This is a genomic window from Flavobacterium soyae (assembly GCF_045348165.1).
In the GTDB taxonomy this organism is placed as follows: Bacteria; Bacteroidota; Bacteroidia; order Flavobacteriales; family Flavobacteriaceae; genus Flavobacterium; species Flavobacterium soyae.
Genome location: NZ_CP150845.1, coordinates 4,210,020 through 4,267,690 on the forward strand (window position 1 = coordinate 4,210,020; position 57,671 = coordinate 4,267,690).

Sequence of the window (57,671 nt, forward strand, 5' to 3'; positions counted from 1 at the left end):
TATCTAAATCAATAATTCTTTGTTCGTAGCCTACAGCATAAGGACATGTATTACAAGTAAAAACAACAATATAACCTTTTGCATTTGGGAAACTTTCAAAAGAAACTTCTTTATTGTCTACATTTTTCAGCTTAAAATCTGGTGCGGTATCTCCTGCTTTAAGAGTTGTTCCGGTTTGTGCCTGAGCCAGAAAGGCAGAAAGAGCTAATGCGAATAATAGAATTATTTTTTTCATGGTTTACGGGTTTACAGTTTTTTATATTCAGTTAATAATTGTTCATAGGTAAATTCGTTTTCGACAAATTTTCGTTTATCATCTTTGATAAAAAGTGTTGCCGGAATACTTCCTGACCAGCTTGGATCTATTCGGTCAATAAATTCCTGCGGACTGCTTTCGTTTAAAAGAAATACTTCATTTTTCAGGTTTTTTCTTTTCACAAACGGAACGACGCTTGAACTCAGTTTCGATTTAAAATCAAGACTTACTAATAAAACGGCCAATTTCTCTGACTTGTGTTCTGCGCCAAGTTTTTCAAAATGCGGTAATTCCTTAATGCAGGGTGCGCACCAGGTTGCCCAAAAATTCACTACATAAGTACTGTCTTTTCCGTTTTTGATCCTTTCATTAAGCTGACTGATATTTAACAGCTTCACATTCTGACTGTATGCCGAAGCCGAAAAAATACCAAATAGAAATAGGCAGAAAAAAGACTTTATTTTCATAAGGAACAGCGCTTTAGGATTAATTTGTGCCTTACAAATATAAACTAATGAAATCTTACTTTTTGTTAATGAAAGTTTAATGGAAATAAAATTTTGCCGCAAAAACGCAAAGTTTCATTTCTCAGAAAAAAATAAATATTTTTTTGATATCATTCCGCAGGAACGTTTGATATTACATTCCTCTTTTAACATTTACATTATTAACAAACAAAAGAGGCTGCATGGTATCCATTTTGATTAAGGATAAAACCCCGGTTTTATTCTCGTTTATTGCATTAATTTTAAAACAAAATTCATTTCCGTCTTTATCCCTTAAAGTTAAAAATTCAGAATTATCGTCTGAATTATTTTGGCAGCCATGTGAAATGGTGTAACGAAACATAACTTTGAAAATATCCTTGTCGTAATTATAAAGTTTTCCATCTGAAGTAAATACCCATTTTGCATTCCGGTTCGCATCTGCATACCAAGTTCCAATAATTTTTTTTGTCGAAGGGTCTTCAACCTGATTCTGCCCAAAAACAGTAGGAATTTGCAATAAAAACAGTAAAATTAAAAATAGCTTTTTCATATTCTTCTTCTTTAATTGTGTATTAATCCTAAGTAAATTTAGGATTGTCTATAGCATTATATCTCCTTTAAAAAGTTTAATATGTTACAATTAGGTCAAATTTAATCAAATATAAAAGACGTAAAAAACCGTATATCATAAATAATTATTAACTCATAAAAACATTCTCAATGGGACTGTTCCGTAGGAACAATTCATCGGTAGAAAAAAACACATGTGTTTTCATTACGTCCTGTAGGGACGTTTGAGATATGTAATATTTTTTTTTTACATAAATAGATCTTATTTTTATTTTAATAATATTTGCTTGCCAAACGTTCCTACGGAACGTAATTTTTATTAATTAATTTAGAACTACCAATAAGATGTTCCGATGGAACATTTTTCTTTTAAGGCTGCCTATGAATTGTTTCTAATGGAACATAATTTTGAATCATTAAAATATAATGTTCTATCGGAACATTTTTCTTTTAAGGCTGCCTATGAATTGTTTCTAATGGAGCATAATTTTGAATCATTAAATATAATGCTACATCGGAACATTATTCTTTTAAGGCTGTCTATGAATTGTTTTTAATGGAGCATAATTTTGAATCATTAAAATATAATGTTACATCGGAACATTATTCTTTTAAGGCTGCCTATGAATTGTTTCTAATGGAACATAATTTTGAATCATTAAAATATAATGTTCCATCGGAACATTATTCTTTTAAGGCTGCCTATGAATTGTTTCTAATGGAGCATAATTTTGAATCATTAAAATATAATGTTCCATCGGAACATCTTATCGGTAGAAAAAAACATGTCGTTTTCGTTAGGTTCCGTAGGAACGTTTGATATTATAAAATTGGCTCTTTAAAAATATATTGTTCATCATATTCAATTTCAAATGCTTTTAACAATTTTTGATATTCCTCTAAAAAAGTTTCTTTTTTATGATGCTGTTCTTGATTTTGTATATAACGAATTACATTCGGAACATGACTTCTTGAATATGAAAATGCACCATAACCTTCCTGCCATGCAAAATTTACTGAGAATTTTTGCTCTTTAATCCATTTGCTGGTTTCTGTCTTTACATTTTGAATTAGTGAAGAAATAGATTGCGTCGGGCGCATTCCTATAAAAATATGAATATGATCCGGCATACTGTTTACACAAAGCATTTTATGTTGATTTGATTGAATTATGCCTGTTATGTATTGATGTAATCTGTCTTTCCATTCTGCTACAATTAATGCTTTTCTGAATTTTACTGCGAATACAAATTGTATATGCAGTTGTGTGTATGTATTGGCCATATATTTTTATAAAAAATCAATCGTTCCTATGGAACGCAAAAAAATTAATTTATTTAGCTGCTACCGATAGGATGTTCCGATGGAACATTATGTTTTAATAAATTCAAATTTCTATAAAATTACTAAAACCACATGTCGAGTATATCTCATATAAGCCATTTGAACATCAATTTAGGGCAAAAAACTCATTTTCCAGCTTTTCAATTAATGCTTTGTTTGTATACACTATTAAGTACCTGTTAATTATGCAGCTATAATTTATTTTCTTGTAAAACATTCTGTCTCCTGCTTGCTAACTTTGTAAAATACAAACTTTTAAAACTTGAAAGGCTATGAAAACTAAAGTTGAAACTAACAATAATGCTAAAGCAAAAATAGCGGTGACAAATATAAAAGTGCAAGACGAGAGAATTTCAGGAAAAACCAGAGCAACTGAAAATATAATTAGGCCTTCAGCAAAAGACATGAAGGATTTGCATTCTACAAAAAAATAGGAAATAACTAAAATAAAAACGTTATGGAAAAGCTAAACAACTATGACTACGGTCATACTGATCCGGATTTTATAGATCAAAACACGTTTGTAGATGGTACATATTCTAATGAAGATCAATACAAACAGGATTTAAAGAAAGAAAATAGTCAGGAATTTGGTAAAAGCGATCCTGATGTTATAGAACAAAATACATTGATTGATAATTATGAAAGAAATGAAGATCCGTATCAATATCAGGAAGAATTTATTGAAAGTTTGGAATATCCAGTGCAGGATTTCAAAAAAAACATGAATGTAACATCTGAAAATATTCCGAATCATGAAAGAATCATAAATGAGGATGATGCTGTTACAAATGATGGAAAAGAAAATGATTTTGATGACGATTACGATCCGGAATTAGATTATGAAAATGATTTGGACAAAGACGAAGAATTAGATGATTTTGATGCTGAACATTATCCTGAAAATCATCCGAGAGAATAAACAAAATTAGTTTAAACATTATTAGTTCATGACTATAACAGCACAAATTATCTGGCTTTTTATATTGGCTGTTCCAATAGCGTGTATAAGCTGGACAATGACGCATGAAGAGATTTTTAGGGAGCCTCACGAGTGGTGTGTCAGACATTCTAAAAATGACAGGCATTTACTGACACGAAAATTCTTTTATCTTTTTACCTGCGAATACTGCTTTAGTCATTATGTTACAATTGGCTTTTTAATTTTTACAGATTATAAACTTTTGTTAAACGACTGGCGCGGTTATATTTTGGCCGGGTTTTCGCTGGTATTTATTGCCAACATTTATATGAGCCTTTTTGCACTTCTTAGACAAGCCATAAAAAAAGAAAAAGTGGAAATCGAAAAAATTGAGACTGAAACTGATAACGAAAAGAATATCAACAAATAAAAATACGTTTAATTAAATAAATACAAATCATGGAAAAGTTACAATTCATTGACCCATTATTGCACGGAATCAAACCTATCGAAAATAATACTGCTAATCTTTCAGTAAAACAACTGGCTTTTGCCGGAATTGGTTCAATTTTGATTGGAGCTGTTTTAAAGAAAACCGGACACAATAAAGCTGCCGCAATTGTTGGAAGTCTTGCACTGCCATTATTATCTGCTGCTGTTTACAAAAAAGTATCAAAATAATAAAAAAGCATTCTTGATAATGCTAAAAATGCCCGTTAGGTCAAAAAACTTAACGGGCATTTCTATAAATGTCATGTTTTACATTTTATCTGCTGAGTACTTTTGAATTATCTGATTGCCACATTCTCTAATTAACTAATTTCTAATTAGCAGGCAGATTTATATTTCCTTCAACCCAATTTAATGCTTTGTTGAAAGCTTCTTTTTTAAATCCGTGGAATTCTCCCGGAACTACATAACTAAACCCATTTGTGAAAGAGATAATATCTTCAGAATCTGTTACGATGGCAGCTCTGTTCCACTTTCCTAAATGCTTTAATCCTAAAAGTGCATCCTGAAGCCATGCACCTGCGGTAAAGTTTTCAATATCGGTATCGAGAACCAATAAAAAATTGATTTCACTGGTTTGTTTTACCAAGTGTTCAACGGCTGGAACTACTGCAATTAAAAAGTCTTCTTTTGTAACTTCTGCCAACGCTCTAAAGGCAACAATGTTATCGGTAGTGTCGATTTGATGTATCATAATTTTATACTTTTTTGAGTTATTAATTGAGCTGATTTTTATTTTATAAGCACACTTTATCAAAACACTTAAATTTAACTCAAATTTACTGATTTTATGATAGTTAGTCCTTACATTTTCTCATTTGTTTATTATAATTTTTTAAGGGATAAGTTTTTTTAAAGGTGCAGAGGCGAAAAGGTGCAAAGGGACAGAGTTTTTGTATTGGAGTGAAATATTGGGCGTGAGACGCACTGCAGTACGCCTCTACAATACCTAACAAAAAATTAAATTCACAAAGATTTTCCGTAGAAATGCACTGCAGTACGTCTAACATCAAATTTATTAGGTTTACAGAGAAAAATAATATGTTTTATTGGAACGGAATATTGGGCGTGAGACGCACTGCGGTGCGTCTCTACAATACCTAACGAAAAATTAAATTCACAAAGATTTTCCATAAAATCAAAAAAAACTTTTCGCCTTTGTTCCTCAAAAAAGAAAAAGCCTGCTTCTTCCGAAGACAGGCTTTTTTCAAAAAAAAAATAAAAATAAACTAACACAAATTCTTAATTGTATCCTTGATTTTGCTGGAATTGTTTGGTCACATCAATTGTTGACTGAGGAATTGGGAATACTCTTCTAAAAGGCTGTGAAGCTGCTTTTGCAGTTCCCGGAAGATCAAATTTTCCGAAACGGATCATTTGTGGTCTTCTGTATAATTCCCAATACAATTCGAAACCTATTTCGTTGTATAATACTGTTTGATCTATTGATGTTAATGGTTTTCCAGATGCACTTGCATATAAAGATTCTCTTTTTCTGCTTGTACGCAATTTGTTAAGGTCGTCCATTGCTAATCCTGTGCTTCCTTTTCTAAAATAAGCTTCAGCTCTCATTGTGTAGATTCCGCCTAAACGGTATAACGGTATATCGACATTACTGTTTCCGTTTCCTCCTTCCGGGTCAAATTCATATTTAAAAATACGTGCTCCCTGATTGATTTCGTTTTGAGCAAAAACAGCCTGAGCAGGATTTTTAAAGGTTAAAGATGGTGTAAAATCCATTCTGGTTGTTGTACTTTTTTCCATATATAATGGAGAAACTTTGATACGGTTACCTGTCATTTCAAGAGATCCCGAAGCCAGTAATTTTGGTCCGTATTGTAGTCCGTACTGAATTCCTCTGTTAAAATGAAACCAAGGTAAATTAGCGCTTTTTGGTACAATATCCGTTGCAGGAGTACTTACATCTGTACCATCATTCATAAACCATGTACCATCACCATATTGATATTTTTGCTGGAATCTTGGATCATCATGATTTCCATCCCATGTTGCAAAAAACTCAGGAGTTGTACAAGCTGCATTTGTTCCTCTGTTTGCTGCAGAAGTTCTTTGGTTGCGCTCCATACATACATATGCAAAACTGTTAGAACCATTACGGATGTAATCTATTTTTTGGGAAATAGCAAAAATAAGTTCTTTACCATTGTCATTATCTCTCGCAAAGTTTTTGAAATAATCGCTTTCTAAAGAATATTTTCCAGAATTGATTAATAATGAAGTATAATAAATTACACGATCCATATCTGTTCCTGTACCACTTACTGCAGCTTCGCTAAAATTAAAGTTAGAAGCAGCATTGTAACGATCTTTAAAAACAGCGCGATTTAAATACATTGTAGCCAGGAAACCGTAAGCAGCTTCTTTTGTAAATCTTCCGTGGTGTGTTTGCTGTTCTCCCATATTGGCTAAATCCGGAATTAAAGCTTCAACATCGGCAATTAAAACATCAATCTGTGTGTTAGCTTTTAAAATCTGCAAAGGCGCATTTGGGTTCATTGGATCTCTGTATGGCGCTTGTCCGTACAAATCTAAAGTTGTATACAAATAATACGCTAAAAGTCCTTTGGCTTCGGCCAAAAATAATTTCTTCTCAGGAATAGAACTTTCCTGAACTGACTGAATTGCAGTTAAAGAACGTGTAATTCCATTTGTCAGTAAATTCCAGTTATCACCAACAATAGCATTATCAGATTTCCATGCAAATTCATGCATATCTCTCCATTTTCCGCCATCTCCCCAGTCACTTCCACGAGTTGGCAGGATTGCTTCATCTGTAGAATATTCTTGTAAAGAAAAAACCCCGCCATGATCTGTAAAAGTTCTGTCTCCCAATCGGTCATAAGCTGCGGCAAGCGCTCCTGCAGGATTTGAAGCATTTTCTCCCAAAACCTCATCAAGAACAACTTCGTCAAGATCAGTACAGCTGGCAAAAAGCCAAACAAAAGAGAATAATGCGATTAATTTTATATTAAAAATTTTATTTGTCTTCATAATAAATTATAGTTTTAAAGTTGCTCCAAAACTGAATGTTCTAGAAGTTGGGTAACTAGCATAATCAATACCAATAGATTGGTTGCCGCCGTTTGATTTAGGACTGTTGATTAACGGGTCGTAACCTGTGTAATTTGTAATTGTTACTAAGTTCTGACCTGTTACATAAAGTGTTAATCCGTTGATCCAGTTCATTCCTTTTAAATCGAAATTGTAACCAATACGAGCCGTGTTTAATCGGATAAAATCTGATTTTTCTAAGAAAAGAGTTGACAAGATTGGAGAGTTTGCCGGGTTTGCCCCAGACTCATAATAACCTGTTGCAACGTTACGATCAGATGCTAAGTTGTTTATATTTAATGCATTTAAACCTGTATTATTCAATAAATAACCGCCAGTCTGCCCAATGATTGAGAATGAGAATGTAAAGTTTTTATATCTCATATCACTATTAAATCCATAGTAGAAAGTTGGTAAAGCACCTTCGATAATCACTCTGTCGCTGTTATCAATTTTGCCATCTCCGTTTTGATCTTTAAAAATATTAGCACCGTTTTGGTCAAAACCAACATGCTGTAACAAATAGAAAGATCCTGCTGCATAGCCGCTTTTGTAAATATTAGCATTTACACCAGATTGTCCTGGTCCTGAAATAGTTCCTGTTAAAATTTCTGAAACCGGAAGATTTTCGATTTTGTTGTTTAAAGTCGCACCGTTCATATCGATATTCCAAGAAAAATCTTTTTTGTCGATTAATTTTGAACCTATCATAAACTCAAAACCTTTATTGATGATTTTTCCGTCGATGTTTGTCCAGATTGTAGTTGTTGGGCTTAAAGCCTGAGAAGGAACATTTAAAATCGCATCTGTCGTTGTTTTGTTGAAATAATCTAAAGTTCCGTAGAATTTATCATTCCAAAAACTAAAATCTAAACCAGCGTTATATTGTGTAACAACCTCCCATTTTAAGTCAGGATTTGGTGTTCTGTTTACAGAAACTCCATTTACCAGATTCAAATCGTTGTATAAATAATATCCATCGGCGCCAGATAATGAATAACTTGCCTGCGTAATTTTATTTTCAACTTCCTGATTTCCTGTTTGCCCCCAGCTTAATCTCAATTTTAAATTGCTTAGAGCAGTGGCATTTTCTAAGAAACTTTCTTTAGCAATATTCCATCCCATTGCAAATGAAGGAAAGTAACCGTATTTGTTATTTTTACCAAAACGAGTCGATCCGTCAGCTCTCATAGAAGCTGTTAAAAGATACTTTTCGTTGAAAGTATAATTTAATCTTCCAAAATAAGACTGTAATTCATTTTCCTGTGCATAACCTGAAGTTCCAGACTGTGTTCCTGCAAAACCAGGATTGATAGAAGGTTTTACACCAACTCCCTGAGCAGAGATTCCGTCGACGCTGAAAGCTGTTCCAGATCTTTCAAATTTTTGATAAGAAAACCCGCCAAGAGCTTCAATTTTATGTTTGTCTAAATTTAGATTGTAAGTCAAATAATGCTCAATCAAAGAATTTTTAGAATCTAAGTTGTTTTGAACATATTTTCCTTTTGGATTCAAATCTGTTAAATTTGGATAAATTGTCGTATTTCTTTCCGCCATAGAACGGTCGATACCAATATTCAATTTATACTCTAATCCGTTAACAATTCTTAAAGATGTTTCTAAGTTTCCTAAAACTCTTAAAGTGCGGGTACGATCCTCATAAATACTTAATAAATAAGCCGGATTGTAATGTGCATTCATGTTAAAGTTCGTGTAATTTCCGTTAGCATCAAAAACAGAACGTGTTGGGTTTGCCATTAAAGTATGTACGATCAATTGTCCGTTAGAACCTCCATCATCACTTGTAGGAACACCGTCGTCTTTCGTTTCACTTGCAGTAAGGTTCATTTTTACTTTTAAACGTTTGTTGTCTAAAAATGATTCCGCAGCGTTAATTCTTCCTGAAATACGTTTAAAATTACTATTGTTTACAACACCTTCCTGATCCATTTGAGCAAGAGATGCGTAGTAATTTCCTGTTTCTGTTTGTTTAGAAAATGACAATGAATTGTTTGAAGTAATTGCCGTTCTGTAAATTACATCCTGCCAGTCTGTATTTCCACCGTGATCAAAAGCAGGGTCTTTAATTGCAGCTCTATATTGGCCTGCATTTAAAACATCTAGTTTTTTTGCCACATTAGCAATTCCCATATAAGAATCTAATGTTAAAGTTCCTTCACCTTTTGAACCTTTTTTAGTTGTAACCAAAACAACACCGTTAGATCCTCTTGCGCCATAAATTGCAGAAGCCGATGCATCTTTTAAAACCGTAATCGATTCGATATCACTTGTATTCAAAAAGTTTAATGGATTTTTGGCAGATGAATTTCCAAAACCAACATTGCTTCCTGAAGGACTTACATCATCATTTGACAATGGCACACCATCAACAACAAATAAGGGCGTACTACCGCTTCTGATAGAACCAACTCCTCTAATCGTAACATTTACTCCTGCTCCAGGCTCACCACTTGTGTTTACAACACGTACACCGGCAACTTTTCCCTGAATTAAATTATCTACAGAAATATTTACTCCTTGTTTAAAGTTTGCCGCTTCTAATTGTGTAACCGCACCGGTAACATCTTTTTTAGATTGTTTTCCGTAACCTACAACCAAAACCTCATTTAATTCTGAAGTACTTGGCTCTAATTGAATTGTCATATAGCCAGTCTGTGCAGGAAGGATTTTGGTTTTATAACCTACGTACGAAACTTCGATCGTTCTTCCTTCTCCAACAGAAAGTTCAAATACACCATCAAAATCAGTAACAGTTGAGTTAGAAGTACTTGTTTCCATTACTGTTGCACCCGGAATAGGCACTTTGTTTTCGTCAACAATTTTTCCTTTTACTTTAATTCTGTCAACAGCTTTAGTATTTACTGCTTTTGGCGCTGTTGTTTTTTGGATTAAAACTAATTTTCCGCTGATGTTATAATTGAAATTTGCTTTTTTTGAAAGATCGTTCAAAATTGCCGCAACCGATTCTCCATTGTAATTTACTGTATATGCAGTATTATCAGCAATTACTGCTTGTCCGTAACTGAACTTATAATCAGTCTGCTGGCTTAATTTTGAAAAAATAGAAACAAGTGTAGCTTTTTCTGTTTTATTTTCTACTTTTGATTTTTTTAAATTAGTTTTACTAAAACCACTCTCAATGGTTAGTAACGCTAGTACTAAAAAGATAAAACTCTTTAGATTTAAATAAGAAGGTTTAAAATACATGATTTAAGTTATTGGTTTTTTACGATACTTAATTATTAATGGCAGTTGTTGTTCTCAGCAGCTGCTTTTTTGTTTTTAATCCACTTTTACTATTTCGCCATAAACTTTGAATTTTAGGTTTGTGATATAATTTATTTGTTCTAAAACATTCTCTAATGCTGCGTCTTTCTTAATGAATACCGTTAACGGCGTTGCTAATACCTGTTCATTATCATATTGAAATGAAACTCCGTATTTATATTGTAAAATAGTAATAACCTGTTTAAGAGTAGTCTGGTTTAGTGTTACATCGGTATTATACCAATTAACCAAAAGTGCTTTGTCAGCAAGTTGTTTCGTTAATTTTTGCGATTCAAAAAGTGCTTCTTCATTTGGAACCAAATCAACACTCTGCCCTTTTGAGGTAACATTTACTTTTCCGGTTACAACAATGACTTCGCATTTTGATTTTGACATTTGAATGTGAAATGATGTTCCCATAACTCTCGTTTTAACTTCGCCGGAAGTAATGATAAAAGGATGTTTTTTGTCTTTGGTAACTTCAAAAAAAGCATTACCTTTTAATAGGGAAACCTTTCTTTCACCGCCTTTAAATTTTTCAGGATACTGAAATGATGAATTTGCTGCCAGATAAATTTTCGTGCCATCACTTAAACTGATAGATTTGGGGGTATCTGACGTTTTAAATGATAGTTGTTTTTCGACTGCAATACTTGGTCTAAAGAAAAAACCTAAACCAGCAAGAAAAAGAATACTGGCAGCAGCCATGTATTTTAAATAAGGATTAAAGGCTTTCTTCTTCTCCATTCGAAGCTGAATTCCGTCATATATATTTCTGGAAACCTCATCAGAATTCCCCATTGAAGATTCATCCCATTTTGAATTTTGATATTCACTTAAAGCAAAATTATGCAGCAGATTTTCTTCTGCCTCTGAAGTTTTATTTCGGGAACTTTTATCAATTAGATATTCTAAACTATGCTTGATTCTTTTTATCATAAATATGTTACTGCCTGTTGCGATTTTCTAACACATAAGACATAGTTTTTTACTTCTTAAAGGCGTTTCACTTACATTAACAATCATAATGTATTACGATTAGCTATGTGTAAAAACTAGTTTTTTTATTCTCTTTTCTCAAAAAGAAATACCTATGTTTCTATGTGTTTAAAAAAAGCCAATTCAATTAAATGACTTATTATTACAAGTAAGTACCGAAAGTTTAAAATCGTACTATCGAGAAATATTATGAAACCATTAACAGAAAGTTATCTTAAAAATTTTGTTTAAAAAAGATAATTGGAGCCATCCAGGCCAGATCTTTCAAGCCTTCACGCAATTGTTTTAATGCCGATGAAATTTGATTTTTTACCGTTTGTTTCGAAATTCCAAGTTCGTCTGCAATCTGGTCAATTGACATATCCTGAAATTTATACATCAATAAAACCTCTTTTCTTTTCTCCGGAAGTTTATCTAATAAAGAATAAAGTAAATCCATTACTTCCGGGTCAATCGACGAAAAATTGTCGATAATGTAATCTTCAAATTTATCTTCCATAATCGTCTTGTCGAAACGATTATTTTGGTAATGTTTAAAAATCTGATTTTTTACCGCTCTGAATAAATAAGGTTCGATCGCATTAATGTTTAAATCATCTTTTCGCTCCCATAAATCAATAAAAACATCCTGAACAATATTCTGCGCCAAGTCTTTATCCTGAGTCATTGTATACGAAAAGGCATTAAGTTTCTGCCAGTAATCAGTATACGTTTTTTCAAAAATTTCAGGATTCTTCATTGGTTATTTTAGTCACATTAAGTGATGTAAAATAAGGAAATGTTATACCAATAGTTTTTGCCTGAAAGTTATCTTTAAATTAAATTTGAAATACTTTTGCTTTATTAATACTACTATTTTTGAGCAAAAATGACAGTTGGTTTGCGATTTGTTTTCGTTTAGCTAACACAAAAATTAAATACCAATTTTACTTTAGTACTCTCTAGAAAATGCAATTCTCATTTGCTGCGCTTCCATACTTTTTAATCCTAATTTCATCCAAAATCATGAAACAAATTTTGTTTGCATTGCTTTTTGCCGGGGCAGTACAGTTGAGCCAGGCGCAAAATGACAACCTAAAAATTAATCAAATACAAGTTATTGGTTCGCACAACAGTTACCGACACAACATTGAACCTGATTTATATAACTTTATTCAGGCAAAAGATACTTTACGTTCGCTAAAAGGTTTACAGTATACTCACATCAGCATTACAGAACAGTTAAATAAAGGTTTACGCCAATTGGAAATTGATATTTTTGCCGATGCTAAAGGCGGGAAATATGCACATCCGAAAGGTCTTGATCTTGTAAAACAACAAGAAGCATACGACCCAAACGGGTTAATGAAAAAACCAGGTTTTAAAGTTTTCCACATGCCGGATATTGATTTTAAAACTTCTTGTTACACTTTCGAAATTTGTCTTCAGGAATTAAAAAAATGGTCGGATGCAAATCCTGGACATGTTCCGGTTTTCATTACTTTGGAACCAAAAGACGGTGATGCTAATTTCTTCGGAACAAAACCAGAAGATTTCACTGCTACTATTTTTGATGAAGTAGATAAGGTAATCCGCAAAGAATTAGGAAAAGACAAATTAATCACACCAGATATGGTACGTGGAAAATACAAAACGCTGGAAGAAGCAGTTTTAAACAACAACTGGCCAACACTAAAAAAAGCAAAAGGCAAATTCTTGTTTATTTTGGATAATAACGGAGCAAAAAGAGATTTATATGCTTTAAATCACCCGTCATTAAAAGGTCGTGCGGTTTTCATCAATGCCGAGCCCGGAAAACCAGAAGCTGCAACAATATTCAGAAATAATCCTGAAGATGCTACAATAGCCGATTTAGTTAAAAAAGGCTACATAATAAGAACCAGAGCCGATGCTGACACTAAAGAAGCAAGAGCAAATGATTATACGCACTTCAACGCCGCAAAAACATCAGGAGCACAAATCATCACTACCGATTATTATTTACCGAGTACTTTCTTTAATTCTCCTTATCAAATTAAATATGATGATGGGACTTATGTGAGAGTTGATCCGGTTAATGGTAGTAAATAATTTAACCGCAAAGCACGCAAAGTTTTTCATCTTAGTTTGTGCTCAGTAAACGCAAAGTTCGCAAAGCTTTATCAATTATAAGCTTTGCGAACTTTCATTTTTATAAAATCTTCTAAAAAAATCTTTGCGAACTTTGCGTAAATCTTAGCGCTCTTTGCGATTCACTTCACCAGTTTTCAAATCAACTGTAAAATGATCCGCAGGAGCTTCATGCATGAATTTGTTAAAGATGATAAGAAATAACTTCATTTGCTTTTGCAAAGGTTTAGAAACTTCTTCTTTAGAATTCTCTAAATACAGCTTCGATAAAACTTTATAAGCGGCAACACTTTTTTCTCCTACATCGGCAAGAGCCAATTCATCAGCACTTCTAAAACGGTAAAAGTCGATTAAAAGATCATTTCCTGTCCAGTTAAAATCTTCTTTTTTGAGATTGTTTTGAGCTAAAATTTGTTCCGATTTCAATTCGCCTTCATTCCATTCCTTTTGAAACTGTGATTTGTTTTTCAGAATAAAATCAAAATCTTTATCCGATTGAATATTCGCTAAAACCAATAAATCATTAGCCGAAACATTCAGAATAAAATCCTTAAAAGCAGAAGGCCAGTCATCTGATAAAAATCTCAAACGAACTAATTCCTTCAAATGGAAATCGGTAAAATCGTGGTAACTTTTAGTTTTCAGAATATCGATATTCCAAATATCTTTTGCATTCTGACTTTGCAAAAACTGATATTCCATTTTATACAAATCAAAAAGTTCATCAAATCCTTCAACCTCATCAATTGTAATAGTTTGAATATCGACCAGATTATCTTTTTTAATCGTCAATAATTTATAAGCCGGAATATATGCGGCAAGCGACGGCGTTTGAATATTAACCAAAGTATTTCCTTTTGCAGTTGTACGCAATCCTGTATCATTAATATGCATATGTCCGCCAAAATGAATCTTCAAACCTGCATCTGCAAAAACCTGCGCTACTTCTTCAACAGGAACTCGATTCAACTGCCATTTATTTGGACCTAATAATTCTTTTATTTCTGCAGAAGCGTCATCATTAAAATCAATCATTGGAAAATGGCTGAAAGCAACCAAAGTTTTTCCGCGAAGTCTGGCTTCCGCCGAAATATCCTGAACCCATTTTATAAGATGTTTTTTATTTGAAAGTACATTATTATAACCTGTACTTGCTTCAGAATAACTTTTGGAGTCTTTTGGATCGCCATCGGTTTTCTTCGGAATATAAACATTTCCGTCAATTGCCATTAACCAAAGTCCGTCGATTGGTTCCACAACATAACTCACATCCGGAACTTCAAATCCAGGCGCAACATTATACACTCTTTTGGTTAATTGTGAAGCTTCAACAGCTTTTTTGTAATTGTAGTTTTGAGAATTATAACTGGCAAAAGGAGTCGACCAGAATTTGTATTTTTTATTCGGATAAAAACCGAAGTTTTGCAGATCATTGGTTATGCCTAAATAACCCATTTTAGCAATATCGGCTGTTATGACAACTGGCTGTTCGATATTCATGTTTGGCTTATACATGCCGTCTTTGCTAAAAATGGGTTGGCTTTTTCCTTCTTTTCCTAAAAAATCTTCTTTTCCCGATTCCTGAGCAAATGGTCCAACCGGGTCGTGATTTCCGGTGGTTATAAAAAACTCAATACCATATTTTTTTTGGTATTGATCTAAAATTTTCTTCAATCCGCGCACGTGTATCGGCTGTCCGTCATCGGTGTAATCGCCCGGGAGTGCAACGTATTTTATTTTTCTTTTTGCAATATCTTCAAGAGCAGCAATGAAGGCAAAATAATTTTCATTGAAAATTCTCGTCGAATGTAACTGCGAGGCCATCGTTCTTATTAACGCATATTTTCCGGTTTTGGTATTCAAAACACCTTTAAATTCATTATCAGAAAAGCTTCCAAACAAATCCTGAAGATGAACATCAGATAAAAATGCAACCTGAACACCGTCTAAATTCTTTTGGTTTTGGGCTGAAATGCTATGATTAAAGATTATTATAAAGAGTATAATTATTGACGAAGTAAATTTTAAATTCATAGGTTTTAAGCTTTTGCAAAATGGGGAATTTATTAAAAGTAATAAGCAGCAATTTTATCGATTTAAAGATGAAATGAGTTTATGTTATTGTTATCGAATGATAATTTTTACGGGATTTTTGATTGGTTAAAATTTTCAGTTGTCCCTACGGGACAATTTGTGTGGTGCGTGTCGTTTATTTTTTTACCGAAGATTTACCTCTAATGAGGTAATTTTTACAAAAATTTTAAAAACTCCGTTAGGAGTTTCTGGTCGGTAGAAAAAAGAATATGACGTAAACAAAATTGTCCTGTAGGGACAACTCTCTTAGCAATTACCGCATAAAAAATCAAACGAATAATTTATTATAAAAAATGTATAGTCCCTACGGGACAATTATATTGTGGTCACATTTTTTTCTACCGATATTTAACTCCTAACGGAGTTTTCTAAATTGTAGTAAGTTTACCTCGTTAGAGGTTAAATATCGGTAGAACATAAATTATCGCCTCTCGAAAAATGTCCCGGAGGGACTACACGCAAATTATCTAACTCTGAATAAAATATTGACAACAAAAAAAGGCTGTCATTATTGACAGCCTTTACATTAAAACCTAAAATTTAATGTATAAAACCATTATGGCGAAATGGATTATTTCTTTATAAAACGTTTTATTATTTTTTCTCCATCTTTTTCAAAAACAACAAAATAAATTCCTTGTCTTAAATGCGAGACATTCAGACTATTGTCATTGCTTTTTTGTGATGAAACTATTGAACCTTGAGAATCTATTACTTTAACATTTCCTCCCGAAACATCTTTTGTAAAAAATAATGTTTCTGAAACCGGATTTGGATAAACATTAAAGACAACATCTTTAACTTCTTCATCAATTACTGCAGCTGGTGCTCCTGCTCCAACTTTTGTAATTCTAATCCAGTTGATGTTCATTCCCGTATTTTGAATGTAGATTCCGAAATTATACGTTCCTGCATTTACGTTTACCGTTTGAGTAACCGTCTGCCAGTTTTGCCATCCTCCAGTATTTGGAATATCAACATTTCCTAAAAGAATAGTTCCTCCGTTTAAATCAGATGATAATCTGCCGCCAGTTACGGCACTTGCCACTCTGTATTCAATTAAATAAGAACCAGTTGTTGGGAAATTAATATTGTTATACGCCAACCAGTCGCCCGTTTCTGTGTAACCTACGTTTGAACCTCCGCCAGTATCTGTTGTAGCTTCAACCTGAATTCCGCTCATTGCTGAATAATCTTCGGCCTGAATTAAAGTAGAAGTTTGAGAAGCTGTTGTAGCAATTAATTTCCATTGTCCGCAAGTTTGGTTGTTGTTGTCCCACTGCTGTACATTGGCTCCGTTTGCAGTACTTGCACCGGCAACCTCAACGATTCTTCCGCTGTGTCTGGCAACAATTTTATAAAAGCCATCGCCTGTAGAAACTAATATAAACTGTTGATTTGTAGTTCCATTATATGGGTATTGCTCTACGCTTACACCATTTGCTGTATTAAAACCATTTACGTCTAATGATTGTCCGCTGTGATTTACAATGATTTTGTATAAACCGTCACCTAAATGTGTAAACGTGAATTTTTGATTGTTTCCTGTATTTGCAGTTCCTTGTTTAATACTTGCTCCGTTTGTTAAACTGGCATTCCAAACATCCATATTTAGATTACTGTTTCGGTTTTGAAGGAAGAAAGTTTGATTACCTAAAGTGGTAACTCCGTTTGCTAAAATACGAATCGAACTTACTTTATCATTCCAGGTTGTGTTTAAACACGAGTTATCAGAATTAATTACAGTTGAAGCTCCTGTAAAATTATCATCCTGGTACAAAATTGCCTGAAATCCCTGTGTAATTCTAAGCGAAGAAATATCATCATTTAAAACGCCTAAAGAATTTAAACGAGCCAGATTATAATCGCCAATAGTTAATCCGCCTGAGAAACCTGTATAATTACAATCTTTATAAACGGTAATTACACCCGTTGACGGATTGATATTTCCTCCCGGTGGAATTGTTCCTGTAACCGAATAACTTCCGATAGAACCGTAAGCCGAATATCCTCCGCTTCCGGCATTTCCTGCTCCGTTTCCATCAACGCCGACAAAATATTTACCAGCCGGAAGATTTACATTCATAGAAGCATTTAAAGCAAACGGATCAGAATTCCAATACGTTCCCATTTCTGTTCCGGCTGAATTATATAATCTTAGTAAAAGATGCAGATTTCCGTCTCTTGAAACGGTGTTGGCATTTATAGAAACATTTCCGCCGCCAGTTGTAAAAGTGAAGAAATCATAATCGGCTTCGCTTGAAATAATTCCGTTTTTTTGATTGATTGCTCCGCTTGCATTATAATCTAAAGTGGCTGCAGAAGCAGTATTATTTCCATAATCATCACCGCGATATCCAACTCCAAATTTAGAACCAGCAATTGTCGCTACGTCATCTTGTAAATTATTAGCAAAGTTATATTCGCCTTTACTCCATTGTACAACAGGCCTGTAATATCCTGCACCCATAATTGGAGCCCAAGAAGTTCCGTCTAAACCTACGAAATAATCTTCGGCAGGATTTGTACGTCCGTCATGACCCAAATCAAAAGTATGCCCAATTTCGTGAGAAGAAGCATCACCACCCGATTTTCCTGAAGTAATAAATACCCAGCAAGGCACATCATTATCCCAGTTAAAAGAACCAATGTAAGCTACACCACCCGCGCCCGGAGCCGCAGTATTTGTTGGCGTTACTACAACACGCATTCTTCTGTTTCTTGGGTATGAATTAAAAACAGCTTCGCTTGTGGTTACGTTTAGATTAAAAGGTCTGTAATCTTCTGAAACTACTTCCCAATGCTGCTGAACAGCTGCATCACTCATTCCTGAAGCTGCTGCGTTAATCGCATTACCATTGTTCCAAAGATTTCCTGCGGGCATATAATATCCATCAAAATCTAATAAAACGCAGCCTGCAGCACCTGGTAAACTTTGAAGGTTTAGCAATGCCGGAGCAATTTCTGCCGCCGCTGTTGTTTTATTTGCTGCTTTTGATGGAAGATTTTTATAATCAATACAAACCAAAGTATTAATATCTACTTTAGACACAAAAGCATTTCCTTGTGCATCAGAGTAATATTTGTAGGCTTCTCTGGTTTTCTTTAAAATAATATGACCTTCAAGAGATTGGTCTTTTATTCTAATATAAAAAGAAGATTCTGCGACATTTTTAATTTCTCCAATTAAAAATTCGCTTGACTGATCTGATTCTTTATAATTTATTTTTCCGTTAAAACTTTTGGAATCGGCTGCCTGAAGCAGAATTGTTTTCTCTACACCTTTTGCAGTCGTAGAAGTAACTAATTCATTTTTTATTTTGCTTAAAAATGTTTTGCTCGAACCTAAAGAAGTCTGCGCCGCAGCAAAATATCCTAAGGAAATTATCAAGAGTAAACTTAACCGAAATCTGTAATTATTTTTCATATAATTGGGGTTAAAGGGTGTTACAATACTGATAAAAAAATTAACCGCAAAGAGCGCTAAGTTTTACGCAAAGTTCGCCAGGTAATTTATTGCCTTTGCGAACCTTGCGTTTTTTCTTTGCAAACTTTGCGGTTAAGAACTTATTTTTTAATAAAACGTCTTACCGTTTTGATTCCATCTTTCTCTAATGAAATCAGGTAAATTCCTTTTTTCAAACCAGCAACGTTGATGCTGTTATTGTTTACTGTTTGTGATGAAACTGCAGCACCGCCTTCAGAATTGATAACGCTTACATTTGCTCCGGAAACTTCTGAACTAAAGAAAAGTGTATCTCCTGTTGGGTTTGGATAAATAGTAACGCTTGCAATATCCGAAGGAGTTTCAGCAGCCGATTTAGCCGCTAAACCAGAAGCTGATTTTGTGATTCTAAACCAGTTTAAATTTACTCCCGAAGCTTGAATATAGATTCCGAAATTATACGTTCCGGCATTTACGTTTACAGTTTGCGTAATAGTCTGCCAGTTTTGCCATCCTCCAGTATTTGGTACATTAACGGCACCAAGCTGAATTGTTCCTGCATTTAAATCAGATGAAATTCTGGCTCCATTAACAGCACTTGCAACTCTGTATTCAATTACATAATTACCAGATGTTGGAAAGTTAATATTGTAATATGCCATCCAGTCTCCTGTATCAGCATAACCTACATTTAAACCTCCGCCAGTATCTGTAGTAGCTTCTGTTTGAACACCGCTCATTGTATTATAACTTTCGGCTTGTATTAAAGTTCCAGTTCCCGGAGGATTACTTCCGGTAATAACTTGGTTGATGGCTGTTAATAATGATTTAGAACCTGTTGCATCCTGAGATAATTCCCAAATCATAACTCCGCCTGCATTTTGAATCGCAAAAGTTGTTTTTGCTTTAATTGTTGGAATTCCGTTATAGTAAATTGTATTTCCAACCTGATCCTGATTTTCTGCTCCCGGATATTGAGCTACGATATTAGCATAAGAAATTCCCTGATTTGCTGATGCTCCAAAACCATATCCGTAAAATGGTAATCCAATAATAGCTTTACTTGCAGGTAATCCTCTTCCTGTCCAGTAATTAAACTGGTTTACGGCCATACTGTATGGAGAATGCTGCCCGGGATTGTTTGGCGCCCAAGGCCCAGTTGCATCATATGCCATGATATTGATCCAGTCATAAGCCGCAAAAGTAGATGAAGGTACATTTGCACCACCATATCCTTCTGAAAGCGCTGCTGAGATCAGTTTACCATTGGCATGCAGTTTATTTGCCAAGGCAATAACAAATCCGCCGTAATCACCATTAATTGCCGGACCTTCTAAATCTACGTCAACTCCGTCAAAATTGTGGGCGACCACATAGTCGTAGATTTTTTGGATAAAAGCCGTTCTGTTTGCCGGAGTAATCAAATTAAAATAATTGTCGCGAATGGCACCGCCTTCAGAAATGGCACCTCCTCCAAGGGAAACAAAAACTTTAATGTTTTGAGCGTGCGCTGCATTAATAATGGAATTGCTTCCAGAGTTGAAAGTCAAATATCCATTGGCATCAGGATTTTCGAACGCAATGTTAATGTGCGTTAATTTGCTGTACTGAATGGTACTTGAAAAGGCATTCAAGTCTATCCAGTTTGGAATGTAGGCTATAACTTTTTTCTGCTGAGCTGTCGCTAAATTAAAAACGCCCAACACTAAAATAATTACGCATTTCTGCAGCATTCTTCGGTAATTGTTTTTCATAATAATTGTTTTAATAGATTAATAAACTCGTAAATAAGGGGACGGTTATTTGAGTTGTACTTTTTTGATTTTAGATTTCAGACTTTAGATTTTACAAATGGCTGCAAATCAATCTAAAGTCTGAAATCTAAAATTATTTCTTTATGAAACGTTTAATCGTCTGTTTACCATCTTTTTCAAAAACAATAAAATAGATTCCTTGTCTCAAATGCGAAACATCGAAACTGTTGTTATTGATTTTTTGAGATGCTACAGTAGATCCCGTTTGTGAATCGACTATTTTTACGCTTCCGCCAGAAAGATCTGTGGTTACATACAATGTATTTTCAACCGGACTTGGATAAACATTTAAAGCAATTTCTGCCGGTTCTTCTGCTGGTTGAACCGCAGCCGTTTTAGCAGCTGCACCCGAACCAACTTTAGTAATTTTAATCCAGTTGATGTTCATTCCTGTATTTTGAATATAAATTCCGAAATTGTACGTTCCTGCATTTACATTTACCGTTTGCGAAACCGTCTGCCAGTTTTGCCACCCTCCGGTATTTGGAATATCAACATTTCCTAAAACAATGGTTCCTCCGTTTAAATCAGATGATAATCTACCGCCTGTAACCGCGCTTGCTACTCTGTATTCAATTAAATAAGAACCTGTTGTTGGGAAATTGATGCTGTTATACGCTAACCAGTCACCTGTTTCTGTGTAACCTACATTTGAGCCTCCGCCTGTATCTGTAGTGGCTTCAACCTGAATGCCGCTCATTGCTGAATAATCTTCTGCCTGAATTAAAACAGAAGTCTGTGAACTTGTTGCCGGAACTAATTTCCATTGCCCGCAAGTTTGGTTGTTATTATCCCATTGTTGTACAATTGCGCCAGAAGCTGTACTTGCTCCTGCAACCTCAACAATTCTACCGCTGTGTCTTGCTACAATTTTATAGAAACCGTCGCCAGTAGAAACCAATACAAACTGTTGGTTTGTTGTTGCATTATATGGATATTGCTCTAAACGCGCACCGTTTGCTTTATTGAAATTATTGATATCTAAAGACTGGCTGCTGTGGTTGGCAATAATTTTGTACAATCCGTCGCCTAAATGTGTAAAGGTGAATTTCTGATTGTTGCCAGAATTCAGCGCACCTTGATTAATTCCTGCTCCGTTAGATAAACTTGCATTCCAAACGTCCATATATAAACCACTGTTTCTGTTTTGTAAAAAGAAAGTCTGGTTTCCTAAAGTTGTAGTTCCGTTTGCAAGGATTCTGATAGAAGTTACTTTATCATTCCAGGTTGCGTTTAAACAAGAATTATCAGAATTAATTACCGTTGAAGCTCCTGTAAAATTATCATCCTGATATAAAATCGCCTGATATCCTTGTGCAATTTTTAATGACGAAATATCATCATTTAAAACGCCTAAAGTATTTAAACGTGCTAAATTATAATCTCCAATAGTTAATCCGCCAGAGAAACCTGTGTAGTTACAATCTTTATAAACCGTAATAACATCTGTCGAAGCCGGAACAGAAGGAACCGTTCCTGCATAACCTCCAAAAACTGCAATTACTTTTGTTGGCTGCGGCGAATGCAACGATGGCGACTGATCTGCAACATCATCATAAGCAAAACCATACGCTAAATTATCAATGCTGATTCCCGGTAAATGCCAGAATTTAGAATAATGGTTTGTTGGGTTTACCTGATAATATTTTGAGGCATCGTACCAGTTTTGCTGACCCGGATTTGCTGTTGTAGTATTTACAACGTGTCTGTTAATAGCAGCGGTTAATTGCGCCTGAATCACAAGATCTAAATCTCCGTCGACTAATCTTCTGTCCAGAACACCTTTTCCTTCAAGCGCCTCCTGAGTACTTGGTCTGTATTGAACTCTTCCTGTACGGCCAACAAATCCTCCAGATTGTCCAACCATTTCAAGCTGCTCGCCAATAACTCTTCCTTTAAAAACTCCTGCGTCTCCGGCATAAAATATTAAATCTTCATTTTTATATTTATTCCAGATCGCATCGATATACGATTTTAAATAATTGGCTTGCGGTCCAACTGTTGTTCCTCCTGTTCCATCTGCAAAAGCAGGCGTTTTTGACGGAGCTGTAATTTCACCTGTTGTATTGTTTACACATCCTTGAAATTCTGACGGAACATTTGCTTTAAAAGCGGCAACAATATCAGCGTGGTTTTTTAATTCCCCAACTTTCTTTTGATATCCGTTTGCACCAAATAATTCCAGTCCCATTGGATATTTATATGAATCTACTCTTGAAGGATTTCCAAAGAAACCATATTGATTGTTCGTTAATTCGATTATTTCATATAAAATTCCCTGATTTGGATCTGTTGCATTCAACGGATTTGGCGATGTATATCCCGAAGGAGCTCCATTGGCACCAAAAAAGTAAAAATACAACTGCGAACCTTTAGAAATAAAAACTCGGCAGCCTGCGATTAAAGGCAGCGTAAAAGTTTTGTTTGGAATTTCACTCAACTTGGTAAAACAAGCTGCGTATTTTGAATTTTGTCCCGGTCCGGTATTTCCTCCAATTGTTGGTCCCGTAACGGTATTATAAGAAGAACTCATTGGTAAAACCTGACTTGTTTTGGCATTTACCCAAACATGGTTTCCGGTGGTATAATCAATACCAACAATGGCTACATACAATTCATTGTCATTAAATGTAGAAGTATTGCTAATCGTAAAAGGAATCGCTCCCTGCCCGAACATAAAATTTGAAAACACCAGAAACAGTGCTGTCAGTAGTGAAAATCTTTGAAGTTTATTTTTTTTCATATCTAAATAATTGTGGGGTTTATGTAAATAGATTCTAAACTGAAGTCATCTTTTTAATCATGACTTTTTAATCATCCGTCAGGTGCAATTATTTGGTGCTATCCATTTAAATTTAATTCCAGCTTACAATTGAATGAGAGGGTTTATTTTAAAACAAACTACACCCAACGGATTTTTAATTATTTTTTAATTAGCTTTTTTGTCCAGCTTTTTTGATCTGATTTGAAATTCAGAATATAAATTCCTTTTGTCAGTCTTCTCAAATCAATTACGCTTTCACTTGCTTCTTTCTCCGGTTTATTCTGAAGAACCAGTGTTCCTGAATTGTCATAAATCGTGATGATTTTGTTGTCTAAATTTTCAGGAATTGCAACTTGAATATAGTTACTTGCCGGATTTGGATAGATGGCGAAAACAACACTTTCCGGAGCACTTTCTTCAACTATAACATTCGCTTTTTTAGCTGCAGAAGCAGATCCGTAGGCTTCGATTTCATATAATGAATATCCGTAAGGAGCCAAAGCTTTTGTTGTACATAAAATACGCAGGTATCTTCCTGTTCCGCTTACGGTTAAATCATCCGTTCCTCCATCGCTGGCAGTTTGTGTGTTGATTGTTTCGTTTTCGGTAAAAACGTTATCTGTAGAAAGCTGTACTTTGTATTGCGTTGCAAAAGCGGCTTCCCATTTCAATACTACACGATTCAGGTTGTAATTACTTCCTAAATCAACATAAATCCATTCAGTAGCATTCGCAAAAGAACTTGCCCATCTTGAAACCGTTCCGTCTCCGTCAGTCGCTTTTCCTGCTGCTAAAGTTGGATTTTCTTCTGTAGAAGCTGTTGCCGTTTTTGACAAAGCTAAATTTACATTCGGGTTTGCTGTAATATTTCTAACAATAACATCGCTGAAAACTCCAGTTCCTAAAGTTCCGTTTGCGTGAGAAGTAACCGCCATTCCAACATAAATGGTATTCGCCATTGTAATTGTTTTTGGAGTTCCAAGCTGTGTCCACGTTGTACCATTATCAGAAGTATAAGAAGTAAATACATTTCCTGCACGCACCACACGAACCCATTTTGGAGCTGTTCCCGCAGCAACATCTGCAACCGTTACTCCCGAAGTAGCATTTCTTGATAAAAACTCAACTCCTGCAGCTGGTGTAACATCTGTCATAGCATGTTTAGAAGTTGCTGTAAGTGTTTCTCTAAACATTACTCCCGCTTTTGCGTATGTATTCGTATTGGTTAACGAATTTACTTTGGCAATAATTTCTGCATCACCAGTAATAGATTGATTTACAAACTGAAATTGATCACTGGTTTCCCAAATATCCGTTCCCGAACCTTTTATAGTGAAAGTTCCGCTAGAATGTGTGGCTTCTCCCGCTGGTGTTACCGCACCTAAATCTGTACTAACCCACGGCGAAGGCAATCCAACTGGAGTTTCTGTAGAAACTAAATTTAAAGCTCTTAAATTATCAAAATAATACGTGTTTCCAGAATTTGTTCCCGGCTCGTATAAGAAAACAAAACGGTTTACTTCACTGTCTAAAGTCGAAGCGTCTGGTGTACTTACATACGTAAAAGTTACGGTATGCCAAGTATTGGTTTGTTTTACAACTCCTTGATAAATACTGTGTCTTCCTACCGGATAATTTGACGGAACCGAAGCACTGCTTTCTGCCTGCCAAGAAATAACAGATCCAACCGGAGCAGACGTATAAACATCCATAGCGAATTTTTTAGTTCCCGCTTTGAAATCTCCAATATTGGTTAAAGTTGTATTGAATGAGAAATTATCATATAATTCTGTTGACTTACGAACATATCTTCCAACGTTTGTCGAAGTATTAATTCCTGTCGCACTTGGGTTAGCTACGTTTGCTGTATAAGTTCCGATAGCGTCTCTAAATGTAATATTGTGAACCGTTTGATAATCTTCGTAAACAACTCCAGGCGTAAATGTATCTGGAAGTTTTGTTGCTCCAATTCTGATATTATCAAAATAATACGTATCGCTTGTAAAAGATCCTGAGTTAAACAATAAAACCATTTGGTTTACAGCCAAATTCGAAGTTCCTGCATCTGGGCTTGAATTGAAATAGAAAGTCAAGGTTTCCCATTGGTTTTGTTTCGTTGTAATCGCAACGTAATTACTGTTTCTTCCTGTTGGGTAATTGGCAGGAAGTGAAGTTGCACTGTTTTCTAAATTCAAACTTACAACCGTACCAATTGGTGCCGATGTATACACATCAATCATGATTTTATTCGTCTGATTTTTTAGTAAACCAGCATCTTCAATCGTGCTTTGTGTGTTAAAGAAAAGTACATCGTATTGTTCGGTTACGTTTCTAACGTATCTCGCCACATTTACCGACGAGTTAACAGCGTTTGAACCCGGATTTGCCACTACAGAATACGTTCCCGTTGTAGTTCCTTTTATAATTTTGTTGATGCCGTCGTAATTCTGCAATACGTCTGTAGCAACAATTGGTTTTTCTGGTGTAGCTCTTGTAAGCAAATTATCAAAATAATACGTTGCTCCAGAATTTGAATTGGATTCAAAAAGTAAAGCCACATTATTAATCGTCAAAGCGCTTGTATTGGCATCAATAATTTTTTCGAATTCAAATTCAATCGTTTCCCATTTGTTTTGAACTGTTGTAGTTGCTTTGTAACCGCTGTGTCTTCCTAACGGATAATTTGTCGCTGTGGTTACATTGCTATTTTCTAACTGCAGCGAAACTTTAGTTCCAACCGGAGCCGATGTATACAAATCAAAAGAAATTCTTTTTCTTCCGTATACATAATCATTCGCATTGCTGATAACTACATTTTTGATATTGAAAACATCGTACAATTCAGAAGAATTACGAACATATCTTCCAACCAAAGCCGAAGTATTGATTCCAGTTGCAGAAGGATTTGCTACGGCTTCTGTCAAAACTCCTGTTTTGTTTCCGTAAACAACATTTCTGTTCGTTTGAAAATCTTCCTGAATTTTCTCTACCGGAATAGCAGGTTCTGTTTTTACAGCCAGTTTATACGTATTAGCAGTACATCCAGAAGTTGTTGCAGTTACCGAAACATCTCCGCCTGCAGTTCCCCAATTTACAGTTACGGCATTTGTTCCCTGCCCAGCCGTAATTGTTGCTCCCGCAGGAACTGTCCAATTATAAGTTGCGCCAGTAATAGCGTTTATAGAATAGGTTTTACCTGTTTCGTTTTGATAAACTTTTGCATCTCCGGCAACGCCATATTTATAACTTCCGTCATAAACACGAACATAATCTACCTGCAATTTTGCCGGAAAATCAGCCGGAACTGGAGCTACTCCTGCCCCATTTACACTTGTATAAGGCGTTCCTGCACTACCAACAGCCAGATTCAAAATAATATAAAACTGATTATCGTTAAAAGGCCATCCACCGTTTACAGTAGTATTTGGAGTTGCGGTGTGAAATAAAACATCATCAACATACCATTTTATAAAATTTGGTCCCCATTCTACCGCATACACGTGAAAATCTGTAGATAAATCCGTTGGAGAACTATAACTTCTTCCCGTAAAATGATATCCGTTTCCATCATAATGAATTGTTCCATCTACAGATTGCGGGTTTCTGTGTTTGGCTTCCATAATATCAATTTCACCTGTATACGGCCAGTTTCCTCCAACTGGAAGCATCCAGAACGCAGGCCATGCACCTTGTCCGTTTGATAACTTCATGCGGGCTTCAACTCTTCCGTATTTAAGGGAATACTTTCCTTCTGTAGTTAATTTTGAAGAAGCGTAAGGCTGATCAGGAAATGCGCCATTCGGCTCGTATTTTGCCTGAATGTTCAAATAACTGTTTGCTCCTTCTTTTACAATTGTCGCCTGATTTGGATCGTAACGCTGAGCTTCTGCATTTCCGAATCCGCAAAGTGCCGGACAACCGTTTCCTGAAATACTCTGCCACTTGGTTAGGTCGACAGTAGTACCGTTAAATTCATCAGACCAAACCAATGTTTTACATTGTGCCTGGACATTCAAAATTGGCAGCAGCACAAAAATCGCCGCAGCCAAAAATCGTTTAAAATAATAGAAATTGTCTTTCGGTGGTCGGCCGAAAAAAGAGTCATTTTGATTCATTTTTTTTAGTTTTTTGTTAGTAAAGTTTATTACCGCTACAAAAACCTATTTTGCAGAAATGGGTTCTTATTTTAATAATAATCCGACAATATTAACAAATAAATCAGGCTACACTTACATTTTTGAGTACGGTTTGACTACGGTGATTTAAAAAAAATGCAGAAAAAAGGCGTAAAACTACTTAGGATATTACTTACGAGATAAAATCCCTTTTTTTAGAAGTTATTCTTAATCGTAAAGGTTGTAAAAAGCTGCAAGAGATTTTAAAGGTGTGAAAAATTCTAAACACATAGAAACATAGATTTTTTTCTTGCTTCTTATTTGAGATTATAAAAAAAAGCTCGCTTTCACACATAGCTATGTTTCTTTAAACTAGTGAAACGCCTTTTTTTTAGACAAAGCAAAACGATGTTCCTATATGTTTAAATAATCATCTAAAAATTTAAGACGTGAAAAATTCTTAACACATAGAAACATAGATTTTCTTCTTGCTTCTTATTTGAGATTATAAAAAAAGCTCGCTTTCACACATAGCTATGTTTGCTTAAACTAGTGAAACGCCTTTTTTTTAGACAAGCAAAACTATGTTCCTATGTGTTTAAATAATCATCTAAAAATTTAAAATGAATTCTGTGATATTTGCATCAGACGGAAGCTGCAATTTTTTTCGAATTCTGTATCGGGTATCTTCAACTCCGCGAACAGAAATTCCTAAAAGCGGAGCAATTTCTTTGGTATTAAAGTTCATTCGCAGATAAGCACATAAACGCATATCACGCGGAGTAAGTTCTGGGTAACTGTTTTTCAGCCTCTGCATAAAATTGTCATGCAATTGATTGAAGATTTCCTCAAATTCGTTCCATTGCTTATCGCCTTGAAGTTCATGATCGATCAGCTTGTTTATTTTGGTTAACAAACTAAAGTTTACACCTGGTTCATTTTTCTTATCGATTTGGCTAATCAGCTCTTTTATCGAAAGCAGGATTTCGTTTAAATGAATAAGATTCACCGTATTCGAAGCTACTTTTGCATTTTTAAGATTTATCGTAGTCTGCAGGTTTTCGCGAACAATGGCCATATTTTCTTGTTCCAATGTCAATCTCTGTTCATTAAGTTCGGCACGGCTGCGCAGCAATTCTTTTTCCTGATTTAGGATCAATTGCTGGCGATCTCGTTCTGCCACAGATTTTTGATATTTAATAATCAAATAAATGACAACACTATAAAGTATAAAATACAGAATATAAGCCCCGATCGTTCTGTACCAAGGCGGTAAAACTTCAAAACGAAAAACCGCTTCTTCGCTCACCACATCATAAATGTTTTTTGCCCTTACATGAAAAACATATTCGTTTTCAGGTAAGTTCGTGTATTCTTTTTCTGTCTGAAGACTGTATTCTGACCATTTTGGTTCAAAACCTTCCAGCCAGTATTCGTATTTTGTGGCATCGGCTTCATCATAAAAAAGCGATGAAAAAGAAAAATGAAGCGCATTATGGGAATGCGATAAAACATTTGATATTTCTTCACACGCCTCTTTTGTTTTATTTGGAAGCACATCAAATCGGCTTGAAAATAACAGACTATCTTTCGGAAAAATACATTTAACCTCTGAAATTACCGCTTTATATTTCGTTTGATATTGCTTGTTTTTAATGGTGTTATAATGAATTAAACCATCCTGCGTACCAAAAAACACATCTCCCGTAGTTGTGGTTTGAATATTCTCAAAACCAGGAACGTATAAATAACGAAGTTTTCTAAAAGGCAGTTCTTCAACCTCAAAACTTCCATTTGCTTTTTTATTCATTTTTCCGGTATTTTCTCCAGAAACGTACCAGATATTATCCTGATTATCCGATTTTAATAAACGAATATGATTTTCCATTCCGAGATATTTCCTAAAAACGGGTTCGGGAATCATTTTCTTCGAATGCGAATCTTGTTTGTAAACTCCTTTTGTAGTTCCAAAAAGAATTTGATTATCTATTTTAAAAGTATTCAAAAACAAACTCGACGGGAAACCATTCTTTTGATTGTAAAATTCCACTTTTGAAACCGCATCGAATGTTTTATTAAACTGAATTTTATAAATTCCTTTGTAACCGTGAGCAATCCAGAAATCACCATTTTTATCGGTTTCGATAACGCGGCTGCTTTCTTCAAAACCTTTTATTTTATTTTGATAAACCCACGTATTATTTATTTTTTTAAGAAGATACATTCCGTTATAACCGCCAACGATCAATAAATCCGGATGATTAGGAACTAATATTCCTTTCCATGCTCCATCTGTTTTTGCCACTAATTTTGCCGAATTACCGGAAACTTCAAAGATCCCATTTTTTTCGAAAGCCAAAAGTGAGCTTCCAAAAACACCAATATTCCAGACATTTTCAGACATGCCTGAAACGTGCTGAAAGTTTGCATTTTCATGTTTTCCGTTTTTATAAGAAAGCCAATCCATCCAAAACAAACCGTTGTCTGTCGCGATATATAATTTGTCCTGATAAATCTGGCTGCAGTATATTTTGGTTTCTGAATTTGAAGTATCTAAAACTCTGGATAACGGCGAAGAAATCTGAATCAACGAAATTCCTTCCTTTAGCGTAACCCATAAATTGCCTTCTTTATCAACCTTTAAATTCGTTACATAATCGTTTTGCAAACCCGTTTGTTTGTTGATATGCTGAATCAAACGTCCCAAACCATCTATGACTATCAACCCAGATTGACGGGTTCCAATTCCGAAATATCCATCAGAAAGCTGAATCCCTGTAGAAATTTGATTTTGCTTCAAAACATTATCGGCTTCTGTTACAAATGGCTTTAGCTGATTATCTTTAAAAGTAAAAAGTCCGTTTTTTTGTGAAAGCAATAAAAGTCCGTTTTTGGTTTGAAAGATTTTTCGAATCTTCATTCCGGCAAATTGATCGCTGTTTGTAATCGCCGTTAACGCATTATTTTTTAACTGCAATAAACCTTTTGCATTATCTAAAACATAGATTTCCTTATTGACTTCAAAGAAATCATCAAATTTTACATTAGACTTTAAAACCTTGATTTTATTGTTCTTGTAGATAAGGATTTCTTCATAAGAGAAAAAAATCACTTCGTTATTTCGGATAACGGTATGCACCACATCGCCAAAGTTTCGCGCCGATTCCGGTAATAATTTTACTAAAGATGTATATTGATACTGCCCGTTTGGCAATTGAATGGCATAGCCAAAATCGCCTTGGGCGCCCACATACATTTTGTCGTTTTTGTCGATGGCAAGCGAGCGAACCATACTTTTGTTTTCGGGCTGTGTTACAATGCTCCAGCGAACACCATCAAACTGCATAATCCCGAAGTGATTGGCAAAAAACATCATTCCCTTAGAATCCTGTAAAACATCCCAGTTTTCTGAAGCGGCTTTATACGTTTTCGGATTATAATTGGTTATAAAAGGAATTCCAATTTTTTTTATCTGCGCCTTTACAATTGGAGAAATAAATACTATCGATAAAACTAAAATTCTAATTATACATTTCGTCATTTTGTTTCTGTCTGTAGGTTATTGTGTGATTTTTGGGAATCACATTTTAGGAAATTGACTCTTGGGGAAAGCCATTTTCCAGGCAAAAAACATTCATTTTCATAAATGTATTAATAACAATTATTCATTATTATCAAACTAAAATAGAGAATGTCGAAATTCAAATATATAAAATTTTATTTTAATGCAACAAATTACATTATAATCAAATAATTTAGTAATTGTAAGATTAAATTTTAAAATCCAAATCTTGTCATTGTAAGAAATGAAGCAACCACACTAACAAAGATCACAAATTGATTTAACACGTGAGATTGCTTCGTTCCTTGCAAAGACCAATCTTTGTGGATCTACGGGTCTGATTGCTTCGCCAGTTCGCTATCGCTCGTGTCCTCATTCCTCAAAAATGACAAGATTATGGAAAAATAATTCTCCTTCAAAATAATTTCTAACTTTCAAACATAACACGCGGTTTTAACCGTGGGAAACATTATGATAATGCATTGTACCCACGGTTAAAACCGTGGGCTATGTTTGAAATACTGTTTGCTTACAGATAGTTTATTAAAAAATAACCTGCGCCGATCCGTTTAATCCGTAAAACCCGTGGGCGATTAAAATTATCGTCTAGCAGGAAAATAATTCTCCTTTAAGATAATTTCCAGCGGAATATAATGTGTGCGTTCTGTGTCTTCCTGAAGAACTAGTTTTTTGTATAAATAATTGATTCCCATATAACCTTGACTTTCGGGTCTTTGGTTGATTAAAAAATCGATTACGCCTTTGTTTAGGTATTCGATATTTTCATTTAATAAATCGTAACCAATAATTCGGATGCCTTTTATATTATTTTGTTCCAAAAATCTAGCAACAATATATGCCCTTGAATTGGGAACAAAAACACTGCTGATTCCTGAAAACATTTCCAGATTCATCTGATCAATTCCCGAATCCTTAATGGTTATTTCTGAAAATTTAAAATTCGTGAGTTCTTCATTATCTTTAAAGAAAGAATAAAATCCGTCGATTCTCTGCAAATACACCGATGTACTTTCGATTTCACGGGTAATTTTAAAAATCAGAACATGTCTTTCGTTTTTCACCGCAAAACTGATTAATCTTCCTGCCAAATAGCCGCTTTGAAAAGCATCCTGACCTACATAAGCATGATTGTCTTCGTTTGAAATATTCGAATCGATCATCACTACCGGAATATTTTTCTTTTTATATTCATTTAAAAACTGAACCGAATCGTCGTAAAATATTGGAGCGAACAACAAGCCGTCGCAATCGAACTCTAATACTTTTTTGACTGATTCCTTAAAAGAAACAGCATTAAAATCATAAAAGAAATAATCCAGAACGATTCCGAATTTGCTAAACTCCAAAGCAGCTTTCTCAATACCATCAACCTGACTTCTCCAATATTCTAATTTTTCATATTTAGGAAGAAAAACCGCAAAATGAAACTTCTTATTTAAAGCCAGATTACTGGCCAAAATATTTCGCTTATAACCAAACTCTTCAATTATAGCATTGACTTTGTCTACAGTTTCCTGTGCAGCCTGACCCCGATTATGAATAATCCTGTCTACAGTTCCGGGCGAAACATTGGCTAATTCAGCAATTTTTTTAATTGTTATGATATTGATTCTTTTTTAGTTAAAATAATAAAAGCTCTTTGTATAATTCGTTTTTTTTTTGCAAAAATAAGTTGTTTTACATTACAATTTACATACATTTGTAAAATACCGTGTGCGTACACGTAAAAATACACATAATATAAAAACGGCAAACAATTTTTATATTATTATTTCGAAAATCAAAACAAAACTTTACCAATGATTGTAGATTCATTACATAATGCAGCTAAATATTATAGTCTGCACCCCAACTTTCAAAAAGCTTTTGAGTATGTAAATCAAACTGATATTGCTAGTCTTGAAGCGGGAACTATAGAAATTAATGAAGGCTTAAAACTAATCGTGATTCACGGTGACGGAAGTACGAGAGAAGAAAGCATTAAAGGTTTTGAATGCCACGATAAAAACATTGACATTCAAATATCAATACAAGGCCCTGAAACTTTTGCGTGGAAACCGAGAGAAAAATGTGTTAGCCCGAATGGCGATTACAGCGACGAAAGAGATGTTCGTTTTTTCCACGATAAACCGGATATGTTTTTTGAACTTCAGGAAAAACAATTTGCGATTTTATTTCCAGAGGATGTTCATGCGGCAATGATTGGTGAAGGCTTTTTGAAAAAACTGGTATTTAAAGTTAAGATATAAACTATAAAATTAAACACATAGAAACATAGATTTTTTGAGTTGAAAAGTTTATCCGGAAAAACAGGTTTTCACACATAGCTAAGACGTGAAAATTATGTTTGATAATGCAGGTGAAACGCCTTTAACAAGTTCTGAAACTATGTTTCTATGTGTTTAGAAAAAATTATAACCTATAAAAATAAGAATGGATTCAATATTTAATCTAAAAGGAAAAATTGCTCTTATTACGGGCGGTGCCGGAGTATTAGGAAGCAACTTTGCAAATGTTTTGGCAAAACAAGGTGTTATTGTCGGGATTGTCTCTCAATCAATTGAAAAAGCGGAAAAAACCGTACAGCATATAGAAGCTCATGGCGGGCGGGCATTTGCTGTTCAGGCAAATGTTTTAAGTAAAGAAGAATTAGAAAAAGCAAAAGATTTTATCGTTGAAAAATATGGTCGTTTAGATATCCTGATTAATGCAGCCGGAGGAAATATGCCGGGTGCAACGATTCAGCCGGATCAGGCAGTTTATGATATGAAAACTGATGATTTACAAAAAGTTATTGACTTGAATATTATTGGAACAATGCTTCCGACTCAAGTTTTTTCGGAGCTATTTGCAAAACAAAAATCAGGAAATATCATCAACATTTCATCGGCATCGGCACAAAGACCATTAACCAGAGTTGTAGGTTATTCTGCTTCAAAAGCGGCAATTGACAATTTTACACAATGGATGGCGGTTGAATTAGCCCAGAAATATGGCGAAGGAATTCGTGTAAATGCGATTTCTCCGGGATTTTTTATTGGAGAACAAAACCGTGCTTTATTATTAACTCCAGAAGGAAAACTGACCCAAAGAGGCGAAAAAATCATAGATCATACGCCAATGGGAAGATTTGGAACTCCGGAAGATATTGACGGCGCACTTTTATTTTTATGCAGCGATATGTCAAAATTCGTTACAGGAATAACCTTAAAAGTTGACGGCGGATTTGCAGCAACAAGTATTTAAGATTTCTCACGTCCTGCAATCCTGAGGCTTCAGGACAAAACCCGGCAGGTTTAAATTAGTCATTTCTATAAATTAAAATACCTGCAAGGTTTTACAAACCTTGCAGGAAATAAAACAAAAAACATAAAACATGGAACAAACATTAAGATGGTTCGGACCAAATGATCCTGTTTCTTTACAAGATATCAAACAAACTGGAGCAACCGGAATTGTAACAGCTTTACATCATATTCCAAACGGAGAGGTTTGGAGCATAGACGAAATCATTAAACGAAAAGTTGAAATTGAACATAAAGACGGAGATCCTAAAAAAGGTGCTTCAGGTTTAACCTGGTCAGTCGTAGAAAGTATTCCGGTACATGAAGACATTAAAAAACAGACTGGAAATTATCTTCAATATATTGAAAATTATAAAGAAAGTATTCGTAATCTGGCTTTGTGCGGTATTAAATGTGTCTGCTACAACTTTATGCCAGTTTTAGACTGGTCAAGAACAGATTTATCATTTACGGTAGAAGACGGTTCTAAAGCTTTACGTTTTGATATCAATGCTTTTGCGGCTTTCGAATTGTTTATTTTAAAAAGACCAGGTGCAGAAAACGAATATTCTGATGTACAGAAACAAAAAGCAAAAAGCTATTTTGAAGCAATGACTCCAGAAGACAAAGTAAAGTTACAGCAGAACATTTTGGCTGGACTTCCAGGTGCCGAAGAAGCCTATACGGTTGAAGATTTCTTAGTAACTTTAAGTGCTTACAATCATATTGACAGACAGGCTTTGAAGAATAATCTTTTTCATTTTCTAAAAGAAATTATTCCTGTTGCTGAAAGTAAAGGTGTTTTGATGGCGATTCATCCTGATGATCCTCCTTACCCAATTTTAGGTCTGCCAAGAGTTGTAAGCACAGAAGAAGATTTGATGGAATTAATGAATGCTGCTCCTTCTCCATCAAACGGATTTACAATGTGTACAGGTTCTTATGGTGTTCGTGCCGATAATGATTTGCCTGGAATTGTGAGACGTCATGGCGATAAAATGAATTTTATTCATTTAAGAAGCACACAACGAGACGAAGAAGGGAGTTTCTACGAAGCAAATCATCTAGAAGGTGACGTTGATATGTACGAAGTTGTAAAAGCAATTTTGGAAGTTGAAAAAAGAAATAATAGTCAATTGCCAATGCGTCCAGATCACGGACACCAAATGCTGGATGATTTAAAGAAAAAAACAAATCCGGGTTATTCTGCAATTGGACGTTTACGAGGTTTGGCAGAATTACGAGGGCTTGAATTAGGGATTAAACGATCTTTATAAGAGGTTTGCCACGAAGGTACAGGATTTTTCTCTCGCAGATTTTGCTGATTTAGCAGATATGGTTATAAGTCTAGTTTGTCATTCAAGGAACGAAAAACTAAGCCTAAAGTTAATCTAAAAAAGTTCCGTAGGAATGAAAGATAGGTAAAACGATAAATAATATTACGCCAAAAAAATTATAAGAATGAAAAAAGTCCTAACATTACTACTTCTAGCCACATTTTGTGCCGGACAATCACAAGGTTTAATCTCGAATGTTCCAAACAGAAATACCACATCATTAAACGGTGTCTGGAATTATATTGTCGATCCTTATGAAACAGGTTATTACAGTTTTCACCACGATGTTTATGACAAACAAGCCAAACCTTCAAATGCTGCTTATTTTAATAATTATCATGCTCAAAACAAACAGGAATTGGTAGAATACGATTTTGATAAATCACCAAAAATCAATATTCCGGGTGACTGGACCTCTCAGGTTCCTGAATTGAAATATTACGAAGGAACAATTTGGTTTAAAAAATCTTTCGATTATAATCTAAAAGCTAATAAGCGTCTTTTCCTGTATTTGGGTGCCATCAATTATAAAGCCGATGTTTATTTAAACGGAAAAAAACTGGGAACACATGAAGGTGGTTTTACACCATTTAATTATGAAGTTACCTCGATTGTAAAACCAAAAGACAATTACTTGGTCATTAAAGCGGATAATACCCGTCATAAAGAAGATGTTCCGACAATTAATACCGATTGGTGGAATTATGGCGGAATTACACGCGATGTTACTTTAATTGAAGAAGAAAGTTCTTTTATAGAAGATTACACAATTCAGCTTAAAAAGAATAACAATGCTGTAATTTCGGGTTTTATCAAAATCAATAATTTAAATACTGCACAGAATCAGGCTTCGATTTCGATTCCAGAATTAAAAATCAATTACAAAGGAAAAATTGGTACTGACGGAATGTTGAATTTTGAAATCCCAGCTAAAAAGATTTCATACTGGTCTCCGGAAAACCCAAAATTATATGATATTACGATCGATTTTAACGGACAAAAATTAAACGATAAAATTGGTTTCAGAACTATTGAAACTAAGGAAGATAAGATCTTATTAAACGGAAAACCAATCTTTTTACGCGGAATTTCTATTCATGAAGAAAATGCTAAAGGCGGGCGGGCGAATTCTCAGGAAGATGCCCTGCGTTTATTAAACTGGGCAAAAGAATTAGGCTGTAATTATGTTCGTTTGGCACATTATCCGCATAACGAAAACATTATCAGAGAAGCTGATAAAATGGGATTAATGGTTTGGGAGGAAATTCCGGTTTACTGGACTGTAGAATTCACCAATAAAAATACCTATCAAAATGCCGAAGATCAATTGACAGCTGCGGCAACAAGAGATAAAAACAGAGCTTGTATCATAATTTGGTCAATGGCAAATGAAACACCAATTTCTGATGCGAGAAATGCGTTTATTAAAAAATTAGTAGATCATACCAAAACTTTAGATAATACAAGACTGATCAGCGCAGCCTTATTAACGCAAAGTGATTCTGCAGGATTTGGAACTATCAATGATGCCATTGGTGATTATTTAGATATTATTTCTTTTAATCAATATTTAGGCTGGTATGGCGGAAAACTTGAAGATGCTGAGAAAATCTTCTGGAAAACCAAATATAATAAACCAGTAATTGTTTCTGAATTTGGAGGCGATGCCAAACAAGGTTTACACGGAGAGAAAAATGAGCGCTGGACAGAAGAATTTCAGGAATATTTATACATTCAAAATTTAAAAATGATTGAAAAGATTCCGCATTTAAATGGTTTAAGCCCTTGGATTTTAGTTGATTTCAGGTCACCAAGAAGGCTTCTTCCGGGAATTCAGGACGAATATAACCGTAAAGGTCTAATCTCAAACGACGGGAATAAAAAGAAAGCTTTTTACATTATGCAAAACTGGTACGAAAAAAAGAAAAAAGAATAAAAATTATGCTTCTGTAAAATGATAAAAGAAAAACATAAAAGCTCTCTATGTCATTCTAAATCAAACATAAGAACTGTTACCAATTCATTAACAAAAAACAAACTGTAATTATATGATTTTTCTTCATTATTAACTTACTTTGTGGTAATCCTAAATAAAAAACTATTATGAAAAAATTTAGTTTACTGGCAGTTATTTTATTTACTGCCTTTACAGTTCAAGCACAAGAAGTAGTGAAATTTGCTCCGCTTGATGCCAGTCCGGTTGATATTTCTTATTTCCCGAACAAAGCAGTAAAATTCAAAAAATCTGATAATCCTACCCCGGTTATCAAGGTTATTTATGCAAGGCCTTCTGTAAAAGGGCGTACCATTTTTGGCGATTTGATTAAATACGGAGAAGTTTGGAGAGTTGGTGCTAACGAAAATACCGAAATCAAATTTTACAAACCAGTAACAATTGGCGGTAAAACTATTCCAGCCGGAACTTATAGTTTATTTGCTATTCCTGAAAAAGACAAATGGACAATCATTATCAATAAAGAAATTGATTTATGGGGTGCTTATGCTTATGATGAAAGTAAAGATGTTGTAAGGGTTTCTGTTCCTGTAAAACCTGTTTCTGAGCTAATCGAAGCTTTATCAATTGCTTTTACAACTCAAGGTTCTGTCGCTAATCTTGTTATTGGATGGGATAAAACAACTGTTGAATTACCAATTACGGTTAAATAATTAATCGTTTTACCGATACAAAAAGGAAACTTTAAAAATGTTTCCTTATTTTGTTTACAAGCAAAATTTAAAGCTCCGGCGGAACACAATATTTATAGCTGATAAAATTCACACAGGAACTAAGATTCAGAGGAGCGATATATCTCCCCGCTGGGGTTCTATTACATACGTCAGCATATTATTTATAAATATTTCATCCCTTCGGGATTTAATATTAAACTTTGAAATACTATTCTGTATCCACTACATACCGCGGTTTCAACTGCGGGCTATATTATAGATATAAACAAAAAAGAGACATTTTTCAATGTCTCTTTTTTGTTTATATACTTTTATAATCATCATTTTATTGAGCAAGAAACGGATTTTAATTGAAAAAAACAGAATGTAATTTTGTTTAAATTAAAGTTTAAAAGTTATGAAAAAATTTAAAATTGTTCCGGTAACAAAAGAATTTGCAAACAAAATCCGTAAAACGAATATTGATAATTTTGGCAATCAAGTTTATGAACAACCAGCATCTGGAAAAGGACCATGCAGGATTTCGTTAAAACCTTTTAAGGTCGGTGAAGATATCAGATTAGTTTTGGCTTACAGTCCTTTTTCACAAAACAATGCTTTTAATCAATCTGGGCCTATATTTATTCATAAAAATGAGGTGGAAGAATATTCAGATATTTATAATTTTCCACCAGAAATAAAAGCTGATAAAGAAAATTTTCCTTTGTCGTTAATTGGTTATAATAAAGAACAAAAAATGATTTTTACAAAATTGGTTGGTGACAATGATGTTGATCAGTTAATTTCTGAAATCTTTGAAACTGAAAAAGATGTTGAATATCTTCATGCTAGAAATTCAGAAGCTTGTTGTTTTATTTGTAAAATTGAAAGAGTATAATCGATGTCAATTGGGATGTAATTAAACGATCATTATATATATTCCCGTGGTTGAAACCACGAGCTGTATTTCAAAATAGAATAAAAAAGAGTTTTTTTTAATGTATCTTTTTAGTTTAATATTTTCTCTGCATTTACAAATACAATCCAATGTAAACATAGCCTGTGGTTTCAACCACGGGACACAATCAAAGCACAATCTGTATCCCCATGGTTGAAACCACAGGCTATGTTTAAAATAGAAACCAAAAAAAAGAGGCTGTCTCAAAATAGACCGCACCCAAAAAGTTAGACGCTATATGGGGGCAGTGCAAAAGTCGGAGCAGCCTCTTTTTATTTTACATTTTTTTTTGTTCCGTAGGAACATTTCATAGGTAGAAATTATATTATTATCATCGTTTACGTTCCGTAGGAACGTTTGATTTTGACATTGTTTTTTAATAATCTGGCATATCAAAGTTCCTACGGAACCTAAATGTGTCCGACCTCTATTTTTTCTACCTATGAAACATTTTTAATGGAATGAAACCCGATATCAAAAAATAACAAGTTATATTCTTTGTCCCGTAGGAACATTTCATTTGTAGAAACAAGTTAAGTTTACATTAAAAACAAACAAATAATTATAGTAAAAGTGCTGTCTTGACTTTTGAGACAGTCTCTCTTTTTTGTATTAAACCTTAACGGTTTCTATAATCTTATCCAGCGTAATTGGTAAATCCCTCACACGTTTTCCGGTTGCGTTAAAAACAGCATTTGCGATTGCCGGCGCCATTCCTACCAAAGCCGTTTCTCCAAGACCTTTTGTTCCCATTGGATTGCTGATGGGATCTTTTTTATTGACGAAGAAAACTTCTTGTTTTTCAATATCGGCATTTACGGGAACATGATAATCAGCGAAATTATTGTTGATTGGACGGCCAAAACGATGATCGATTTCCAATGCTTCCATTAATCCCATTCCGATACCTCCAACTGCACCGCCATACATTTGTCCTGCAGAAGTTTTTTGGTTGATAACCGTTCCAATATCAGCACACGAAACAACATGCGCCAAACGTATTTTACCCAAATTCGGATTCACTAATACTTTTACAAAGTGAACTGAAAACGAATAAATTGAATATTTCTTAGCTTCGTCCGTTCCTTTTGATTGATTTTCAACCTCTAATCCATCTAACTTATTAGAACTAAGCAAAGAAGTCAAGGCAACCGTTTTAGCGGTATCTTTTGTTGAAGAAATTACTCCATTTGCAAAAGCTAAATCTGTAATTGGAGTTCCTTTTAAAACCGGATTTTCAGTCGCTAAACCTAACACTTTACTTACCAGTAAATTACACGCATCATGAACCGCAGAACCAACAGATGAAGTCGTTGCCGAACCTCCCTGTGTCGGGCCTTTTGGCAGTCCGCTTTTCCCCATTTCAATAATTACATTCTCTGCGGATAAACCTGTTATTTCAGCACCAATTGCCGTCATCATAGTTGCCGTTCCCGGCCCCATATCGTTGACACTGCACTGGAGAACTAAATTCCCATCGGGTAAAAATTTTGCTTTTACAGAAGTTGAGCTTCTATAACAGCCAAAAGTTCCAGTTCCCATTCCGTAACCTACAAGCCAGTCTCCTTCTTTTACAGAACCTGGTTCGTTTTTACGGTTTTTCCAGCCAATGCGTTCCATTCCGCCTTCGTAACATTCTAAGAGATATTTACTGCTCCACGGTTTATTTTGTTCCAAATCTTTCTCAGCATAATTAAGCTTTCGAAATTCAATTGGGTCTAAGTTTAATTTATAGGCCATTTCATCCATTGCACATTCTAATGCAAAAGAACCTGTTGCTTCGCCCGGACCACGCATCCAGATTGGCGTACAAGTATCCAGAGGCACGATTCGATAACGTGTCGAAACATTTTCACAATCGTAAATAAATCGGGACATGTTTACCGTTCCTTCCATGAAATCTTCATAACTCGAAGTCATCGCAACGGCTTCATGCGTTAAACCCGTTAGTTTTCCTGCTTTTGTAGCGCCAAGACCCATTTTTTGAATGGTATAAGGTCTAAAACCAACATTGGTAAACATTTGCTCTCGGTGCAAAACTAATTTTACCGGGCGGTTTAATTTCTTTGCTCCTATCAATGCCGCAATTTCATACGGCCAGGTATGTAATCCCATTCCAAATGCACCTCCAAGATATTCAGAGTGTACTTCTACATCTTCTGCAGGAACATCAAAAACTCCTGCAACACTTCGGCGTGTTCCTTCAACACCTTGGCTTTTGGTATATAAAATTGGTTTGTTTCCATCCCATTTTGCAATAATGTTCGCCAGTTCCATTGGGTTATGAACTTCTGTTGGAATCGTATAATCGGCTTCTAAAATTACTTCTGCATTTTTGTATCCATCGTGAACTCCTCTGTGGTAATCATTCCCTTTATCTGTTTCTACTTTTTTCTCTTTATCCGCCGCTTTTTGAAGTTCAGTCGAATGCTCTTCTTTAAAATAATCGGCTTTAATTAAACTCGCCGCATATTGCATGCGTTCAAAAGTATCGGCAATTACCAATGCAATTGGCTGATCGTAGTACAATATCGAGTCATCTTTGAAAATCTGCAGCGGCTGACCAAAATTATGTTTGTCTTTTGCTTTTTGATATCCGGCAGGTTTGTCTACGTTTAAATGCGTAATAACAGCCAGAACTCCCGGCGCCCATTCTGCTTTTTTAGTATCGATGGTTTTGATTCTTCCTTTTGCAATCGTACTTCCCACCAAACAGCCATACACAACTCCGGGCGTTTTATATTCGGCAGAATAAGTTGCTGATCCTGTTACTTTAGCAAATCCGTCAACTCTATTAATATTACTTGTCTTGCTCATAATTCTAATTATTTTGATGCTGCTATTGTAAGTGCTTCTGTTATTGCATTTGGGCCAAGTGTCAGTTTAAAATCGTTGCCGCCGTATGCTTTTGCACCTTTCATTGACAAATCTGCCGCTTTTCTAAATATCTCTTCCGAAACTGTTTTTCCTTTCAGGAATTCTTCTGCTTCAGTTAATCTCCATGGTTTATGTGCAACACCTCCCATTGCAAGTCTAACATCATTTATTACATTATTTTTTAAATCTAAAGCTACAGCAACAGAAACTAATGCAAAAGCATAACTCGTCCTGTCACGAACTTTCAAATAATGCACATTTTTGGTAAAATTATTATCGGAAATTTCAATTGAAGTTATCAATTCTTTACTTTCTAAAGTATTGTCTTTTTCGGGAGTATTTCCGGGCAGGCGATGAAAATCTGTAAATTTAATTTGTCTTTTCCCTTTCGGGCCTTCCACTAAAACAGCAGCATCTAATGCTGCCAATGCTACACACATATCACTCGGGTGAACAGCAATGCAGCTGTCTGAAGCTCCAAAAATAGCCACCATCCTGTTAGAACCGCCAATGGCACCGCAGCCACTTTTGGGAGTTCGCTTATTGCATGGCATATCCGTATTATAAAAATACGAGCAACGCGTTTTTTGCAGCATATTACCGCCAACAGTTGCCATGTGCCTAATTTGCTGAGACGCTCCGGCCGCTAATGCTAAAGCTAACAAAGGATATTTTTCTTTAATGGATGCATCTTCGGCTACCTGACTATTTTTAGCCAATGCACCAATTGAAACTTTTCCGGTTAGAAATTCTATTTTTGCTAAATCTAATCCTGTAATGTCAACTAGTTTGTCTGGAGCTACGACATTCTTTTTCATTAAATCTACCAGATTTGTTCCGCCGGCGATAAACATAGCTCCTTTTTCTTTGCTGATGTTCGATACCGCTGAACTCGAAGATAATGCTTTAATTATTTGAAAATTTTTCATAATTCCTTCCCTCCTTCCTTCACTTCAGTTATAGCATCAACAATATTATGATAAGCGCCACATCGACAGATGTTTCCGCTCATATATTCTCTAATTTCTTCACGGCTGTTGGCATGACCTTCTTTGATACAGGCAATTCCAGACATGATTTGTCCCGGCGTGCAATAACCGCACTGAAAACCGTCATGTTTGATAAAAGCTTCCTGCATTGGGTGCAGCTTTTTTCCTTTTGCAAGTCCTTCGATTGTAGTTACCTGAGCGTTTTGCTGCATGGTTGCCAAAGTCAGACAGGACAAAATTCGGGTTCCGTTTACGTGAACTGTACACGCACCGCATTGACCGTGGTCACAACCTTTTTTTGTTCCGGTAAGCTGCAGTTGTTCTCTTAATAAATCAAGTAAAGTAGTCCTTGGCTCTATATTAAGATTGTGTTTTTTGCCATTTACTTCGATAGAAAGCGGTACAGTTTCTAAATACTCCGCTATTTTTTCATCCCATTTGTTCTCTGAAGCCATAACCAATGAAGGCGGTGCCAGTGCAAGGGCAGTCAAAAGTCCTGATTTTTTTATAAAGTCACGACGGGAATTTGAGTCATTCTCTGTTACTTTATCTGGATTTGTTTTTTTAGAAGCCATTCCATCTCTCTTTTAAATTAGCAAAATCTCTTGGGTATTCTAACAAATTTAACAATCTTAATCCACAAAAAGTTATGAAATTCAAACATTGTGCTTATTTAGAATAATTACAATTTCTGTGTGTATTTTTTAGCGCAAAGCACGCAAAGTTTTTTTTATTTCACATTGTGTTAAGCGTATTCAAAGTTCGCAAAGCTTTGTCAATTCCACCTTTGCGAACTTTGTCTTCATTCGGCATAACGCAAGATAAAAAATCTTTGCGTGCTTTGCGCTAAAAACTACACACAGAAACAGATTTATTATTTACATTGAAAATTGTATTTTTACGAGATTAAGTTTTAACTATGCCAAATCAGCAACATATTTATCTTGACAATAATGCTACAACTCGTGTTGATGAACGGGTTTTAAAAGCTATGCTTCCTTATTTTACTGCTTTCTATGCCAATCCTACAAGCAGACATATTGCAGGATTAACAGTAAACGAAGCCGTCGAAAATGCTGCCTGGCAGACTGCTGATTTGATTAATGCCGATGCTGATGAAATTATTTTTACTTCGGGAGCTACCGAAGCAATAAATCTGGCCATAAAAGGTTTAGCCGATCAAAACCGAAAACATATAATTACTATCCAAACTGAACATAAAGCGGTTCTCGAAACTTGTCGTTTTATGGAAAGTATTGGCTTTGAAGTCAGTTACCTCCCTGTTAATTGTGAAGGGATTTTAGATCTTAATCTTTTAAGTGAAATTATTACAGATAAATCACTGGTTTTCATAGGGATGATTTCTAATAATGAAACAGGTGTCATACAAAATATCAGCGAAATTTCTACGATTCTTAAAAGTAAAAATGTCCTTTTTTTGTGTGATGCAACTCAGGCGGCAGGAAGAATTCCAATTGACGTTAAAACTTTAGGAATTGATCTTTTGACTTTGTCTGCACATAAATTTTACGGCCCAAAAGGCATTGGTGCTTTGTACATTTCGGCGAAAGCCAAACCAAAATTGCTTCCTCAAATTACAGGCGGCGGCCAGCAGCGAAAATTACGCAGCGGAACGCTTAACACGCCCGGAATTATTGGTTTAGGTAAAGCTTCTGAAATAGCTGTAAATGAATTAGAAACAGATAAAAACAGAATTAAAATATTACGTAATAAACTAGAAAATGGTTTACTGCAGTTTGAGGGTTCTTTTGTAAATGGAAATATTCAAAACCGAATTTATAATACTTCAAATATTTGTTTTCCCGGTGTAAATTCAGAACAGCTTATTATGGCTTTGGGAAATATTTCGGTTTCAAATGGGGCTTCTTGTTCGGCAGTTACATCTGAGCCTTCGCATGTTTTAAAAGCGATGGGACTGTCTGATGAGGAGGCTTTGAGTTCGATTCGGTTTAGTTTGGGGAAATTTACTACTTTGGAGGAAATTGATATTGCTGTTGAGCGGGTTTTGAACTTAGCTCGCCAATTGGTTTTGCCACTAAGGCACTAAGTTTTTTTATTTGCTTTGAGAAATAATCTCGTAAAGTCGCAGTCCCAAGGTTTCGGGAGCAAAGTTTTTTATTAGTTGCCTCCAGTTTTAACTGGAGGAGGAAATAGATTAAGGTTTAAAAGGCTTTAGCCAAACTTCGGCTAGTTTGGGCTAAAGCCTTTTCTATTCTTGCTTAGAACCTCCAGCTAAAGCTGGAGGCAATTGAATTAAATCTTAAAAACTTTGCGTTAAAACTGGAGGCAGCTAACAAAAAAACTTTGCGTCTCTGCGACTTTGCGAGATTAAAACATATAGCAAATTACTCAGAAACTAATTTGTTATAATCCTCTTCTGTATCAATATCAATATTACCTTTTTCGAAAGGAATTGAATAGACGTCATTTTGATGCTTTTTAATGATTTTTTTTGCTCCTTCCTGCCCACTCAATTCAAGCAATTCATTAAAATATTTTTTATGGAATAAAACCGGAGTTCCTAAGGTTTCGGAATACGCAGAAGCTATAATTCTTTTTTTGCTTTTATGATAGTGCCTAATTAAATGTTCAAAAATTAAATTGTTAACAAAGGGTTGATCACAAACGGCAAAAATACATTCATTGCTATCAGGTTTTAAAAGCAATAATTCATTTAATCCTTTTACAATTGAAGATGACATTCCGGTTTCCCATTCGGGATTAAAACAAATATTTATTTCTGCAGTATTAAGCTGTTTTTCTACTTCATTATGATTCGCACCTGTTACCACTATAACAAATGAATTGTACACTTTTAAAGCTTCAGAAATCGTGTTCTTTAAAAGAGTTGATCCTTTATATTTTAATAATTGCTTTGGTCTTCCTAATCTTGAAGAATTCCCTGCAGCCAAAATTATAATAGCGGTTTTATATTTAAATTTATCTTTCATAATGAATTTCGTCATGAATTTTACCTGCTTTATATTTTAAAGAAGTCCCAGGCTTTCCAGTCGAAAAAGCTTTAATTTCTGATACAATTGAAAGTGCAATTTCTTCGGATGTTTCTGCTCCAATGTCTAAACCAACCGGACTGTAAATTCGCTCTAATTGTTCTTCACTGACTGTTATTCCTTCATTTTGAAGATCATCCAGCATTCGGTTTAATTTTGTTTTTGGACCGAGAATTCCAATGTATTGACAGTCTGTTTTTAAAAGTAATTTTAAAACTGCTAAGTCGTATTTGTAATTGTGGGTCATCAATACGAAATACGTTTGATTATCAATAGTGATATTTTCCAGAAATTCTTCTGGTTTTAACACATTTACTTTGTCTGCTTTAGGAAAACGTTTTTCGATTGCATGTGTCGCACGTCCGTCGCCAACAGTAATTTTCCAGCCTAAAATTGAAGCTATTTTAACCAAAGGCTGTACATCGTTTCCTGCTCCTGCAATTACAAGTGAAATTGGCGGGTTTATATATTCTATTAAAGCTTCACTTTCGCTTTCTGTTTGAAGTTTTTTTACAATTGATGTTTTAGTTTTCAAGACTTCATGTACATCTAAAATTAAATTTAGAGCTTCATCGTTATGAGACAAAATTTGGCTTTCCTGTCTGTAAAAAAAAATCGTTCCAGACTGCACTGCATTTCTTTTTAAAGAAAAAACAGTAACAATTACGGCTTGTTTTCTTTCTACTTCTAATTGCTGTAAAAGCTGTATCGGATTTTTTGATGCTTCTTCATCAATATATTCAAATAGAATATGTACAATCCCGTTGCAGCCAAGCTGTAAACCTATTTCAATATCTTCTTCATTATTAGTATTGTAGGTAATTAGTTTATTTTGTTTTTGATGAATGGAAAGAAGCGCTTTTCGTAATGCATCGCCCTCAAGGCAGCCTCCGCTTATGGCTCCTGTTAATTCTCCATCTTCTGTAACGAGCATTCGCGCTCCGGGCTGGCGATACGATGATCCTTCAACTTTAACGACTGTTGCCAAAGCTGTTTTTTTTCCTGCCGATTTTGCTTCTGAGTATGCTTTAAGAATTTCGCTGATTTCTTTCATAAAAATAAATGCCATCAACAGAAATTTGTATTGATGATTCTTTGATACTCTAAAAATAAAAAATATTATAACTTAAAGACCGTAAAGTCATTTAAGTTTATAATATTCTTAATTAAAATAGGTTTGGTTTATTTTTTTAGGTCTAAAGAATAGTTCAGCTTCGATTTTATTATTTTTCTTTCGCGATCCAGCATATAGATTTTTTTTGTGTCTGTACTTAAATAGCCATAATACGATTGCTTTTCGACGGGTTTGTCCCAATTTAAAACAAAAATTGTTCCGTCAGGATCGTTTTCTAAACCTCGTTCTGTATTAAAATTTCCTTTTTCAACGAACTCTTTTTCAGGCGATTTTCCTTTGTAAATACTTGATAATTCAAACTTTTGCCCTTCCATTGTCCCGTTTCCCTGATAAATTTTAAGAACGGTTTGAATGCCGCTGCAATCTGCACAAGGCAGTAAACCTTCATAGACCAAGGCGTTTTCGGCTGTACTTTTTTCAACTTTTGTGCTTGTTGAATCTATTACTTCGGTCTTAGTATTTTCTTCATTTTTTTTACTGTTGCAAGACAAAAATTGAACTGCGGTGATTAGCAAAATCAATACATTTTTCATATTCGTAAATTTTAATATTTTTTCAAATTTAAAGAATTTTCTTATAAGTAAAAACTAAGCCTGTCAACTTTTAAATATCTTAGGATTATACTTAACAAAGTATAAACAATTATTTTTTCTTACATTATCATTTATATTATGAAGTTTTGTATTTTTATCAATAACAATATATTTTAGTTAACTTAAATAAAAGACTACATGGGAAAATTTGTAATTACTAAAAGAACCAATGGTGAATTTCAATTTAATTTGAAAGCTGGTAACGGCCAGACAATTTTGACTAGTGAAGGCTATTCGACAAAAGCAGCTGCCTTAAACGGAATTGAATCTGTTAAAACAAACTCTCAGGACGATAATCGTTATGACAGAAAAGAATCTAGTAATGGCAAACCTTACTTTAACTTAAAAGCCAGCAACGGACAGAATATTGGTGCAAGTGAAATGTATGAAAGCACTGCTGCCAGAGAAAACGGAATCGAGTCAGTAAAAAAGAACGCTCCTGATGCCGATACAGACGATCAAACGGTTTAATTGTGAAAAGATATAAACTAAAAACGAGGCTCTAAAGCCTCGTTTTTTTTTATATATGACCAAATTTTATTTTATAACGGTCCAGTTCTTCTTCTGTTTTGTTTAAAAGTTTTTCCAGCAGTTTTATTTTATCTTCATAAAGTTCTTTTAAAGCTTCGTCACTGCTTGAATTAATTAAGATACTTCCGTTATTATTATTTCCTTTTACGGTATTATAGTTATTGAAATATCTCTGACTGTCAAAACTAATAATATCTTCTACACTAACTTCTAAAATCCGGGCTATTTCTACTAATTTAGCGTAAGATAATATAGTTCTTCCTTTTTCTATTTTACTATAACCTGCCTGAGTGACACCAAGTTGATCTGCCATATATTCCTGAGTATAATTTTTTAACTCTCTAATGTTTTTAATTTTATTTTTTATTGAAGTTGCCATAAGTTTGATTTGGAGAGGGCGTGTGTAACTTAAACAGCCGCAACTAAACTTAGCTTAGAGGGGTATTGCAGCTTTATTTTTTGGATAATTACAATTCTGTTTCATGTAGGCCGATGAAATAGAATTTGTTTATTTTTTTCTAATTATAATTATGAAACCATATACAAGGGCAATAATTATAAAAGCCAGATCGTAACCGGAAATCTCATTTAATACCTGGTCCATTACGATATTTAGTTTGTAGTTTTTAAAACCCGTTCGAATTCTAAATTTAAATACTGATCGATTTGTTTTCCGATCATTGGCCGGTCTAAAGCGTCTATTTTTACTTTTGTTTCTTTTTTGTAGATGTCTTTTACAATAACAAAATAATCGAATTCTGTTTTGTTGTTAAATCGCAGGATAATTAAAAAAGAATAACACAATAGAGTTGGTATTAAATAATACAGCTCCATTAAACTGGTAAAAATCATGCAATAATAAGCTAAAGCAGTTACGGCCATAAAAGCGCCGTTTTCAAAAAGATAAGTTTTCTTTTTTTTGAGCAGTCCAAGTTCTACAATTTCATTAAAATTGTACTGCCATTGTTTTGACCCGTACTGAAACTGTACCTGATCGTGAGTGAGGGAAATGAACATAATGATAAATAATTAAATCTCTTTAAAGAAAGCCTGGTGAGAAAGCTGTCTAAAAAATTGTTTTCGGCTTAAATGAATAACTTGAAAATGCTGCAGTGGTAAACAGCACATCGTTTCACAATATTACGCATAATCAGCTTTTTTTTCTTACAAGTCAGCTTATAGAATATAACCAGAGGTTGTAATTAAATCTAATTATAAATTTTACCTTATGATTTCAAAATCCAATATGGCGTTTTACTTATATAAGTAATGCATAAAAAAAGCCACTCCTTTATGAGGAATGACTTTTAGACAGGATAAAGTTACAAAATTTATTTTAAACCGTCGACTCCGATATGAGTTGGGATTACTTCTTTTATACTTCCGTCTGGATTAAACTCTAATTTATCGATGCAGACTTCACGATGAAATCCTCCTGCGTCTCCCATTTTAATTCCGGTTGGATAAGAAAATCTATGGTAAACAAGATACCATTGGTCTTTATTTGGAATTTGCAAAACTGAATTATGCCCCGTTGCGTGAATTCCAATATCTGGTTTTCCCTGAATCACAATATTATTTTTCGGAATCTCAATTGGTCCTAAAGGCGATTTTGAAGTTCCGTACCTAACTTTATAATTCGGGCTTCTGGTATCATCTTCACTCCACAGGAAATAATAAATTCCTTTTCTGTAGAATATATAAGTTCCTTCTCGAAATGAATCATTAACAGCAATTACTTTAGTACTTCCTTTTTTAAGGGAAACCATATCAGCATTCAATTCGGCGACACCCATGTACATATTACCCCAGTATAAATAGCTTTTTCCGCTTACCGGATCTGTAAAAACATCAGGATCTATTTCCTGACCATCTTTTATGCCTTCAGGCTTTGTGCTTATTAATGCTTTTCCGCTGTCTTTAAAAGGCCCATTCGGATTATCCGAAACTGCTGCACCAATTTTTTGCGCTGCTGTGAAATAATAAAAATACTTGTATTTTCCTTTTATCTTTTTCTCTACAATACAAGGTGCCCAAGCATTTCTGTTTGCCCAGCTTACATCTTTTCTAAGGTCAAGAATAATTCCTTCGTCTTTCCAGTCTTTTAAATTATCTGAAGAAAATGTCTTGAAGTAATTTCCCGACCAGCCGTCAAAACCGTCGCTTGTTGGGTAGATATAATATTTTTTTGTTTTGTTTGAGTACAGAATTTCCGGATCAGCGTAATAACCTTCTAAAACCGGATTATTATTAATTTTTGGGTATTTTGAAGGCAATCCCCATTTGTCTGTAATTCTTTTTAATTCAGAGCGTGTTATAGGCAGAATCGTTCCGTGACGCGGATTAAAATCCATCGAAATATCATTATCGATTACAGTAAAGTTTTCTAAGTCTTTGGTTTTTGTAAACTGATATCTCCCTTTTCTATACACATCATACATCAGGATATATTCGTCTGAATTGTTTAGTTTGAAAACGCCTGAGCCTTCAACTCCTTCATTTGTCTGCTGTAAATAATTATCATTTTCTGTCCATTTTCCCGAAGTCAAATCAGTTGTTGCAGCCGATTTTATTCCAGCCGTTTCAGTTTCGGTTTTATAGAAAAGATGATAAACTCCGTCTTTTTCAATTATATCTCCGTCAATGCAGGCTTTTTCAGATTTTGGAACAAATAATAATTTGGGCGCGCTTTCCAGAGCTGTGAAATCTTTATTCGCATAAGCGTAATAAATTTTATCTGGCCCTCCGCCATATTGCAGACTAAAGTAAATTAAATATTTTCCGGCTTTAGCATCATAAATAGTCTGCGGTGCCCAAACTCGTTTTAAATTTTCGTTTCCCGAAAAAGCCGTTTGAATATTTACCACGCTGCTTTTCCAGTTTACTAAATCGGTACTTTTTAGCAAGACCATCGCACGATTACTGTCCCAGCCTTTTGATGAAGTCATGTCGGTTAAAACCATATAAAAGGTTTTTCCATCGTCGCCTCTTAAGATATGCGGATCACGAACTCCTCCGGTTGAACTGATTATTTTACTGTCTAAAACTGGTTTATTATCGTTGAGATGGTAATAATGATAACCGTCGGCACTTACGGCAAAACGAACGGCTTCTTCTTCAACAGAATTTCCGGTAAAGTATACAAACAAATAGGCTGTTAAGTCTTTTTCTGCAATTACGGGCGGAACTCCTTTTGTATTCTGGGCTTGTAAAAAATTAAAAACCGTTAAAAATAATACAAGACTAAAATGCGTTTTCTTCATTATTTTTTACTTTTTAATTGATATAAAACAGAACTGTGCGGTCTTAAATCGGCAGAAATAGCGGTTGGTGCTTTAGATTTTTCATTTGTCCATATATTCAAAACATCAGCTTCGCCCGAAATACCAAGATCTGAAAGATTTACCGAAACATTTTGCGATGCCGTATCTGAAATATTAAATAATGCCAGATAAATACTGCCGTCTTTTGCATTTTTTGAAGTCACTGCAATTTTACCATCTTTCTGGAAAAGCTGTTTTACAGCTGTGCTTTCGTTATGCATTTTTACCACATTTTTATTGGTTAATAACGATAAAGTAAAAGCGTCATTACTTGGTAAATCTCCGCCAAAAAACAACGGTGATTTGAAGATATTGAAAAACGTGATCAGCGTGTATTGTTCGTCTTTTGTTAAACGAGTCATTCTGTCTTCGCCTCTTTCTCCTCTTACTGAAATGCGACCAAGCGGAATCATATCACAATCCGGCCAGGTTCCCGGAGCAATATGCGGGTACCATTTTTGCGCAACATCCATTAAATGGGTAATGTGAGGCCAAGTGTCCCAAACGTCGTCAACCATACGCCACATGTTCGCGTGTGTAGTTACGTGCGGCGCAGCTTCGATTGGAGTTTCTCCCGGCGAAGTACTTAAAACAATTTTGCGTCCGCATTTGTCAATGGCATTTCTAATTAAGTTGATTTCGCCTTCGTGATATGGTCTTGATAAATCATCGATTTTAATAAAATCAACTCCCCATTGTGCATACAATTCAAAAATAGAATTGTAGTATTCCTGTGCTCCCGGTTTGTCGGCAACAATTGTATAATTGTCTTTTAACCATTCGCACTGCAAAGCGGTGCTGTAAATTTGATCTGCTGTAACTCCATTTGCTCCTTTTATTGGCAGTTTGTCTTCCACTGCTTTTTTAGGGATTCCACGCATAATATGGATTCCGAATTTTAATCCTTTTTTATGGATATAATCTGCTAAAGGTTTGAATCCCTGCCCGTCTTTTGCTGACGGAAAACGGTTTACAGCCGGAAGATATCTTCCGTATTGATCGATTACATAACGAGGATCTGTTTGGTTATAACCTCCTGCTTTGTCATTTTCTACAAACCATCGAATATCTACAACGACATATTCCCAGCCAAATTTCTTTAAGTTCTTTGCCATATAATCGGCATTGGCTTTTACTTCGTGTTCTTCAACAGTTGGTCCATAACAATCCCAGCTGTTCCAGCCCATTGGCGGGGTTTGCGCCCATTGCTTAAATTCGTCTTTTTTGAAAACTGTTTTTTGGGCATTGGCAGAAACCGATACCAAAACTACTCCTAAAGCAAGGGCAATTTTATTCTTAATTTTCATTATAATGTGGTTAGATGTTAATAAATGTAAAATTTACACTTCAAATATAATAAACTTTAACCATAAAATGCAATTAACCTGTCTGATAAACCAAAATACAGACAGGTTAATTGACAATCTGAAAAAACTAACTAATATTCGTTTTTTTGTAATTAGCTCCAGTAGAGCATATTTATAGATCATGTATTATATTCTTCAAATAAAGCTCCAGCGGAATGGCGCCTCTTCAGTTTGAACAAATTCTGCCCAATGGGGTCCGTTCACATAAATATCTGATTTTCTTATAAATATATCGTCCCGCTGGGACTTAAAAATTAATCTCCTAAAATAATTACTTTACATTAATCGTAACTTCAACCGGCTTTAACCATTGACTTGTAAAAGTTACTTTTATTGGCTGTGTTTCTCCTGTAGATTGAATGTAGGCTGCGATATGACCGTGAAATACTCGCTGTACATTATCTGTATAATCTGTCATGTCGCTGTTGTTTCCTGCTTCAAGTCCTAATAAAGTTCCCGGGCCGGTTATCGTACAGGTTACTTCGTTGTCTGAAAGCATTACAGGTAAACCGTTTTGATCTTTTACCTGAACCATTATTTTAGCAACGCCCTTATCTTTAGAAATTGTGATATTTTTATCTGCAATGGTTAATTCAACTGGCTGCTGCGTTGATATAATGGCATATCTGCTTACTTCTTTGTCGTCTTTGCCTAATCCGATTACTTCTAATTTTCCTGAAGCAAAAGGAATATCCCAATACATAATTCCTGTTTTTTCGTCGTAAAGTTTGGTTTCACCAACTACTTTTCCGTTTAATTCTAAACGTGCTTTTGCTGCATTGGTATAACAAACTACGCGAATTTTTTCTCCGTCTTTATAGTTCCAGATTGCCCACGCATCTTTAGAAATGTCTTTTTCATTTTTTAATGGATAAGTTCCAATATATGCCATTGGTTTATCTGACCATAATGACTGACGGAAATATCCTCTTGGTTTAATAACGCCGGCAAAATCAACTAAACCTGAGTAAAACCCTCTTGAAGGCCATCTTCCAGATTCTCCTAAATAATCAATTCCTGTCCATAAAAACTGTCCGAAAATATGTTTGTTATTTTTTACCGCCAGCCAAGGATCCATATCATGCACATTTTCACTTCCGAAAATGACTCTGTTTGGATATTTTTCGTGATCTGATTGGTATTTGCTTTCTGTATAATTGTATCCTGTAATGTCTAAAGCACCTGGATATTCTGTTTCGTTAGACATTGCAACTCCAGCTAATCCGGCAGTCGTTGGGCGTGATTTATCGTATTTTTTTACTGCAGCTACCAAACGTTTTGCAATTGCCCCAAGACGCATAGCATCTGGTGCATCTTTTTTGTAACCTCCGTAAGCTGCCTGCCCAAAACCGTCTTTTCCTTTATCTAAAACCGGATGCGAGTATGGATCGTTTGGATAATCTACTTCGTTACCTATACTCCATCCAAAAACAGATAAATGATTTCTGTCGCGACGCACAAAATCTTCTAAATCTTTTTCTGCATATTCTGCAAAAATATCAAACGAACCTTCGAATCCAGGAGTTCCGTAATTCCAGCCTTCTAACCATTTACGTTTAGGAAATTCCCATTCGTCATAAGCTTCGTTTAACACCAAAATTCCTAATGCGTCACAAAGTTCATAGAAAACGGGCGCTTGCGGATTATGGCTTGTACGAATTGCATTTACGCCTATTTCTTTAAGCGTTTTAAGTCTTGTTTCCCAAACTTCGCGAGGAACGGCTGAACCCAAAACCCCTGCATCGTGATGCAGACAAACGCCTTTCATTTTCATCCATTTTCCGTTTAAGGCAAAACCATTATTTGGATCGAAAGTAAAGGTTCTAAAACCGGTTTTTGTTACGGTTTGGTCGATTTGTTTCCCATCTTTTAAAACGGTTGTTTTAAGCTGATATAAATTCGGGTTTTCTAAATCCCATATTTGAGGATTTTTTACGGTTAATTTCGTTGAAATTTTTCCGCTTTGATTGGCGGAAACTTCAATTTTTGAAGAAGATTTTGCGACCGATTTTCCTTCATTTGAAATCAATTCATTTACAATAGTAAGACTTGATTTTGCTTTTGAGCCGTTTTCTACATCAACCTCAACATTTAAAGTTCCTGTTCCGTTTTTTACTTCGGGATAAGCATAAACTCCCCATTGCCCGATATGAACCGGATTTGCATACACCAGCCAGACATCTCTGTAAATTCCTGAACCGGTGTACCAGCGTGAATCGGCACTTTGACTGTGGTCAACTCGAACAGAGATTGTATTTTCTCCTCCAAATTTTACATATTGAGTCGCATCATAGGCAAAAGAAATATAGCCGTTTGGTCGTTTTCCTAACGAATGTCCGTTGATGAAAACTTCGCTTCGGTTGTAAACGCCTTCAAAGTATAAATAGACTTTTTCTCCGCTTTTGCTCTGCGGAATATTTACTGATTTTCTATACCAGGCAATTCCTCCCGGAAGATATCCTGTACAGCTTGCCAGCGTTGGACTCAATTGTCCTTTTACGCTCCAGTCGTGCGGTACATTTACCTGCTGCCATTTGCTGTCGTCAAAGGCTGTGTTTTTTGCATCCGGAGTTTCCTGAAGATTGAATTTCCAGTTGTCATTGATTTTTTGAGAATCTCCAAATGATATCTGACTAAATGCTGATAAGCACGAGAAGAGAAGTACGGGTAATATGATTTTTTTTCTAAACATTTTTTTTAGTTAATTTTTGTTTCAAGTTTCAAGTTTCAAGTTTCAAGTTCCCCGCAAACGTGAAACCTGAAACTTGAAACTAACTTCATTTTTATTGAAACTCTCCCACAAATGTCACTACAGACCTTGCTGGAATTTCTAAATCATTAATTTTCTGAATTGCTGCTCTTTTTAGATTTGAATTTTCAGATGTTATGTAAGGCGTTAATTCGTTGTTTTTAATTGTTCCTTTTGATAATTCGAATTTGTATTTTTGGGGAGATTTTCCGCAGTTGACTGCTACTATAATCATTTTTTTATTGGCTGTGTCTTTATAAGCAGTCAGCATTACATCATTTGCTGCATCTAATTCGTTTTGGTTTGGAACGTCAATTCTCAACATTCCGGGACGAACAAAAAGAGAATAATTTCCTAAAGCCCAAAGCAGTTTTGAATCATGGAATTCTCCATCGTTTCTAACATAATTAGGTTCGGTTCCTCCTTTGCTTTTTCCGTCGTCAAGATAAATTAAACCATCTTTGTAATCAACTCTGGTTATCGATGTCCACCATTGCCATGAAGCTGCGTTGGCAACTGCAATATCGTTGTGAATTAAACGTGCTGCGAATAAAGCAGTCTGCATTCCTAAATCTCTTCCTCCGCCTGAACCTCCTGGTATTTCAGCTTCTCCCGGATTTTCTAATATGCAGTATTCAGACTGCCAATATTTTAATCCCGGATTTTGTTTAATATTTGCAGCAATTAACTTTCGGCTTAAAACCTGTTTTTCAACCGGCCATGTCGTAAAATAGCTGTGGCCCAAAATGACATTTTTTACATTTGGAAGCTTGGAAATATTCGTTTTTGTTTTTCCGAAGAAATAATCGATTTGATTGTCTCGATTTTCAGCATTTACATTTTCATATAAATAATTGATTTGTCCGGCTTCGGCAATCACAATTTCGGTACTCATTTTATTAGCTTTGAGTTTTTCTGAAAGTGATTTGGTCAAAGCATAAATTTCGTCATTTGTCGCCGGCGTTCCTTCCTGACTGTTTTTGTCGCCATTATTAGCCATCCATTCCCATTGCGGTTCGTTTATTGGACTCACATAATCGAATTTGATTCCTTCTTTTTTCTCCAACCCCTGAATACTTTGAACTAAGAAATCGGCAAATTTTGGAATTGCACCATCTTTTAGATTCAGTTTATTCTTTTGGGATGCAAAAGATAATCCGTTGTTTGTCATAAAAACCGGCGGACTGTTTGTGAAAATCAGGAATTTATCGACACCTCGTTTTTTAGCTGCCTGCAAAAACCATCTCTGCCCTTCTTGTTTCGAAAAATCATAAGTTCCGTCGGCATTTAAAAAACATTCGCTTCTTCTCCATTCGTCAGAAACTTTGCTGTTTTCTCCTTGTTCTGTACTTCCGGCACCGAGATTAAACCGCCAGATCGAAAGTCCAATTCCTTTTGGATTTCCTTCTGCATCAATTTCTTTGCTAAAAAGTAAATCGGCAATGGCGTTCTTTTT

At 34.9% G+C, this 57,671-nt stretch carries 41 protein-coding genes (2 of these 41 cut by a window edge); 13 read left to right on the forward strand and 28 right to left on the reverse strand.

Annotation, left to right across the window (positions count from 1 at the left end):
• From AABD74_RS17845 to tnpA, 4 genes are all read right to left on the reverse strand, one after another.
• On the reverse strand, positions 1-235 hold the 5' portion of the coding sequence (locus AABD74_RS17845) for a redoxin domain-containing protein (protein ID WP_406843784.1). 380 nt of this gene lie to the left of the window's left edge; 235 of the gene's 615 nt are visible here — the first part of the coding sequence; its start codon is at positions 233-235; the stop codon falls past the left edge of the window.
• A gap of 11 nt (positions 236-246) precedes the next feature.
• Positions 247-723, reverse strand: coding sequence for a redoxin domain-containing protein (locus AABD74_RS17850; protein ID WP_406843785.1), 477 nt, complete (start codon positions 721-723; stop codon positions 247-249).
• Between the two features lie 172 nt (positions 724-895).
• On the reverse strand, positions 896-1,294 hold the full coding sequence (locus AABD74_RS17855) for a hypothetical protein (RefSeq protein WP_406843786.1): 399 nt from the start codon (positions 1,292-1,294) through the stop codon (positions 896-898).
• Positions 1,295-2,136: 842 nt separating this feature from the next.
• Positions 2,137-2,598 carry an IS200/IS605 family transposase gene (gene tnpA, locus AABD74_RS17860; protein ID WP_406843787.1) on the reverse strand — a complete coding sequence of 154 codons (462 nt, stop codon included), beginning with the start codon at positions 2,596-2,598 and terminating at the stop codon, positions 2,137-2,139.
• Positions 2,599-2,930: 332 nt separating this feature from the next.
• Between tnpA and AABD74_RS17865 the strand changes: the two genes are divergently transcribed.
• The 4 genes from AABD74_RS17865 to AABD74_RS17880 are packed head-to-tail and all read left to right on the forward strand — an operon-like array spanning position 2,931 to position 4,261.
• The gene (locus AABD74_RS17865; protein WP_406843788.1) at positions 2,931-3,092 is read left to right on the forward strand and encodes a hypothetical protein; all 162 of its coding nucleotides are present in this window, start codon (positions 2,931-2,933) and stop codon (positions 3,090-3,092) included.
• A gap of 23 nt (positions 3,093-3,115) precedes the next feature.
• On the forward strand, positions 3,116-3,580 hold the full coding sequence (locus AABD74_RS17870; protein WP_232683129.1) for a hypothetical protein: 465 nt from the start codon (positions 3,116-3,118) through the stop codon (positions 3,578-3,580).
• Between the two features lie 28 nt (positions 3,581-3,608).
• On the forward strand, positions 3,609-4,010 hold the full coding sequence (locus AABD74_RS17875; protein WP_232683130.1) for a hypothetical protein: 402 nt from the start codon (positions 3,609-3,611) through the stop codon (positions 4,008-4,010).
• Positions 4,011-4,039: 29 nt separating this feature from the next.
• Positions 4,040-4,261: a PrgI family protein gene (locus AABD74_RS17880; protein ID WP_232683131.1), complete on the forward strand. Its 222-nt coding sequence runs from the start codon at positions 4,040-4,042 to the stop codon at positions 4,259-4,261.
• Between the two features lie 142 nt (positions 4,262-4,403).
• On the opposite strand, the gene AABD74_RS17885 is transcribed toward AABD74_RS17880, so the two are convergent.
• The 5 genes from AABD74_RS17885 to AABD74_RS17905 form a co-directional block, all read right to left on the reverse strand.
• Positions 4,404-4,784: an STAS/SEC14 domain-containing protein gene (locus AABD74_RS17885; protein WP_232683132.1), complete on the reverse strand. Its 381-nt coding sequence runs from the start codon at positions 4,782-4,784 to the stop codon at positions 4,404-4,406.
• Positions 4,785-5,332: 548 nt separating this feature from the next.
• A complete protein-coding gene (locus AABD74_RS17890) occupies positions 5,333-7,102 on the reverse strand; it encodes a RagB/SusD family nutrient uptake outer membrane protein (protein WP_406843789.1) in 1,770 nt (589 codons plus the stop codon).
• A 6-nt stretch (positions 7,103-7,108) separates the two neighbouring features.
• A complete protein-coding gene (locus tag AABD74_RS17895; protein ID WP_406843790.1) occupies positions 7,109-10,390 on the reverse strand; it encodes a SusC/RagA family TonB-linked outer membrane protein in 3,282 nt (1,093 codons plus the stop codon).
• A 75-nt stretch (positions 10,391-10,465) separates the two neighbouring features.
• Entirely contained in the window at positions 10,466-11,389 is a 924-nt protein-coding gene (locus AABD74_RS17900) for a FecR family protein (RefSeq protein WP_232683135.1), read from the reverse strand.
• A gap of 274 nt (positions 11,390-11,663) precedes the next feature.
• Entirely contained in the window at positions 11,664-12,188 is a 525-nt protein-coding gene (locus AABD74_RS17905) for an RNA polymerase sigma-70 factor (RefSeq protein ID WP_232683136.1), read from the reverse strand.
• Between the two features lie 266 nt (positions 12,189-12,454).
• Between AABD74_RS17905 and AABD74_RS17910 the strand changes: the two genes are divergently transcribed.
• Positions 12,455-13,519, forward strand: a complete 1,065-nt coding sequence (locus AABD74_RS17910; protein ID WP_406843791.1) for a phosphatidylinositol-specific phospholipase C1-like protein — start codon at positions 12,455-12,457, stop codon at positions 13,517-13,519.
• A gap of 144 nt (positions 13,520-13,663) precedes the next feature.
• Here AABD74_RS17910 and AABD74_RS17915 read toward each other — a convergent pair whose 3' ends face one another.
• The 7 genes from AABD74_RS17915 to AABD74_RS17945 form a co-directional block, all read right to left on the reverse strand.
• On the reverse strand, positions 13,664-15,592 hold the full coding sequence (locus AABD74_RS17915) for a metallophosphoesterase (protein WP_406843792.1): 1,929 nt from the start codon (positions 15,590-15,592) through the stop codon (positions 13,664-13,666).
• Between the two features lie 631 nt (positions 15,593-16,223).
• On the reverse strand, positions 16,224-19,079 hold the full coding sequence (locus AABD74_RS17920; protein WP_406843793.1) for an RICIN domain-containing protein: 2,856 nt from the start codon (positions 19,077-19,079) through the stop codon (positions 16,224-16,226).
• Positions 19,080-19,219: 140 nt separating this feature from the next.
• Positions 19,220-20,851 carry a glycosyl hydrolase family 18 protein gene (locus AABD74_RS17925; protein ID WP_406843794.1) on the reverse strand — a complete coding sequence of 544 codons (1,632 nt, stop codon included), beginning with the start codon at positions 20,849-20,851 and terminating at the stop codon, positions 19,220-19,222.
• A 133-nt stretch (positions 20,852-20,984) separates the two neighbouring features.
• Positions 20,985-23,654: a beta-1,3-glucanase family protein gene (locus AABD74_RS17930; RefSeq protein ID WP_406843795.1), complete on the reverse strand. Its 2,670-nt coding sequence runs from the start codon at positions 23,652-23,654 to the stop codon at positions 20,985-20,987.
• A gap of 179 nt (positions 23,655-23,833) precedes the next feature.
• Positions 23,834-27,790, reverse strand: coding sequence for a family 16 glycosylhydrolase (locus AABD74_RS17935; protein WP_406843796.1), 3,957 nt, complete (start codon positions 27,788-27,790; stop codon positions 23,834-23,836).
• A gap of 610 nt (positions 27,791-28,400) precedes the next feature.
• Positions 28,401-31,331, reverse strand: a complete 2,931-nt coding sequence (locus AABD74_RS17940) for a triple tyrosine motif-containing protein (RefSeq protein ID WP_406843797.1) — start codon at positions 31,329-31,331, stop codon at positions 28,401-28,403.
• A gap of 620 nt (positions 31,332-31,951) precedes the next feature.
• Positions 31,952-32,983 (reverse strand): LacI family DNA-binding transcriptional regulator, encoded by a 1,032-nt coding sequence (locus AABD74_RS17945; RefSeq protein WP_311202641.1) that lies wholly within the window; start codon positions 32,981-32,983, stop codon positions 31,952-31,954.
• 189 nt (positions 32,984-33,172) lie between these two features.
• Here AABD74_RS17945 and AABD74_RS17950 point away from each other — a divergent pair, with 189 nt between their 5' ends.
• From AABD74_RS17950 to AABD74_RS17975, 6 genes are all read left to right on the forward strand, one after another.
• Positions 33,173-33,622, forward strand: a complete 450-nt coding sequence (locus AABD74_RS17950; RefSeq protein WP_232683145.1) for a YhcH/YjgK/YiaL family protein — start codon at positions 33,173-33,175, stop codon at positions 33,620-33,622.
• 184 nt (positions 33,623-33,806) lie between these two features.
• Positions 33,807-34,619: an SDR family oxidoreductase gene (locus tag AABD74_RS17955; RefSeq protein WP_232683146.1), complete on the forward strand. Its 813-nt coding sequence runs from the start codon at positions 33,807-33,809 to the stop codon at positions 34,617-34,619.
• Positions 34,620-34,749: 130 nt separating this feature from the next.
• Positions 34,750-35,934 (forward strand): mannonate dehydratase, encoded by a 1,185-nt coding sequence (gene uxuA, locus AABD74_RS17960; RefSeq protein WP_406843798.1) that lies wholly within the window; start codon positions 34,750-34,752, stop codon positions 35,932-35,934.
• Positions 35,935-36,118: 184 nt separating this feature from the next.
• The gene (locus tag AABD74_RS17965) at positions 36,119-37,930 is read left to right on the forward strand and encodes a glycoside hydrolase family 2 protein (RefSeq protein ID WP_406843799.1); all 1,812 of its coding nucleotides are present in this window, start codon (positions 36,119-36,121) and stop codon (positions 37,928-37,930) included.
• A gap of 167 nt (positions 37,931-38,097) precedes the next feature.
• Positions 38,098-38,661 carry a DUF2911 domain-containing protein gene (locus AABD74_RS17970; RefSeq protein ID WP_406843800.1) on the forward strand — a complete coding sequence of 188 codons (564 nt, stop codon included), beginning with the start codon at positions 38,098-38,100 and terminating at the stop codon, positions 38,659-38,661.
• A 418-nt stretch (positions 38,662-39,079) separates the two neighbouring features.
• A complete protein-coding gene (locus AABD74_RS17975) occupies positions 39,080-39,559 on the forward strand; it encodes a DUF1203 domain-containing protein (protein WP_232682587.1) in 480 nt (159 codons plus the stop codon).
• 672 nt (positions 39,560-40,231) lie between these two features.
• On the opposite strand, the gene AABD74_RS17980 is transcribed toward AABD74_RS17975, so the two are convergent.
• From AABD74_RS17980 to AABD74_RS17990, 3 genes are read right to left on the reverse strand one after another with little or no spacing between them, the layout of a single operon-like run.
• On the reverse strand, positions 40,232-42,436 hold the full coding sequence (locus tag AABD74_RS17980; protein ID WP_406843801.1) for a xanthine dehydrogenase family protein molybdopterin-binding subunit: 2,205 nt from the start codon (positions 42,434-42,436) through the stop codon (positions 40,232-40,234).
• Between the two features lie 8 nt (positions 42,437-42,444).
• Positions 42,445-43,425: an FAD binding domain-containing protein gene (locus AABD74_RS17985; protein ID WP_406843802.1), complete on the reverse strand. Its 981-nt coding sequence runs from the start codon at positions 43,423-43,425 to the stop codon at positions 42,445-42,447.
• Positions 43,422-44,060 carry a 2Fe-2S iron-sulfur cluster-binding protein gene (locus tag AABD74_RS17990; RefSeq protein ID WP_406843803.1) on the reverse strand — a complete coding sequence of 213 codons (639 nt, stop codon included), beginning with the start codon at positions 44,058-44,060 and terminating at the stop codon, positions 43,422-43,424. The genes AABD74_RS17985 and AABD74_RS17990 overlap by 4 nt, the downstream gene beginning before the upstream one ends.
• Positions 44,061-44,404: 344 nt before the next feature.
• On the opposite strand from AABD74_RS17990, the gene AABD74_RS17995 reads away from it, so the two are divergent.
• Positions 44,405-45,553: a cysteine desulfurase family protein gene (locus tag AABD74_RS17995; protein WP_406843804.1), complete on the forward strand. Its 1,149-nt coding sequence runs from the start codon at positions 44,405-44,407 to the stop codon at positions 45,551-45,553.
• 298 nt (positions 45,554-45,851) lie between these two features.
• Here the strand turns inward: AABD74_RS17995 and AABD74_RS18000 are convergent, their stop codons facing one another.
• From AABD74_RS18000 to AABD74_RS18010, 3 genes are all read right to left on the reverse strand, one after another.
• A complete protein-coding gene (locus AABD74_RS18000) occupies positions 45,852-46,472 on the reverse strand; it encodes an NTP transferase domain-containing protein (protein WP_232682592.1) in 621 nt (206 codons plus the stop codon).
• Positions 46,447-47,586 (reverse strand): XdhC family protein, encoded by a 1,140-nt coding sequence (locus AABD74_RS18005; RefSeq protein ID WP_406843805.1) that lies wholly within the window; start codon positions 47,584-47,586, stop codon positions 46,447-46,449. Before AABD74_RS18005 ends, AABD74_RS18000 begins: the two co-directional genes overlap by 26 nt.
• A 113-nt stretch (positions 47,587-47,699) precedes the next feature.
• Complete coding sequence (locus AABD74_RS18010; RefSeq protein ID WP_406843806.1) at positions 47,700-48,185, reverse strand: copper resistance protein NlpE; 486 nt, start codon at positions 48,183-48,185, stop codon at positions 47,700-47,702.
• A gap of 198 nt (positions 48,186-48,383) precedes the next feature.
• Here AABD74_RS18010 and AABD74_RS18015 point away from each other — a divergent pair, with 198 nt between their 5' ends.
• The gene (locus AABD74_RS18015; protein WP_232682595.1) at positions 48,384-48,716 is read left to right on the forward strand and encodes a YegP family protein; all 333 of its coding nucleotides are present in this window, start codon (positions 48,384-48,386) and stop codon (positions 48,714-48,716) included.
• A gap of 49 nt (positions 48,717-48,765) precedes the next feature.
• Here AABD74_RS18015 and AABD74_RS18020 read toward each other — a convergent pair whose 3' ends face one another.
• The 6 genes from AABD74_RS18020 to AABD74_RS18045 all read right to left on the reverse strand — a co-directional run.
• Positions 48,766-49,155 carry a helix-turn-helix transcriptional regulator gene (locus AABD74_RS18020; protein ID WP_232682596.1) on the reverse strand — a complete coding sequence of 130 codons (390 nt, stop codon included), beginning with the start codon at positions 49,153-49,155 and terminating at the stop codon, positions 48,766-48,768.
• A 233-nt stretch (positions 49,156-49,388) separates the two neighbouring features.
• Positions 49,389-49,793 carry a hypothetical protein gene (locus AABD74_RS18025; RefSeq protein WP_232682597.1) on the reverse strand — a complete coding sequence of 135 codons (405 nt, stop codon included), beginning with the start codon at positions 49,791-49,793 and terminating at the stop codon, positions 49,389-49,391.
• Positions 49,794-50,107: 314 nt separating this feature from the next.
• Entirely contained in the window at positions 50,108-52,039 is a 1,932-nt protein-coding gene (locus AABD74_RS18030; RefSeq protein ID WP_406843807.1) for a family 43 glycosylhydrolase, read from the reverse strand.
• Positions 52,039-53,406, reverse strand: coding sequence for a glycoside hydrolase family 27 protein (locus AABD74_RS18035; protein WP_232682599.1), 1,368 nt, complete (start codon positions 53,404-53,406; stop codon positions 52,039-52,041). Before AABD74_RS18035 ends, AABD74_RS18030 begins: the two co-directional genes overlap by 1 nt.
• Positions 53,407-53,737: 331 nt before the next feature.
• Positions 53,738-56,158 carry a sugar-binding domain-containing protein gene (locus tag AABD74_RS18040; protein WP_232682600.1) on the reverse strand — a complete coding sequence of 807 codons (2,421 nt, stop codon included), beginning with the start codon at positions 56,156-56,158 and terminating at the stop codon, positions 53,738-53,740.
• 91 nt (positions 56,159-56,249) lie between these two features.
• Positions 56,250-57,671, reverse strand: the 3' portion of a protein-coding gene (locus tag AABD74_RS18045) for a glycoside hydrolase (RefSeq protein WP_406843808.1). It continues 162 nt past the right edge of the window; only the last 1,422 of its 1,584 coding nucleotides appear in the window; its start codon lies beyond the right edge, outside the window; it ends in the stop codon at positions 56,250-56,252.

Coding starts and splice junctions, on each gene's coding strand:
- AABD74_RS17975 (WP_232682587.1), top strand. CDS start 39,080: ATGAAAAAATTTAAAATTGTTCCGGTAACAAAAGAATTTGCAAACAAA.
- AABD74_RS18035 (WP_232682599.1), bottom strand. CDS start 53,406: ATGAAAATTAAGAATAAAATTGCCCTTGCTTTAGGAGTAGTTTTGGTA.
- AABD74_RS18010 (WP_406843806.1), bottom strand. CDS start 48,185: ATGAAAAATGTATTGATTTTGCTAATCACCGCAGTTCAATTTTTGTCT.
- AABD74_RS17920 (WP_406843793.1), bottom strand. CDS start 19,079: ATGAAAAATAATTACAGATTTCGGTTAAGTTTACTCTTGATAATTTCC.
- AABD74_RS17880 (WP_232683131.1), top strand. CDS start 4,040: ATGGAAAAGTTACAATTCATTGACCCATTATTGCACGGAATCAAACCT.
- AABD74_RS17875 (WP_232683130.1), top strand. CDS start 3,609: ATGACTATAACAGCACAAATTATCTGGCTTTTTATATTGGCTGTTCCA.
- AABD74_RS17925 (WP_406843794.1), bottom strand. CDS start 20,851: ATGAAAAACAATTACCGAAGAATGCTGCAGAAATGCGTAATTATTTTA.
- AABD74_RS17895 (WP_406843790.1), bottom strand. CDS start 10,390: ATGTATTTTAAACCTTCTTATTTAAATCTAAAGAGTTTTATCTTTTTA.
- tnpA (WP_406843787.1), bottom strand. CDS start 2,598: ATGGCCAATACATACACACAACTGCATATACAATTTGTATTCGCAGTA.
- uxuA (WP_406843798.1), top strand. CDS start 34,750: ATGGAACAAACATTAAGATGGTTCGGACCAAATGATCCTGTTTCTTTA.
- AABD74_RS17980 (WP_406843801.1), bottom strand. CDS start 42,436: ATGAGCAAGACAAGTAATATTAATAGAGTTGACGGATTTGCTAAAGTA.
- AABD74_RS17850 (WP_406843785.1), bottom strand. CDS start 723: ATGAAAATAAAGTCTTTTTTCTGCCTATTTCTATTTGGTATTTTTTCG.
- AABD74_RS17985 (WP_406843802.1), bottom strand. CDS start 43,425: ATGAAAAATTTTCAAATAATTAAAGCATTATCTTCGAGTTCAGCGGTA.
- AABD74_RS18015 (WP_232682595.1), top strand. CDS start 48,384: ATGGGAAAATTTGTAATTACTAAAAGAACCAATGGTGAATTTCAATTT.
- AABD74_RS17995 (WP_406843804.1), top strand. CDS start 44,405: ATGCCAAATCAGCAACATATTTATCTTGACAATAATGCTACAACTCGT.
- AABD74_RS17855 (WP_406843786.1), bottom strand. CDS start 1,294: ATGAAAAAGCTATTTTTAATTTTACTGTTTTTATTGCAAATTCCTACT.
- AABD74_RS18020 (WP_232682596.1), bottom strand. CDS start 49,155: ATGGCAACTTCAATAAAAAATAAAATTAAAAACATTAGAGAGTTAAAA.
- AABD74_RS18040 (WP_232682600.1), bottom strand. CDS start 56,158: ATGTTTAGAAAAAAAATCATATTACCCGTACTTCTCTTCTCGTGCTTA.
- AABD74_RS17915 (WP_406843792.1), bottom strand. CDS start 15,592: ATGAATTTAAAATTTACTTCGTCAATAATTATACTCTTTATAATAATC.
- AABD74_RS17870 (WP_232683129.1), top strand. CDS start 3,116: ATGGAAAAGCTAAACAACTATGACTACGGTCATACTGATCCGGATTTT.
- AABD74_RS17900 (WP_232683135.1), bottom strand. CDS start 11,389: ATGATAAAAAGAATCAAGCATAGTTTAGAATATCTAATTGATAAAAGT.
- AABD74_RS17950 (WP_232683145.1), top strand. CDS start 33,173: ATGATTGTAGATTCATTACATAATGCAGCTAAATATTATAGTCTGCAC.
- AABD74_RS17990 (WP_406843803.1), bottom strand. CDS start 44,060: ATGGCTTCTAAAAAAACAAATCCAGATAAAGTAACAGAGAATGACTCA.
- AABD74_RS17905 (WP_232683136.1), bottom strand. CDS start 12,188: ATGAAGAATCCTGAAATTTTTGAAAAAACGTATACTGATTACTGGCAG.
- AABD74_RS18030 (WP_406843807.1), bottom strand. CDS start 52,039: ATGAAGAAAACGCATTTTAGTCTTGTATTATTTTTAACGGTTTTTAAT.
- AABD74_RS17865 (WP_406843788.1), top strand. CDS start 2,931: ATGAAAACTAAAGTTGAAACTAACAATAATGCTAAAGCAAAAATAGCG.
- AABD74_RS17955 (WP_232683146.1), top strand. CDS start 33,807: ATGGATTCAATATTTAATCTAAAAGGAAAAATTGCTCTTATTACGGGC.
- AABD74_RS17930 (WP_406843795.1), bottom strand. CDS start 23,654: ATGAAAAAAAATAAACTTCAAAGATTTTCACTACTGACAGCACTGTTT.
- AABD74_RS17935 (WP_406843796.1), bottom strand. CDS start 27,790: ATGAATCAAAATGACTCTTTTTTCGGCCGACCACCGAAAGACAATTTC.
- AABD74_RS17890 (WP_406843789.1), bottom strand. CDS start 7,102: ATGAAGACAAATAAAATTTTTAATATAAAATTAATCGCATTATTCTCT.
- AABD74_RS18025 (WP_232682597.1), bottom strand. CDS start 49,793: ATGTTCATTTCCCTCACTCACGATCAGGTACAGTTTCAGTACGGGTCA.
- AABD74_RS17970 (WP_406843800.1), top strand. CDS start 38,098: ATGAAAAAATTTAGTTTACTGGCAGTTATTTTATTTACTGCCTTTACA.
- AABD74_RS17885 (WP_232683132.1), bottom strand. CDS start 4,784: ATGATACATCAAATCGACACTACCGATAACATTGTTGCCTTTAGAGCG.
- AABD74_RS18005 (WP_406843805.1), bottom strand. CDS start 47,586: ATGGCATTTATTTTTATGAAAGAAATCAGCGAAATTCTTAAAGCATAC.
- AABD74_RS17940 (WP_406843797.1), bottom strand. CDS start 31,331: ATGACGAAATGTATAATTAGAATTTTAGTTTTATCGATAGTATTTATT.
- AABD74_RS17910 (WP_406843791.1), top strand. CDS start 12,455: ATGAAACAAATTTTGTTTGCATTGCTTTTTGCCGGGGCAGTACAGTTG.
- AABD74_RS17965 (WP_406843799.1), top strand. CDS start 36,119: ATGAAAAAAGTCCTAACATTACTACTTCTAGCCACATTTTGTGCCGGA.
- AABD74_RS18000 (WP_232682592.1), bottom strand. CDS start 46,472: ATGACGAAATTCATTATGAAAGATAAATTTAAATATAAAACCGCTATT.